We start from the raw sequence: 55,261 nt of genomic DNA, 5'->3' as shown, positions 1-55,261 counted from the left end.
CCCGTTTTTCCACGCGATGAGATAGACGAGCAGGAACGCGGCGGCCCCACCCACGGCGGCGATCAGCGGAAGGAGAGTTGCCAGGCTCCCGAAGATCACGAGCGTGAGCAAGATTGCCAGCCCGGAGCCCGAGGAAACCCCGAGAATGAACGGACTCGCCAGTTCGTTCCGGGTGACTGCCTGGAAGATCGCCCCGGAGACGGCGAGGTTCATCCCGACGAACACCGCGACGAGCACGCGCGGGAGCCGGATGTTCCAGACGATGAGACTCTCCGTGTTCATCTCTGGCACTGCTTCACCGAGCAGGAAGGCGTCCCACGCGTGTGGGTTGAACAGCACGCTCGGATTGAACACCGCCTGCCAGGCCTCGACGATAGTCATCGAATACGCACCGAGACTCACCTGGACGAGCCCGCCAGCGAAGACGATGCCGACACTTCCGAACACGAGCGTCACCATCGAGCTATCGAGCCAGCCCAGTCTGGATCGAGCGGACGAGCGTCGCTTCTGCTGTGAACGCGAGACGGGTTCGTCAGTCATCGCCAGCCGTCACCTCACCAGTGTCGAGATACGCTTCGATGACGGCATCGTCGACTGCATCCAAGACGATTTCGTCGTCTACGTGGGCAGCGAGCCGGCGCTGTCCGCGCTCGGTTCGCGTCGCGATGTCACTCTTCGAGACGTACGTTTCCAACGTCGCGTCGATGACCGCCTCGCGCACACGTTCGATCGTCTCGCTGTCCCGGTCTAACCCATCGGGGACGCGCCCGTCGAACCACTCGCGCCACGCATCGCGGTCCTCCCACGTCTCGTCCAGTTCAGCCTCGCGACGGAGCCAGTCAGTGGGTTCCGCAACCTCGTCCCAGTAGCCGTCCTCGCGACGAACGTCGGCGATCAGATTGCGGCCGACCGTCGCACCGTGGCCGGCGGCGATGATCGCCTGGTCACCCACGCCAGCCAGCGGGCCGGCGACGTAGAGCCCGCCGATCGGCGTTCGGCCGTCGTCGTCGGGATAGTCGCGGTCGAAGAACTCCTCGGCCTCGCCGTCGTGTTCGTACGTCTCGAACATCGCGTCCGATGTCCCAAGTGGGCGGAGGTACTCCGCGTCGTACTTGGCGGCCGCGACGACGTGATCGGCTTTGACGACGCTATCCTCCTGTGTCTCGACCCGGAAGCCAGCGTCAGTCCGCTCGACCGATTCGACGAGGTCCGGCACGAGGTCACACCCAGCCTCAGTGACGTGGTCGTGTATGAGGTCGTAAAACGACTCGACGTCGATGCCGGCCGGGAACCCGAGGTAGTTCTCCAGGTAGGCACACCGCTTGAGCGAGGAGCGACCCCGATCGAAAACAGCCGTCTCGAGTCCGTAGCGGGCACAGAAGACGCCGGCTGAGCACCCTGCAGGACCGCCGCCGACGATGACGACGTCGTAGCTGTCTCGTGGCTCTGCGGTCGTGGCTCCCTCGTCTGTCATGCGTCCTCCGAGAGTTTCGAGTCCAGTTGGCGGGTGACGAACTCGTCGTCGAGCAGCGAGTCGGGGCCGGTGAAGTGGACGACCGTGCCGTTCTCGACGCGGAGCCACTCGTCGTTCCCGTTGCCTGCCAGGGTCACGGTCTGGCGCGCGTGGGGGAGGCCGTTCGCCCGGCGCTGGTCGGTCGCTTCCCGGACGCAAGCAACTTCCACGGCACCCTCCTCGACCGCAGAGACGACGAGTTCGTGCCGAGTCAGCGCCGGATCCAGTTCCCGCATCGCTTCGCGGTAGCGACGTGCGACAGCACAGGCCCGTTCGGCGTCGTCGTACGACTCGAACCGGGCGTCGGTCACTGGCTCGGGCTGGACGCCCGAGTCTCGACAGGCGACGACGAACTCGCCGTCCGACGTTCGGAGCTCCTCGATGCGGTCGCGTGCGATTCCAACCGTTTCGGCGAGGGACGTGGTTTCGTCGCAGCCATCCGTTGGTACGGGCACGACCTACACCTCTCCGTTGATGATGTCCGCGACCCGCTGGCGGTCGAACAGCTGATTCTCCTCGGGAACGTCGAGGGGTGCGTCCAGATCGAGCTCACCGAACTCCTCGGGATAGAACAGCCGTGCGGTCAGCTCGGTCTGGAAGGCGTTGATGAGTGGTCCTTGCTCTGCCGTCGGACCAGGAAGCACGCGCCCTTCCTGGACTGCGGTGAGTTTGCTTCCGACGTCGTCGTTCTCCATGGGTTCGACGAACTTCTCGCGGAACTGAGTGGCGTCGAAGGCGCCGTCGCCACCGGATGTCACCGACCCGGTCGTGATTCCCCAGTGCACGACGATCACGTCGGGATCCACTTCCAGCATCGTCTCGTAGTCTGTGAGTCCGTACTGGCCGGTTTCCACACCGGCGAACGCGTCTGCGTCGACCAGTTCGAGGTCACGGTACGGCTTCATCTCGTAGCCGTTATCCTCCAGGTAAAGGACGTAAAACTCACCTTTCTCCGGGGTTGACCCACCGTTTATCAGACCAATCGACGGCGTCTCTCCGTCTGCTGGGAGCCGTGACCGAAGGTCGGACTGCATCTCCTCGTGGAGTGAGAGCCACTCGTCGGTACGGGCTCGTTCGTCGAGAACCGTGCCGACGGCGTCGAAGGCCTCCAGCATCGACGGCGCCTTCTCCGGATAGTCGAGTTTCTGTTGCCACTCGCCTCTGATCCGGCGATTGTAACAGCCGAAAAACGGTGCGACCTTCTCGGCGATCTCGGTCGTATCAGCCTCATTCCAGTTGTCGTCCCACGCCCCGAGCAGATTCGGATCGATGAGAAAAGCGTCCGGATCGCGTTCGTACATCGTCTCTTTCGACCAGCCACCGTCCTGCCAGAGCGCCGGCCAGTCGGCGTCGTAGTCGACGTCGAAGCGATCGTAGAACAACGTCGGCGCGCTGTAGCGATCCGTTCGGAGTTTGTCTGCCTGGCCGAGCGATACCACCATGTCAGCCCAGCCCATGTTATATGTCGTCACCGACTGTGGAACCCCGTCGAACTCGACGTCACCGACTGGGAATAGATCGGCCGTGTACGTTCCCGTCTCCGGCGTGTGCTGCACGCTGTCACCCTCACCGAGCAGCTCTGAACAGCCAGCGAGTGCGCTCCCGCCGATGACCGTGGCACCTACCTGAACGTATTTTCTGCGTGTAACGTCACTCCCGCTTTGTCGTCCCATAGGTTTAGGCCAACCTAAACATACATACCGCTTTCGAATTTTTGGTCGGCCTAAAACACAGTAGTTGGTATTGCGACAGGTAGGAGATCGAGACAGCCGGAAGATTACCGGACAGTCAGTCTCCGCCAGGACCGTCGGTGATCGAGGGCATGTCGGCGACGTCGTCGTTGGAATCGAACTGCTCGTGGGCGAGCGTGATCTGCCAATCGGCCAGGGTGTCTGCTCCGTCCGCTTTGCCGGCCGCTGCCGTCGCTAGATCGTTACACCCGGGTTCGAGAACGGCAGTCGCGTCGGCCATTCCCTCGACGTTCGATTCGAACGCCGGCGTGGGGTCGAGGTCCTCGAACTTGCCGACGGCATCGCCGAAGTCATCGGCTGCCTCTCCGTACTCGGACATGGCAACGGAGTAGTTTCCGAGGTTGTACGCCCTGACTGCATCCCAAAGGTGAACCAGCCCGTCGATACCTGGATCGAACGCCTGCTTCATGTCGTCGATAGTCTCGATCTCGGCTCGCATCTGTTCGATCTTGTCGGAGACAGCAGCAGCGTCGAGCGGCTCGACCGAGCGCGCTGCCGACGCATCGATCGTCGCTTCGAGGTCGTCGAGTGCACGCTCGGTGTCACTACCGATGGCAACTGCCGCGTCGAGATAATCACCGAGCGTCGAGTGCGCCTCCTCGAAGAACTTGTCCCTAACGTCCTCAACCCACCAGTAGGCCGTTGCAAGGCGCTCTTGTTCTCGTGCTATCGTCTCCAGGAACCGTGCCATCGATTCGAGCTCTGCGATTGTCTGTTCCTGCTTGGGTGTCGATCGACTCGCTGCTGCCCATCCGAGCGTTCGGTCGGCGTCGTCGATAGCGGCGAGAACCTCGTCGTTTTTAAACGGATAACTCGCCGCTGTCACGTCTGCAAGTGCGTCTTCGTCTCCCTCGGTGAGAAACGCCGAATAGGCAGCGGCGAGCGCGTCCTGTGCAGCCGCAATATGTTGCGCCGTCGAATCCGTCTCTGTGGCGTCCGCAGACGATTCGATTCCCGTTTCTGACGGCGCGTCGGTCGTCTCCGTGTTCCTGGCTGCTGAATCTGTCGCCGTCGGCGTGTCAGTCGCTGTCTCGGTCGCCGTTCCAGACGTCGATGCCGTCGTATTTGTCGCCGTATCCGACGGAACCCGTGAACTCGCCGCTTCTGAACAGCCCGCTACTGCGACAGCCGCTGCTAGACCGAGATATCGTCGTCGATTGATGCCATCCTGCTGATTCGAGTTCCCTGCCATGATTTTTAGGCTGGCCTAAATCAATAAAGAACCTTCGAATTTTAGGTTGGCCTAAAACCCCGTCGTCGTGGGGGGTCTAGTAAAATCGCAGTCAGGACGGCTGAATCGTCGCGAAAACGCCGACGTACCGGGCTACCCCCTGACTTAGCGCCTCACCTTCATCGGTTGTTCAGCGGAGATGAATGGGTCGCCGTCAGCAGCGAACGCCACGCCACCGCGCTCAGTTCGGCACACCCGCCACACAGGCAGTTCCGGGATGTCGTAATCCGCCGGGTCGCGGTAACATCCCGCGATGGCCCACGTTCTGGCTCGCACGGTCAGAACGCTCCGTTGATGATGTCCGCAACCTCCTGGCGGTCGAACAGCTGTTCGTCGGCGGGGATCTCGGGATACGGCCCACCGTCGGAGATAGGCCACTCCCCGAACTGCTCGGGATAGAACTGCTTTGCACTCATCTCCAGCTGAAAGAGGTTCAGAATCGGTCCCTGGTAGCGCGCACCCTGCGGAAAGACACGGCCGTTCTCGACCGCAGAGATTTCCGAGGCGATGGGATGCGATGCGAGCGTCGCCCGGAGTTCGGTCATGCTCACGTCCGGCTGCATGCCACTGAGGAAGAGTATCACGTCGGGGTCAGCTTCAAGGAGCGCCTCGAAGTCGACATTGGATCCGGATTCGAGCGACCCTCCGAAGGCGTCGTGCGGTCGGAGGGGCCGGATGTGCGACGTGAGGAACCCGGGATTCCCCGTCGTGTACGCCCAGATTTTCTTTTCGACATCGGCGGCGGTGAGCAGCACCACGCTCGGACGCTCGACTTCCGGCGGGAGTCCGTCTTCGATCGTCCCGATAACGTCGGCATGGATGTTAGCGAGTGCCTCGTAGCGCTCCTCTTCGCGGAACACTTGTGCGACCTTCTCAAACTGCTCCCACAGGCCGTAGTACTCGTAGTCACCATCCCACTCGTCGATCGGCTCCTGATGACGGGCGCTCAACGAGTTGCCGAACCACGGGGCGATCTGCTCGCTGACCTCGTCGACATCGTCCATGCTCCACTTTTCGAGTTGCACCACTGACGCAGGGTCAGCCAGGTGGACGTCGCTGTCGAGGTCGTAGAGTTTCTCCTTGCTCGTCTGCCACGACGGATACAGGTTCGACCAGTCCAGCGAGACGCCGGGGAGCCGCGGCGTGAACTGGTTCCACGTCGCGTGATAGTACTCCGGCCCGTTGAGCGCATTGACGTCGTCGCCGCGGCCGAGCGCGAACGCCATGCCAGCGTGATGCGACAGCCGCGTGAAGATGCTCCGGGGCACCTCGTCGAACTCGACGGTGCCGACGGGTGACATCGTCACCGTATATGATTCCTGCCCTGAGTTGGCCGTCCCCTGTTCTGACCCGAGCAAATCCGAACAGCCAGCGAACGCGCCACCGACTGCCAGTGCACCGCCGTATTTTACGTAGTCTCTACGCGTCGGTCCATCGTTTTCTACCACGTCTCGTGCCATTGGCTTTAGGCTCGCCTAAACATACATACCACTTCCGGAATTTAGGCTGGCCTAAAGAATTATGAGTGAACAGATCGCTCGGGAGCAGACAGCGCAACCCTGGTCGAGAGCGGTTAGATGAGGGGGCGGCCACAGCCCGGACACATCGGTGGGTGTGCCTCACCGAAAGTCTGACCGCACTGCGGACACGACGTCTCGTCCGAGTCAGGACTCGTAATTTCCTCGACGATGCTGGGCGTTTCAGTGACGATCGTCTCATAGGTCCCGATTTCTTCGTCGAATTCCGGTGGTGACTCGTCGAGTTGGTGGAGTGCGAACGTCGCCCGAGTAGCAACGAACTGGCCGTCTTCACGGCAGGCCAGGAGGGACTCAGTTGCTTCCTCGACCGCATCCGGATCCGCTCGTGCAATCAGTCCGAGGGTTTCGGCTGCCCGGCCCCGAACGAATGGGACGTCGTCGTCGAGTCGGTCTCTCAGTTCGGGTTCGACGGCAGCCACGTAGATTGGTTCAGCAGTCGCGACGACCGCGAGCGTCGTCGTCAAATAATACCGAACCAAGTCCTCCTCGTCAGACAGATGCTCAGCAATATCGCTAGTCATCGTCCGGAGTGGTGCGGGATCACCGAAGGAGATGCGACAGAGTGCTTCACTCACGTAGTGACGAGTTTCGGTTCGATCCAGTGAGAGGGCGTTCAACAGTCGTGCGATTATCGTCGTCGTGTCCACGGCTTCGGGCGCCGTTTCGGCAACGTGGCCGAGTGCTTGTGCAGCCCTGCCACGGACGTAATAGAAGTCGTCAGAGAGGGCATCAGTGAGTGTCGAGCTGAGGTCGGCCACTGCGTTCGGTTGTGTCGCAGCGATGGTGGCGAGAACCTTGACCGCGGTGAGCCGTACCGAGCGATCACCCCCTGAGAGAACCGCTTCGAGCGTCGGGACAGCGGGTTCTAGAACGGCAGGCTCCACCTGTGCGACGGTTTCGAGTTTTCGAAGGAGCGTCTGCTGTGTGTCAGCAGGGAGCTTCAGCAGTTGCGGTATCGTGGCTGAAACGGCTCGTTGATCACCGTCAGTTAGTACCTGCGAGATGTCACGATGGATGTCTTTCACGTCCAGGCTCTCATCTTCGACCATCGTTCATTCCTGGTGGCACCGTTTGCTGGCTGCGTGATAGTACGTGCGGCCGGAAGCGCTCCAACCCATCTACCCGTGTTGGAAGGTTGGATCAGGCTCGACAGTGCCACAATTCAATGATAGCACGTGAGTATCCGCCTTCAGTTTTCGGCAGCCAGCAGTCGGGGACACCAGTTCAAACCCGAAGATAAGTATCGTTTCGACAGCGACACGCTAAGCGCTCCGAGGTGGGCCAAGTATGTGAAGTAGCGGGCCTACCATCGGTCGCAGTCTAACGAACCAGAGAATCCCACCTCGTTAACCCTCCGTATCATCGCCTCAGAAACCAATAAACAACTGGCTGACAGCCATGCAAACTGCGGATGTTCCCCGCCAGGTGCCCGAACTGCTACGCCAGTGGAGGATACTACGTTCGACGTACAGCCGAGTCGCGTGCAATCGTGATCCCAACTGCGTACTGAACGGATGCGGTATCCGCGTGTTCTTTCGGTGGTGGCCAGGCAACGATGCGTATGGGAGAGAGTAACTTGCGAGACGAGCAGGAACCGCTGAAGACCGAGTACGAGGAGAATCCGGACGCGGCACAGATCACGCTGACCGCGACCGGCGAGGAGCAAGACGACGTCCGGGCCTGCAACGTCGATCTCGGCCGGTCGATCTACGAGGCGGAACTCCACGAGGGAGCGGGCGGGCCAGGGGCTGCAGCCTGCTCTGGCGACCTGTTGCTCGGCGCGCTAGCGGCCTGCTCCCAGTTGACCGCCCAGGCCGTCGCAAAGAACTTCGGCGAAGACGTCGACGTCAGCGTCGAGGTGAGCGGTGATCTGGACCTCCGCGGGACGATGGGCATCGACGACGACGTGCCGGTCGGGTTCGAGGACGTTCGACTCGCAGTCACCGTCGACGGCGACCTCGACGCGGAGACGCAGGCCGCTCTCCAGACGTACACGGAGCGATACTGCGTAGTGTATCAAACGCTGCAAACGCCGCCACCCGTCGAGACCAGCTGGGAATTCACTGACGCGAACAAATAGCCCCGTTCGATCCTCGTGACGCGGTTCGCTGCAACGGGCGGCGATGACGACGGTGGACGACTGACCGTTCGCAGCGACTCGACGTGGCTCCCCTGCGAGATGCCTCACCCGGCGAGTTCGGCAGGCTCGAAGAGGCTCTCGAATTCGGCGGGGAGCTGATCGCGAGTCCGCTGCAGTTCCTCGTGCCCACCGTGGGCGGCGATCGTGGCGAGAATCGCCCGGGTGTGGCCGAGGGCCTCAGTCGGTTGCGTCCCGAACCCCTGTCGCTCTGCGACCTGCGACACGAACCGCTCGACCGATGGATCGTCGGGCGACTCTGCCCGGAACTCGGTCACTGCGTCCCCGAGCGCGCCGGGGAGCACGACGCCGAGCGCGTCTGCCTCCGTACTCGAGATGTACTCGCCGAACGTGAGGAGTGTCTCGATAGCTGCACGTTCCGCGTTGGCCAGATTGCCGATGTTCGCCCTGCTCGCGAAGTCGTCCATCAACGTGTCGTAATCCGTTCTCATGGAGGTTACACTCTCTACCTACGGCCCCCTCTTGAAGATTCGGGCCGCTCCCCCAGGGAGAGGGAACGACGACACTGCTCGCGTCGATGACGCTCCCGACCCGTCCTGGACCAGCGATATACGTCCCCTCCGTGAAGACTCGCCCATGGGAGTCGACGTGGACGCACTCGAGGACTACTGCCAGTTCGGTGCCGAGCGAGTCTACCTACTCCTTGCGATCGCTCGGGCGAAAGACAACGAGGCGGTGCCGAACAGTTCTGAGTCCGTCAGCAGGAAGATCGTCGAGAGCCCCGACGACCTCGCTCGGCAAGTCGCGGCGCTCAGTCACGAGGTGCGTCGCTTCGACGAGCGATACCGGCTCTACCTCTCGGTGAACGCACGGAACACCACGGCCGCGTTTTTCAGACTCCGCGAGCGCATGGACGACTGGCTGGAGATGCGGTTTCGCGGCAACGTCGAGGTGATCCGGAAGTTCACGCGACTCGATCGCGAGTTCCTCTCGGTTCTCCAATCGGACAGTTGCAAAGACGACTCCAACCTGCTGTTCGACCTCGACGACGTCGCCAGCGCAACCGCCGACGAGTTCGAGCGGGACCTCTCGGCCGTCACGTCGATTTTGTGGCGACAGGAGACGCCCAACGGCTATCATATCGTCACCGAGCCGTTCGATTACACTGTCTTCGAAGCTAACGAGGGGTACGAACTGAAGCGGGACGATCTGCTCTTCATCTCGTCTCTCGACGACTAGGCAGGGCGAGCTGACCACGGGAGGCTGTTCGCTGACGGCTCTCCGATCGTCGCGACACAGAATCAAACCTGGTACAGGGCCGAACTCGCTGTTTCTGGTGGTTCAGCCACTCCGCTGTTCTTTCAGTGTGTTGAACTGCGAGAGGAGTTCGTCGACCGACGCGTCTTCGTCCTCGACGTGACCCTCGAACCGCGTCCGTTCGTCTGCAGACTCGGTCTCGACGGCAGCGATCAACTTCTCACGGCGTTCGAACTCCATCTCGTCGAAGGTTCCCATTGACATCGGCATTCACCGTGGTATACGTTGGCGATGCGCGAATAAATGGGTGTCGGGCATGCCGCTGCCCGGCAGCGGTTTCACCCTGACGGGACAGTTTCGGCCGGCGTGGTGAACCGTTCGAGGGCTGTCGCGATTTTCTGTGCTTTCCGCGTCGCCAGTTCGGACGCTGGCTCGATCCGGTAAGACAACCGGGACGAGACCGCGTCGTCCTCGTGCTCGGACTCGCGGACGACGGCGACGAGCATCCCGTCGGTCGTTCGAACTTTGATCCCGACCGGCGTCGGCGTCCCGTGCAACCCCTTTACCGCGTCGTGGACTTCGTCGATCGCTTCGTCGACGCTGATCTCCAACGGCATCGTCGCGAACTCCGGATCCGTGAACGACTCCCCAGCATCTGCAGTGGACTCCTCGGATGAGTTTGTCATACTGGAATCACGGGGGACCGTGCCCCATTCGAACAATCCACACGGATCAAAATAACGGTATCGCGGGCGCCGCTGGCCCGTCGTCTGCTCGCTATCAGTCATTCCACTGAAGGGACGGGCAGCGACCGACGAACGTGCCGCCAGGTTCAGCCTTGTGCGGCTCGAAGCCCGACGACTGCGCCGCTGGCAACCGACAAAGCCGTGACGCGAACGTGACTGGCGCGAGTCGACACCCGGCTCGACTCTCCCGTTCGGGAGTTGCACGTCCCCATCGTCGATTTTCGAGAGACTGTCACTCGCTGGCGACCAATTCGAGCGTGAGAAGCGTCGCTACAACGATTTCCGGAGTCGGACGATCGAAGTTGCCAGTGCCCAATACACCAGTCTCCGACCCGGAATTTCCACGACAGCGTATGCTGGACGTTTTTGCGACTTCGACCACTAGTGCCACGCACGGTCACCGAGGCAATCGACCGAGACAGATCGAAACGCCCCGTCGATAGCAACACGATCACCGAATACACACATGGAGCCTGAGACGATCCTGGTATTCCTCATGGGACTGTTTCTCTTGGTCCTGTTCCTCGTCGGCATCGCGAGCGATAGCGTTGCGGTCCCACTGCTCCTGGAAACACGGTAGCTTCCGAGTCGGGACCGGGCGTCACCGCAGTCGATCGTAGAAGAACCCGGTGAGATTACGGACGTACCCGGTCCCCCACACCGCCACGATCACTGCGCCGACCGCGTTGAACACGAAATCCGTCACGATGTCGTCGATGCCATACACGGTCACGTATCCACCCAGGACGTACTCGATGACCTCCCAGAAGACGCCCGTCGCCAGGACGAACACGACGATAAACACCGCTCGAAACTCGGAGGGAACGTCGATGGCGTCGGAGTGGCGTTCCAGTGCGCGAAAGGAGGCGTACCCCACACCAGCGATAATCGTCGCCGACGCCGTGTGGGTCACCTCGTCGTACCACTGGTACTGCTCGTAGACCCCCAGTGAGCCGATCGTGTGGAGGATCATGGCGATCGTGATCCAGAGGACCAGCCCGGGATCCATCGAGTAGCCGTACTCTCGACGCAGCAGCGCCGGAAAGAGCGTGACCCCGAGTGTGAGACTGCCTGTGACGGCCATCCCGACCTGTGTCGTCACCAGTCCTGCGAGCACGACGCCGCCCAGCACGAGTTGCAGCCCCCTGGTGATGCGTCGCTCCTGCGAGTCCGACAGTCCCACTGCGTCGCCGAGCGTCATTCAGACTTCACTCCCTGGGCTGATCGGTCAACGATTCCTGCCGACTCGAATCGAACGAGATACCAGTACACCAGCGATCCGACGACGACGCTCATTACGGTGACGCTGACGATGTCCAGCTGGAGCTCCGTCTGCGTGCTCAGAAAGTCGGTTCCGAGCCAGCGGTCGGAGTAAAACTGGGCGATGATCCAGAGCGCCTCGATCGCCATGGCTGTCAAGACGCCGAACACCACGGCAAACCGGCGGCCGAGTTCGATCGACGTGAACGCGTCGAGTTCGACGACGATCACCAGCGCGAGCATCGCGATGGCCAAGTAGCCTGCGGCGTCGGGAGAGACCCCGACGGCACGGGCAGTCACTGCGACGGCTGCAACCGAGACGAGCGGCCACGGAACCATCGCCGTCCACTCCCCTGTCGTCAGCGCCGGGATCGAGACGACGATGGCGACGAGGACCGAGAACACTCCCCAGAGGAGCGCATCTGCACGAACGCTCTCGATGGCTGCCAGTGCCACGACACCAGTTGAGAACCATCCCATCCCGGCGTTCACACGGTGACCGGTCGCAGGAGTGTCGACCACTACCTGTGACGGTTCGAGTCGGGTATCCTAAAGCGTGTAGCTAACCAGAGTGACGAGTTGAGCGGACCAGCACGACGACACGTGCCGGACGTCAGCCGGCCGGACTCTGTTCTCGAGAGCGAGACTCCCCACTGCCGGGAGAGCGCCTGCTAGTTGCCGTGCTTGATCTGTCGATCACGGGCGTCGGATGTGGGGACGAGCATCGTTGGTGGCGCTCAGGCCGGGTCTTCCCCGTCGTCACTCAGGTACGCGATCGCCTCCTCGTCGCTCACCTGATCGAAGCGATCGTAGAAGCGACCGACTGCCCCGAACGACGACGGGGTGTCGATGCAAACGATCTGATCCGCCTCGGCATCGAGTTCGGTGATCGTGTCAGGTGGGCCGACGGGCACGGCGAGGACGACGTGCTCGGCACCGGCAGCCTGGACCTGTCGGAGGGCGGCTTTCGCGGTCGATCCCGTGGCGACGCCGTCGTCGACGACGACGACGCGTTTGCCCTCCATCTCCGGGAGGTCGCCGCCATTGCGGTATCGCTCGGCTTTCTCGCGTGCGACCTCGGCTTCCTGTTCCCGCTCGCGGTCGATGTACTCCTGATCCACGCCGAGTCTGGCGATCGTGTCCGACGCGAGCCAGGCGCTGCCGTTGCTTGCGACGGCGCCGATGGCGAGTTCCGGATTCCCCGGCGCACCGATCTTCGACGCGACGACGACGTCGAGCGGACAGTCGAGAACGTCCGCGACTTCGCGGCCGAGCGGGAGGCCGCCGCGTGGAATCGCCACCACGAGATCCGCGATGACGCCGTGATCCTGCAGTTCTGCAGCCAACTGTTGCCCCGCGTCGTGCCGGTCCGCGAATCGAGGTGCAGAGCCGCTATCAGTGACCATGCACTCGTTACCACGGGAACGGGAAAAAGCCCAGCGGGGCTGGAGGGACGCGGTCCCGTGGGCGCTCTGTTCGCGCGTTACCTGATGACCGTGACCGGCACGGGCGCTCGCTGGAGGACTCGCTGGGCGACGCTTCCGAGCAGGACGCGCGAGAGCCCAGTGCGCCCGTGTGATCCGATGACGACGAGGTCCACGTCGTGGTCGGCGGCGTAGTCGCTGATCTCTCGGGACGGTTCGCCGAAGACGAACTCGGTGATTACGTCGCCGTCGTGCTCGCTGGCGCGGGCCGCTTCCCGCTCGAGGAGGTCCTCCGCCCGGCTGGTCGCCCGTTTGTGGAGTTCCTCGAACCCGATGAGCGCTTCGGCGACGGTGATCTCCTCGACGTAATCGACGACGTGGAGCAGGGTGAGCCGGGCGGTCGGATGCACGGTCATGGCGTAGTCCAGCGCCTCCCGGGAGAGTGGCGAGCCGTCGGTCGGGACCAGGACGTGGGCCACGGTGTCGACCATGCTCGGACGTATTCGGTTCGACAGCTAATAGCTATGTCCAGGATGGCTCCCTGGCGGTTACCCGACTGCGAGGGGAACGACGACCAGCGCCAGCGGGCCCAGCACCAGCGAGACAACGAACGCGACGAAGGCACGGCGATCCTCGAGCAGGACGTTGTCGATCGATTCGATCGCCCACGCGTACCACTCGTACCTGGCGAGGGCGAGCAGGGTCACACCGGTCGCAGTCACCAACAGTAACAGGACGGTCGCAACGCCGACCGGGTTGGCCAGGATGACCGCCACGAGTAGGGCGTCGAAGAGCGTCCCGATGTTCGCCCCGAGCACGTACGGCATGAGCTCCTCCCGCGTCACGTAGTCTCGATTGTACAGCGGGACGATCACGCCCAGCGAGAAGGCGACGCTCGTCGTCACGGTGGTGATGAGCAATCCGATGGCGAACGAGAGCCACGTGCGCTCGAAGTGGCGGAACAGATGGGTGCGTATCACGGACGTCTCGATCCGCCCGAGGACGCGATCGAACAGCTGGAGGCTGCCGAAGAGGATCGCGACCGCGAGCAGAAACGCGGGTGCGGCACCGATGGTCTCGGTGACGACGTCGGTGGCCGCTGCGAAGATCGTCAGCGAGTCGCTCTCGAGGGACGGGACCGTGCCGACGCCCCTGGCCGGGTCCGTCACGATGGGATACAGGAGGTAGCCGATGACGGTCACCGGCACGTAGATCGAGTGCGTCAACAGAAACGCGAGCAGTCCCATGCTCACGCCTTCCTGCAACGAGTACCGATGTTTCTGCAGGTAGTCCAGCGCGCCGATGAAGACGACGATCGCAGCCGCGCCGAGCCGCGACCCGGCGACCATGAGAAGCAGCTCCGACGTCGACACCAGGCCGGCGCTGAACAGCGAGAGCGCGAGCGCAGCCACCACCGACCCGTTTCCGAGGCCGTACGCAGCGAGCCAGCTCAACCCGAGGGCAGAGCTATCACCGACGACGATCCGCGTCAGGAGCCGCCTGAGCGTCGGCGCTGCAGCGGTCGTCGTCGTTCCCAGTAACTGCACAGCAAACAGGAAGAGGAAGATCGTCGTCGCTGTCGCTCCCAGAAGTCGAACGGACGAGGGGACGCGATCGACGACTGCCTGTCCTGGCCAGTTCACGAGTGACGTCTCCCGTCGGTCGCGTGACCGGCGTCGGCTGTCAGTTCCACACGGACGGTCAAGAAGGTCTGCCAGACGGCAAACACCACAGACGACATCTCGGAGCGACTGGAACAGTCAATGAGGGCGCTCACGGAGCCGTGACTTCGGGAACCCGAGACCCAAGTGGTTCTCGCGCGAAAGAACACCCATGGAGTGCCTGTACGCCCCGTCCGAGAACCGCTGGATTTCGGTTGCACTGGTCGCCCTGTCCCTGGTCGTCGGCTCCGTGCTTCCGTTACCACTCCGGCGTCGCCCCGAGTTCAGCCGGATCGGTCCGGACAAGTTCCTCCACTTTCTGGGGCACGGGAGCCTGGCGATCGCCCTGGCTCGCGCGCTTCGGGGCGACCGGCGTGAGACGTGGCGACCAGCAGCGCTCGGCGTTGGATACTCGACGGCGCTCGGCGTCGTCACCGGGACGGTCCAGCGATGGGTGCCCGGACGGAAACCCGAGCTGGCCGACCTCGTTGCCGGGTTCCTCGGTGCCGTGGTCGGTGTCTGCTGGTGGGCTCGCCGTTCCGATTGCCAGCCGGACAGTCACACCTCGCCGGGGAAGGACACGTCAGCGATGACGGGCAGATGATCCGACGGGAAGCGCCCGTTGTCGTACATGTCGGAACACGTCCCTTGTTGGAGGACCTCGATGTCTGGGGAGACCAGCACGTGATCGATCTTCTTGTCCGGGATGAGGTTCGTGAAGTCCGTCATGCTGGTCGTCGGTCCGTGGGCGGGCGTCTGAGACAGTTCGGCCGTATCAGCCAGCGACCGACCAGCGTCCATCTCGGCAGTGAGAACCCGATACGGCCTGGAGGACGGGCGGCAGTTGAAGTCTCCGGTGAGGACAACGGGTTCGACCGGCGCCAGATCGGCGAGTCGCTGCCGTAGCAAGGCGGCACTTTCGACGCGGGCAGTCGCGCCACGGTGGTCGAAGTGCGTGTTGACGTGGACGAATCCCTCGTCTGTCGTCAGATCGCGGAACTGCGCGTATTTGACGAGTCGGGGGAGTGACGCGTCCCAGCCGGGGCCCGGCACGTCGGGCGTCTCCGAGAGGTAAAACGAACCCTCCGCTTCCACGTCGAACCGACTGGTACGGTACCCGATGGGGATGTACTCGCCAGCGACGTCGTCACCGGAACGGCCGGCGTCGAGCCAGCTGAACTCCGGTAGCATCTCGCGGAGGTCGTCGAGTTGGGCCGGGAACGCCTCCTGCAGGCCGACGAGGTCGGGGAGTTGCATTCGAATCGTCGTCGCGACGTGCGCTCGCCGTCGGTCCCAGGTGTTCTCACCGTCGTCCGGGTTCGGGTACCGGACGTTGTACGTCATTATCCGAGTGTGTGTCGGCAGCATGGGGGTGATCGGCAGCGGGGGTTGCGGCGTTACGAGTACAACTCCGCTGCAATTGCGGATTCGTGCTGTTCAACGAGGTCCTTCAGACGGGTAAGATCAGCGGTCGACAGGTTCGGATTGCCGTGCGTGCCGGCACGAATCATCGAGAGTCGGCTCGTCATGTACCCACAGACCCACAACCGACCGCGATCGGTGAGGTGATCCGGTCCGGCGACCATCTCGAAGTCGACGACGCCGTCGCGCATACAGTTGGCCATGCTCGCCGCCATGTTCTCGACTATCATTTCCAGATAGGCCTGTTCGTAAGACTCCATGCGCACGATTACCACGGCACGAATGGGCAAAGCCGTGACGGTGTGAGCGCAAACAGGGGCCGAGAAAACCAGTCATCTCCGTCGATATCTCGGGTGTTCGTTCAGGTCGGTCCCATCGAATGTCACTGACGGCGACGGTATCGAGCAAGGTGTTATCACTTGCCGTGGCAACTACTAATGTATGCAGGGGCTTCGATGGGTCCAGATGACTCAAGCGGAACGAGACGACTTTCTCGGGAACGGCGGCATCGGCGTGTTGTCGTTTTCGACGCCGGGCGAGGACCCGCCGTGGTTACTCCCGGTGTCGTACGGCTACGACGTGCACTCGACCAGTTTCTACTTCAGCCTCGCCTTCCCGCCCGACACCGGGAAACCTGACGTGATCGACAATCCGGTGTCCTTCGCCACCCACTCGAAAACGCCCGACGGGTGGCGGAGCATCGTCGCAACCGGGACGCTCGAAGAGGTGACCGACATGCCGTACGATTCGAGTGCCGTCCAGGGGATGTGGGCCGTGAACATTCCGGAAGTGGACATCTTCGATCAGCCGCGCGAGGAGATCACCTTCCGTGATTTCCACCTGGAACCCGACGCGCTGACGGGACGAAAAGAGGTCAACACCGAACCCTGAGGCCACTGACTCCGAAGGGTGTGAGACCCCGTCGTCCCGCCGACGGAACCGCTGACTCGGCGGGTCGCTACGTCGTCTCGGCCGGACGGAACGTGATAGAGATACGAGCGCATACCCCCGCCTTCCCGTGAGTGACGAGTGTTCCGACACCAGTCGGAACCGAGGAGCGAACAGGCGGGGGTCGAGCGGACAGCAGAGTGTGACAATTCACCGTTCTAGTGCAGTGCTGGATTTCCCACCGTTTCACTTTCACTCTGGGTGGCTGAGCTATATATCGATTCCAATCGAAAAATGGAGTACGGCAAGGATGGGTGAACTCACGAAGACGCTTGAACTGAAGCTTGTGGACCCGAACGCTCACAAGCGACAGAAGCTTCGTGAGACACAGGACGCGTACCAGCGGGCGCTGCAAGCCGCGTTCGCCGCTGGCTGTGACACACAGTCAGCGGCCAACGATGTGGTTGTCGAGTACGACCTGAGCGGCTATGCGAAAAACGCCCTCAAGAAGTACGTCCCACAACTCTGTGGGAACAGCTACGACGCCGACGAACTTCACGACGACCACCCGGTACGGTTCACCAACGAAGGACTCCAACTCGATCACCAGCCACAGAACGCGATCGAGTGGTACGTCAAAATTCCACACCACGAGGATTACCACCTCTGGATCCCGGCACGCGCCAATCCCGAACAGCGGGAGTGGCTCGAAGCGTTGTACGCAGACGACGCCGAAATGGGAGAAAGTCGGTTGTTCGAGCGGGATGGGACGTGGTATCTCCACGTCACTGCCACTCGCAACGTGGAGGACCAATCTGAGGCGTCCGCCGACGAGCGGACGCCGCCAGACTCACAGGCCTCGACTACCGAGCCCTGTCTCACTCCGCTCGACAGGACGCCGATAGGCGTAGACATTGGAGAAGCGAGTCTCGTCACGGTGTGTCACCGCGACGAGTGCGGTTCTCCTGTTCGCCCCCGCCTGTGGGCCGACGACGGCAAGGCCGTTCGTCGGCTCCGCAAAACCTACTTCACCGCCAAGAGACGCCTTCAGAAGCGCGTCAGTGAGCGAATCGCAGAGTCTTACGGTGACGCACTGTGGGACCAGATTGACGATGTGTTCCACCGTGTGACCCGCGAGGTCGTGGACTACGCTGAGTCTATCGAGAATCCAGTGTTGGTGCTGGAAGACTTGACGGACATCCGCGAGAACATGAACTACGGCGAGTACATGAACCGGCGGTTGCACGGATGGGGCTTTGCGAAGCTCCACGCACAGATTCGCTACAAAGCCGCCGAAAAGGGGATTCCCGTCGAGACGGTGAATCCCCGGAACACGTCGAAGGCGTGCCACGCCTGCGGTGAACACGGCTACCGACCACGACAGGCGACGTTCCGATGCTCGAACGACGGTTGTTGGGTCAGTGAGTACCAAGCCGACGTGAACGGGGCGATAAACATTGCAGACCGCTACCGTAGTGGAGAGAGTCACCGCCGAAGCGACCGGACTTCCCGGCAGAAGGCCGGTGACGATGACTCGGCTACGGATGGGGTCGTCCGAGAGACTCCGTCTCTCGTGATCACGAAAATCTACGATTTTCGAACGACCTCTTTGACCGTGCCACAAGACAGCCACGCCGTTAACGAATCGCGCAGCGATTCGTTCGCACACCAGAAATCTCCGATTTCTGGGGACGATGCTGAAACCCAGCAGGAGACGCGTGGAACGTATGCGTCTTGAAACCAACAGGCAGCTTCGCTGGGCCTGAAATCCCGTGGTGGGATTCCTCCGCGTTCACGCGGAGGAGGAGGTCAATAACCCCGGCGGTGGTCATTGTCACGGTCGTCGGGGTCCGAGATGCAGGGGAGCTGACCGGCTGTTTCTTTGGAGGCGCTGGAACCGATTCGGTCTCGCCCCGACGCGCAGCGTCGTGACGGCTCAGTGCGCCGTCCACCCGCCGTCGACCGGGATGTTCGCGCCGGTGAGGTAGGACGCCCCGTCAGAGGCGAGGAACACGGCGAGGGGGGCGATCTCTTCGGGTTGTGCCGGACGATCCATCGGCGTCTCGTCCTGCAAGAACGTGTAGAACCACTCCGTCTCGAGGAGCGATTCGGTCATCGGCGTCTCGACGAAGCCGGGGCAGATGCTGTTGACGCGAACCCCGTCAGCGGCGTAGTCGACGGCGACCTGCTGTGTGAAGTTCACCACGCCGCCCTTGGCCGCGGAGTAGGCAGCAGCCCCCTTGCCGCCGACCAGCCCGTAGATCGAGGCCATGTTGACGATGCAGCCGTCGGTCTCGATGAGCTGTGGCAGGGCGGCTTTGGTCCCGTGCATGACGCCGTCGAGGTTGACGCGAATCACCGTTCGCCACTCGGACAGCTCCATGTCTCCGACCTTCGAACTGCTCGGGATGCCCGCGTTGTTCACCATCACGTCCAGCGAGTCGAACTCCTCGACGGTCGCCTCGACGAGCGCCTCGACCTGGTCGTACTCGGCGACGTCCGTCTGGACGTAGCGACATCCGAGCTCCTCGGCGACGGCCGTGCCGTCCTCCGCGGTTCGACTCGCGATGACGACGTCCGCACCGGCGTCGACGTACGCAGTCGCGATCGCTTTCCCGATGCCTGACGACCCGCCCGTGACGATGGCTGTCGACCCTTCGAGTTGCATTGGCTCCACCGAACCCAGGTTCCACAGCCAGCGCGAAAAAACCGAGTCCCCGGCCCTGATCTGCAAGCAGCGGAGCGACCCGGAGCGCGCCGCTCGGCCCAATTAACCGCTTACGCGGCCGCGGCCGACTGAGCGTCCGTCTCCGACTCGTCGGCCGTTCCCGCAGTCTGCCGGTCCTCGTAGACCGCGAGCAGTTCCTGGTACCGGTTGCGGATCGTAACGGTACTCACGTCGGCGGCCTCGCTGACGGCCTCCTGGGTGAGTCGCTCGTCGATCACCCGTCCCGCTGCATAGATCGCTGCGGCCGCGAGGCCGAGCGGACTCTTCCCGGAGAACGCGTTCGTTCCCTCGGCGGTCCGGAGGACGTCACGCGCCGTCCGATCGAGTTCGTTGCTGACGTCGAGTTCCGACGCGAGCCGCCCGACGTACTCCTGGGGGTTCGCCGGCTCGACCGCGAGGCCGAGTTCTCGGACGACGTAGCGGTACGTCCGCTTGAACTCGACTTCGTCGACGCGGCTCACGGCCGCGACCTCGTCGAGACTCCGCGGTGCGTTCATCTGGCGTGCCGCGGCGTAAACCGCTGCCGTCGCGACGCCTTCGATGGACCGCCCCGGCAGCAAGTCCTCGTCGAGCGCCCGACGGTAGATGACCGACGCGGTCTCGCGGACGTCCTTCGAGAGCCCGAGCGCGCTCCCCATCCGCTCGATTTCGGCGAGCGCCTGCTTCAGGTTGCGCTCCTGGTGGTCCCGGGTGCGGAACCGCTCGTCCCAGGTGCGCATCCGCTGGACGCGCCGACGCTGCCGGGAACTCAGCGAGTTCCCGCCGGCGTCCCTGTTCTGCCAGCCGATCTGGCTCGACAGTCCCTTGTCGTGCATCAGTTTCGTCGTCGGCGCCCCGACGCGAGCCTTCTCGTCGCGCTCTTTGGAATCGAACGCGCGCCACTCCGGCCCGCGGTCGATCTCGTCTTCCGCGACGACGAGTCCACACTCGGAGCACACCGTCTCGGCGTGCTCGTCGTCGGCCACTACCCGTCCACCGCACTCCGGACACTGCTGTCGGTCCGCCGCTTGCTGGTCCGCCCTTTCCTGTTCGTTCACCACCGTTCGCGTCTGTTCGCTCTCCGTGTCGAGTGTTATCTGACTCATGATCGAAAAATGGTCTCCGGGGTTGAGACGTTTGTCAGCCCCTCACGACCGTTACTAACGTAGAGTAATCGATTCTAGTATTTAAATCTTTTGTCGGAGGGAGTCCGCCATCTTCCATCGCCTGCTGATCACACTCACGGCACTCAGTGAGTCACAATCGGGGAGGCAGGAGAAATCGGACGGCCCAGTTCGGGCTCAGGCTGGGCCGGGAGAGACGACGATCGTCCGGTGGTCACTGTCGGCTTTCACGTTTCGTCCGACCCCGCCGAGATGCTCGCGGTGGTCGCCGTGTTTTCCCACGACGATCGCGTCCGCGTCGATTTCGTTCGCGTACGCCACGATGTCCCGTTCGGGAATCCCGTGGCACACGTCCGTCTCGACGTCGAGACCCTGCTTGTTGGCCTGATCAGCGACCGCTGCGACGCACTCGTGCCCGTGGTCCTCCGCCTGAATACAGGCCAGTTCGCTCGTGCTGAGCGCCACCTCCCCGTACTCGCGTCGATCGACGACACAGAGCACGTGGAGCGGCACGTCCCGCTCGCGCGCGAGTTGGATGGCCTGCTCGCCTGCCTGCATCGCGTGCTGGCTCCCGTCAGTGGCAAGTAAAATTCCCGCCATGGTATCCTATACCACACATCTGGACTTATCTATTTCCACCTTTCAATCGGCGGCGACGTTCAGAGGGCGGCGTCATCGGACGACCGTGACGGGGACGTCCGAGCGTTCGACGAGGCCTTTCGCAACGCTGCCCAGGAAGCGCTCGGCGTGTTCGGAGTGGCCCCGGTGACCGACGAAGAGCGCGTCGAAGCCCTCCGCACTCGCGACATCCGAGAGCTGTTCGACCGGATCGCCGTAGAGCAGTTCGGTCCTCAGTTCCACGTCGCGGTCGGCTGCGAACGCCACTGCGTCGTCGAGGATTCCCTGGCCTCTGTCTTCGGCGTCCGCGATGTTCTCGATGATGAGGCGTCGCTCCGCGTCGGCGAGGTCGGCGACGGGTTCGATCCCGCCTTCGGTGTAGACGTCCGGGTCGACCACGTGGACCGCCGTGATCGAAGGGGCGTGGCTCATCGCCTCGCCGAGTTCGAACGCGTAGTCGAGCGTTCGCTCACTTTGCTCTGAGCCGTCGACTGCGACTGCAAAGTCCATACCCTCACATACACCAGCAGGACGAATAAGGAAGTGTCACGGCTCGTGTGACAGAAACTGAGTCACCAGGAGTGAGTCATCAACCAGCCTCCGAGGGCGTCAGGGCGTCCGATGGTATGCGAGAGCGCCGTAGCCACCCCCAGGCCGAGCGCGGAGAGCACGGAGCCGAGCAACGAGAGCACGACGAAGCCGCCACCAGACGACTCCAGACAGGGTCTGTACAGTCAGCAGTTTACTGCACACACGCGTCTCCTCGTCGGACACGTCAAGCGCCTCTCGGTCAAGTGGTCAGCTCGGCTGTCCCGGACCGGGCACTGGGTCGGGCCTGCATAGAATTCCCATCGAACCGCGGGTAAGGGGTCTGTTACTCCGAGTACCCCTCTTGCAGGAACGTGCCTTCCGTTTCGTACATCGCCAGCAACTCCGCGATGAGTTCCTCGTAGGTCTCGTCTTCCTCTAGCTGTAGATCGAGCCGGTCTCTGAGTTCGTCACTGATTTCGATCGTGTGCGTCATGCCGATCCCGGGGACGTCGGCGGTCGTCCCCAGTTCCCTTCGACGCCGAGGCACAAAAACAGGATGGCGCCGAGCACGGAACGAGTCGTCCCTCGGTCCGTCGTTACGTTCGCGCGCCGATAGGAATGACGTAGAGCGGCCGTTGGGCTTGGGGTGCGTCCACCAGTTCGCGGACGCGCTCGTCGCGAAATGCGCCGACGGTGACCATCGCGAGGTCGAGCGACTCCGCCTGCAAGTACAGATTCTCCCCGACGTGCCCGGCTTCCATCGGCACGTAGCGTTCTTTCCCGCGAGGCCCGTACTTCGCCGTCGTCCGCTCGTCGTCGGCACAGACCACCACGTCGATCGCGCCCTGTCCGACCCATTCCTGATCGAGTGCGGCCGCACGCAAGTCCGACTGTCGGTTGCCCGTCGCAAGCCGTTCGAGTCCGTGTCTCTCCACGTCGTAGCGGTAGACGCCGGCATCGAGTCCTGCGACGCCGGGGTCGCCCACGACGACGTACAGTTCGAGCGGATACGTCGCTCCGGCGCTCGGGGCGGCCCGATGGCCCGTCGACGGCTCGGTGATCCCCTGCGCCGCCCACAGCAGTTGGCTGACAGTCGCGAGATCGAGCGGGTCCCGCCTGTAGGACCGTCTGGAGCGGCGAGCCGAGATCGCTGCTTCGACGGACGTGTCGCCCTCCCGTGACGGTTCAGGGAGTCTGATCCGGTTGCCGCCCTGCTGGGCTGCGGCGCGATCGAATCGGCGCAACAGGACGCTGAGAGCGACAGATCCGATCCCGAGAGCGAACGTGCGGAGCAAGTCCTGTCGCGAGAGTCGCGTCGGTGCCATAGTCGACCTCTCCACGAAGCAGCCCAAAAGTGTAGTCACCAGTGGGTTGGCGACCGTTTCCGAACTGGGCACGCGCGTCGGCGGGATTACTTTGGGCCCTGGTGTGGTAGACGGTACCGGTCGACATGTACCAGACAATTCTGCTTCCCACGGACGGGAGTGCCGGCGCGGCGGAAGCGATCGCTCGCGCACTCGACCTGGCTCGCGCGACCGACGCGACGCTTCACGCGCTCTCGGTCGTCGATACCGGGGCCGAACCGCCTGGGGTGTCCGACGCCAACCGCGCGGAGTTCCGGGAGAAAGCGCGCACGCGCAGTCGGGCGGCCACGCAGACCGTCGACGAACACGGCCAGAAACTCGGGGTCGACGTCGTCGAGGCGGTCCGGGAAGGCGTTCCCCACGAGGCGATCCGGGAATACGCCGACGAACACGACGTGGATCTGATCGTCATGGGCACGCAGGGGTGGACCGGCCACGAGCGCGCCCGTCTCGGCAGTACGACCGAGCGCGTCATCACACTGGGCGACGTGCCGATCATGACCGTCCGCCTCGACGGCGACGTGACGGACCTCCCGACGGGCTACGGAATGTACGATCACGTCGTCATCGCGACCGACGGAAGCGACGAGGCAGCGCGCGCGGCAGAACCGGCCCTCGAAATCGCCGAGCACTACGGCGCCGACGTGCACGTGATCTACGTCGTCGATACAGAGACGTACGACCTGGAAGACGCGCCACGGAGTATCGTCGGCCTACTCAAGGAGGGCGGCCAGAAAGCGACGGAGACCATCGCCGACCTGGCTCGCGAACGGAACCTCCCAGTCGACGCCGACGTGTTGCGGGGCCGGCCTGACGAGGAGATCCTCGCGTTCGCCGACGGGGTGGAGGCCGACCTGATCGTCGTCGGCACACGTGGGCTGAGCGCAACGACGGACCGATTGCTCGGCAGCGTCACGGCACGCATCCTCGAACGGGCCGAAACGCCGGTCATGACGCGGTGACTGTGCGTCGAGAAGAGTGCATCAAAGTAACACTCACCGGTGCGACGAATGGAACAGTTACCGGGGCGACATGACGACGGATTCGAGCAGTTCGACCTGGACCGGCGTTTGACACCGCGGACAGGAAAAGGAGACCTCCATGTACATCGCCCCGTTCTTCGTGGAGCCGATGTCTTCGAGCGTGAAGTCGCTGTCGTCGATCGACGAGGCCAGCGTCGAATACGCGAAGCTGTGGTCACACGGGAGTGTGAAGGGGGCATCCGGCGTGTCCACAGGATTGTCGGGTGCTGGCACGGTGCTTCTAGACACTGGACCCCCCGGAAAGTTAAGATTTATTGATAGCACCTGGAGATGTGTCAGACGTTAATTACACCCAAAGTAATACGGAATGTGTACTCGTCGGTAACTAAACCATTACTACGGACCACGTTCGCGTCTCTGACTTCCACTCACGACGTATACGTCGTCATACGAAGTATTCACTCGAACTGGGCCGTCGGAATCGACATTCGGTCCCAGGACGCCACAGTGTAGGCCTGCCCGCGTCGCACGAGCTGGCCCTGGTAGCGACTCGCGCTCGTGAGCGACCCATCGTACCCACTCCTGCGGAGTGCCAAGAACTCGAAGGTGATGCGGCCGCCATCTCGCGTCTCGAACTCCGGCCCGACGATCTTGGTCGACAGCCCGTCCCAATCCAGCACGTGGTCCTCGATGAACGTGTTCACGGCTTGTTCGGGCGTGTTCGATTGATGCGGACCGGACATGGTGAGCGCAGTGTCTCCGGCAGGCCGACGGCTCCGTACCGAGTGCTACTCGCGTGTTTCGTCGCACCTCTCTTGAACGTCTCGACACAGTGCGCCTGAGAGACACACGCCCCAGAACCCCCATACGCGACAACCCCGGCTCCAGCGACTCACCGAACTGATAGCGAGTACTCGTGCGCGAAGAGCTGATTCGGACTTCTTCAGTCGATCGAACGGGCGTCGGCCCGTTAACAGAACTCCTGTGTCACGTACACCGTATCGTCCCCGCGGATCTCGATCCCGACGCCTTCGGCCTGCCAGGACGAGTGGAGGAGTCGCTCGCGTTGCTGTGGCGACTGCAGCCACTTGTCGACGATTCCGCGTGCGAGTTCCCGTTCGGTGTTGAAGAACTCCGTCCCGCGACTGGTATTGACGGGAGTGTAGACCTTCGTTTTGGCGACAGTCTCTCGGCCCACGGCCGTTGCGTTCTCGGCCTGGGACCCGTTACACTGGACAGCTCCGTTGGGGACCTGGGCAGAAGCGGCGCCACCGTCGGTTCTGCTGTGGGTGACGGTGTCCGCTTCGGCCATCGTTGCACTGTGATCGCTGGCGATGGCGGCGAGTTGCTGATCGTAGTCCAGTGGTGGGAGGCCGTGCTCGGCCCGTTCCTCGTTGACGAGTTCGTGAACGATGTGCGCTGTGCGGTTCTCGTTCAGCCGGCTGTTCTCCTTCGCTGTCGCCACGTCGGTACTCGACAGGAAATGTGCACCTGCGACCGCAACGAAGACGACGAGTGCCAGGACGGGAAGAAGTCGGTGGACTTTCATTGCTACCTTGCTGAGCCAGCGCCTCGCAGACTCCGTCGGCCGTGGTCGTCCGGACGCCGGCGGTCGTTGCGAATAAGTCCAAATCCGTCGCTTGTAATTCGACACCTGCATTTTCACGTTGTGAGAACGACTTTCGATTTCCGGCGCCCACGGGTGAGCGCTCTGTCGACGGTCAGTTCCCACCGGACGAGCAACCCACCAGCGGGCTGGTCGACCGAATAGCCGTACTGCACTCGACAGTTACAGGTACGCGTCGAAAATCGCGGCCAGATCGTCCTGGACGAGGTCGCGCATGGCGGCCGCTCGTGCTTCGCGTCGCGTGCGTTCGTCGAGATAGTTGCGTTCCGAGACGCCTGCATCTGTCGACCCCTGTGCATCGGCCACTGCCGCCGTCCCCGCTTCGATCTGGGGTCGCTGTTGACGGTACAGTCGGTACCACGTCCTGCGGCCCATCTTCGGTTTCGGCGCACCACCGTCGATCGTGACGGACGCACGGTCGCCCACGTCGCGGACCCATCGACGCGCGGTCTGCGTCGAGATCGGACCGTCGCGCTCCGGTGACGGGAACAGATAGCCGGCCCAGTCCCCGTCGCGGAGGGATCGAATCCGGTCGCGAATCGCCGCCACGCCGACCAGCAACTCCACTGTGTTCCGGGTTCGCCGAGCGTTCTTCCGTTCGCCTGCCTGGAACTCGATGTACGGCACGTCACCTTCGCCTTCCGGTGGGTCGAGGACCAACTGATCGACGTGCAGCTCACAGGCCTCGACTGGCCGGAGGCCCCAGCCAGCGAGTGCCAACAGCAAGAAGCGTTCGTCGTCGGTCGCGACGGCCAGCATCTCGTCGAGATCTGACGGCGAGAGTGCCGGATGATCGTATCGGGGTTCTTCGTCCCAGCCGAAGCGCTTCAGGAGATTCGCGGCCGGATTGTACACCGCCCGTCCCGTCTCTTCGAGGAAGGTGTACCAGTTTTTCACCACGGAGACGTACTTGCGCTTCGAACCGAGCGTCCCGAGCTCGTCGTCCAGCACGCGAAAGACTTCCTTGGCTCGCTGAATCTCGTCGGGTTTCTGTTGCTCGTCGAGCAGCGGCGACAGCAAGTCGTCGGCCCCGTGGACGTCAGAATACGTGGTCACGTAGGTCTTGAGTCGCGACCGCCGCGGGCCGACCGTCGTCGCTGCTCGACCCCTGTCGTGTTCGAGTTCGTGGATGTACTCGTCCAGCACGGTGATCGTCGGTTGGTGAGCGATCCCCCAGGGACTCTCGTCGTCGGCCCCCGACTCGGGTGGGAGATCGACGGCGTCGTAGAACTCCCCTGGTGAAAGGTCGTACTCACGACGGAGGCGCTCGACGAACCCCGAGTAGTGCTGCTTGAGCCAGCGATAGGACGGCGTTTCCCGTCGCGGATCGATGTCGGCGTCCGGGTCCGCGTCGATCGCCGGGACGATCTCGTCCCGATAGAACGACGCGAAGTCGTCGACGTCCGAGAACTGCGCGTACTTAGCCATCAGTAGTCGACGAAACGGCTGCTGTCGGTCGTCGAGTCGGGGCTGTGAACATGAATTTTGGTAAGTAGATGAACACAACCAGATAGCTTATTGGTTTTGGTGCGTCTTTGTCGGTGCGGACAACAACGAAACACGTCCGGACAGGGGGATTGCCGACCACGGGTATCGTGATGAGTCGGGGCGATCGACAGTTGGTACATACCAAACGAAACTATACCAGTCCGGTTCGTAACCACTCGTACATGCGAGAGTTCGTCTTCACGATCGAATACGAGGAGGGGGTCGACGAGGTGATGGACCTGTTCATCGAGAATCCGGAACTCCGCGCCAGAACGATGGCGGTCCACGCGACGAGCGAATCGATCTGGCGTCTCGCGCACGTCACCGGACCGAAAGAAGTGCTTGCGACGTTCGAGGACCTGCTCGGTCGCATCACCAACTGCAACGAGACGATCGGGATGTGTGGCTCGCCCGTCGTCGAGTGGGACTACGAGATCCTATCGAGTACCCCGAACAGCCGCATCGTCTACACGTGCCAGCAGGAGGGCGACGGTGTTCACTCGATCCCCCACGTCGCTGCGAAACACATCGGTGACGGACTCCTGATGCAAGCGGAACGCCGCGGCAATCAGTATCAGTGGCGGTTGCTCATCGACGACGAGGACACGGTCGGCGCCATTTACGACGAGGTCGACGCCGGGCTCTGTGATGGCCTTTCGATCACCGTCGAGCGACTGAGCGATCCGGAGTGCTGGACGGACACGGGATTCCACGACGATGACCTCCCCCCGGAGCAACAGGCGGCCCTCGAAGCCGCCGTGGAATACGGCTACTACGAGACGCCACGGCGCAACTCGCTCCAGTCGATCGCGGACACAATCGACGTTCCCACCTCCACGCTGCAGTACCGCATCACCCGCGCCGAAGCGTGGCTAGCGACGGAGTTCGTCTCGAATTCGCTCAGTGCCCGGCCGGACGATCACCCCGACGCAGAGGACGTCCAACTCGAAGCGTGACAGGCGGTCGCAACGCTCAGGACCGCACCCGAGTACTGTCGGTAGACACGTCTCGCTCGTGAAGTGAACACTGGTTGGCGTCAGTGCCCCTTCCCGATCGGTACCCGGCGGGTTCGGTCAGCGGCAATCCCAATTTTCCACCGTTACGTTCGGGATTGAGAACGTGTATCAGAGTTTGCGTGCTTCCTCTCAGGGGCAACTCACGGGTTTCCGCGCTGTCTCTATGTAAGGCGGAAAGTCGCAACAGCACGTCAGGAGCCAGGTTCGGTTCGTGGACGCGCAAACGAACGATCGGAAATAGCCTTCGTCAACACACGAAGACGAGAGCAATGTCCGTCAATGAGAAGCTGACCCGGTCGTTACTCTCCCGACATACCACTCCGTTCTTGGTGGAGCCGGTCGCAAGATGGCGATTCGATCTGGCTTCGCTGCCCATCTGTGTAGTGTGTGACCAATTCTAGAATCCTATGTCGAAACTGGTGACCGCATACAGGGAACCCAAACACACGCCGAAACTTCACTTTTTGAAATGGGTGCTGACGAGTCTGTGGAGGCAGCCAATGTTCTATCACGATAACGAGCTCCAGTACGAGGTCGAGGTCGAGGAGCCTGATCCGTACTACGCCAAGATGATGCAGCAGGCCATCGGCGGCATCGAGGGCGAGATGCGGGTCGCACTCCAGTACATGTTTCAGGCGTTCGGGACGCCAAAGAGCATGGGCAAGTACCGCGACCTGCTGATGGAGACGGCGACCGAGGAACTCGGCCACATCGAGATGATCGCCACCGCCATCACGAAGAACCTCCAGGGAGCGCCCGAGGATGTCAAAGAAGAGGTGGCGGACGGGAACCCGCTCATCCGGACGATGATGCAGGGCGGCCAGCCGCGACAGGCGCTCAGCGCCGGCATGCACGGACTCGCGACCGACGCGAACGGCGTCCCGTTCAACGGGAGCTACGTGGTCGCGAGCGGGAACCTCGCCGCCGACATGTACGCGAACATCGCGGCCGAGGCCACCGGCCGCCAGCTCGCCTGCCGACTGTACGAGATGACCGACGACGAGGGGATGAAAGACATGTGGGCGTATCTCATCGCCCGGGACACCATGCACCAGAACCAGTGGCACGCCGCCCTCGAAGAACTCGGTGATACCCTGCCCGTTCCGGCCAGTTTCCCCCAGGAGAAAGAAAACCAGAACGTCAACTACCAGTTCATGTCGACGTTCCGCGACCAGCGGGAAGACCCCGAGGAGCGGTGGACGCAGGACACCTCGATCGACGGCAAGGGCGAGTTCTCGTTCGGCTATCAACCCGGCGGCGGCAGCGGCCTGGTCGAAGAGGCGATCGAGGAGATGCACAATCACGCGAGTGGATCGGGCGGCGACAAGAGCATCGACGACCAATAGCCGTCTAGTCGATCGCCTAGACAACGCCGGATTCAGGGGGGTCCTTCCGGGCAACCCCCTGAATAACGGAGTTCGGGAACCGAGCTATCAGCGCCGAAACACAGCGTCGCATGCACGAAGGCAAGCAGACACGAGGGTAAGGCTGCATTTCAGATCACAACAACCCCCGGAGATCCCTGAAGAGAGACTGTACTGCAGCAGAGCCGCCGTTTCGGCCCCCCTAGCTGATGGTCGTCGCACTGCAATTATCGCGTCCCTATTCTTTGCAGCATCGCTCTTGAACGGGCTTATCGAGAGCAGGGCGCTGGTGGAGCGTACTGCCAGTTTATGAGGGACGACACCGAACGTGCGCCCTTCCAAACGCCACTTGGAAGTGGACGATCATGCCCCACCCCTCAGCAAAAGCGACGTACCGGCGTGTTGCACGCCACCGACGCCAGTCTGTCCTGACATACTTACGGGAAGCAGACGACCGAGTGGTACCGATCGACGAACTCGCTGACTACGTGGCGAGCCAAGAGTCCGAGTCGCTGTCCTCGCAACGGGACACGATCACTGTCGATTTGGCGTACGTCCATCTTCCGTTACTGGATGACATGGGCGTGATCGAGTTCGATCGCCGCTCCGAGCGTGTCCGGTTCGACGGCCACGCTGCGATAGATGAAGCAGGCGATGCAATTACAGCGAACCGAGGCGAAACTCCACGACTGTAGCCGTGCAGAGAGGTCAAAGCCGGCTGTGACGTCCCCACTGTCTCGGCCGTTCGTGATGTACCAAACGAACCCCCAATATCTCGACGCTCGTGGGTACGTGTACGAACTCAATGTCTGAATCGACTCGCACCAGCTGGCGCCCGAATGCCGACGACACTCACGTTGCCAGCGACAACGAGGAGACATCGAGAACTGAAGAGAGCCAACACTCCGACGAGGATCTGGTCTACGACGAGCAACACGGCGAGTGGATCGACCCCGAAACGGGGGAAGTGGTGAGCGAAGACGAGATCGACCGCGGGCCGGAGTGGCGCGCGTACGATGCCGCCGACCGCGACGAGAAATCCCGCGTCGGGGCGCCGACGACGAAGATGATGCACGACCAGGGGCTCTCGACGAACATCGGGTGGGCGGACAGAGATGCGAACGGCAACGCGCTGGGCACAGCACAACGCCAGAAGATGCGGCGCTTGCGCACCTGGAACGAGCGCTTCCGCACCCGCGACTCCAAAGAACGCAACCTGAAACAGGCCCTCGGTGAGATCGACCGCATGGCCTCGGCACTCGGGCTTCCGGAGACCGTCCGCGAGACTGGAAGCGTCATCTACCGGCGTGCGCTCGACGAGAACCTGCTCCCCGGCCGCTCCATCGAAGGCGTGGCGACCGCCTCGCTGTACGGAGCCGCCAAACAGGCGAACGTCCCCCGGTCGCTGGACGAGTTCCAGCGCGTCTCACGCGTGGCGAAACTGGAGCTCACACGAACCTATCGGTACATCGTCCGAGAGCTGAACCTGGAAATCCAGCCGGCAGAGCCTGCCCAGTATCTCCCGCGATTCGTCTCTGCGCTCGAGGCGAGTTCGGCCGTGGAGCGAACGGCCCGGAAGCTACTCGAACACTCGAACGCACAGATGGTTCACAGCGGCAAGAGTCCGGTCGGACTCGCGGCTGCTGCCATCTACGCCGGAGGCCTCCTCGTCGGTGAAGAACTCACCCAGGAAGCGATCAGCCAGGTGACCGACATCAGCGCAGTCACGATCAGAAGCCGCTATCAGGATTTCTTCGACGCCCTGGAGAAAGACGAGCTCCGGAATCTGCGGTCGGAAGCGACTGCATAGGCGGCCGACAGGCACGCGATCTATTCTGCAGTCGAGTCGAGCGATGGCGGTTCTGATGGGCATTCCAACTGATTGTCTTCTGGTCTCAGTGGCTTTGGGGTCAGATCACCGACGATGAGGTAGTCCTTGATCGGTTCGGGGTCTTCTCGCGTGGGTTCTCCCCCATCCCCCACTGCCGCAGCGCGTACTGTTCAGGAGTCGTTAGACCGCGTCTGTTCTCGAGTCGGTTCGGAGTCCACCGTTAGTCGAGATAGGCATCGAGAACGTCTGTGATTCGAACCTGCTGTTCGACGAGGAACTGCTCGCCCACCTCCGTGAGGGAGTACTCGTTCGTCCGTTTGTCGAGTGCCGTTTTCTCGACGAGGCCATCCGTAACCAGCGTGTCGAGATTCGGGTACAGCCGACCGTGGTTGATCTCCTCGTCGTAGACCGATTCCAGTTGGCGTTTGATCGCGAGGCCGTAGGGGTCTGTTCCTTCGGTTTCCAGGGTCGCGATCGCCAACAGCACTTCGCGCTGGAAGGTGCTGTACTCAGGGAACGTGTCGATTGCGTCCGGGGTAGGTGTCTTGGGGGTAGCCATAGTCGTCGTGTCATCGACCAGTGGATCATGACAGCCACAGACACTCACACTGTCTGTGCTGAATACATATCATCGACACTGGTCTTATCCCAAACATGTGAATCGCATAATTAGTACCTATCGCTTTCTTCGAGAAACGGGTGGATAGTTTCTACCCGTTTCTTGATATCGAACATGATCGAGCAATTTTACTTGGGCCCTGTGCAGGATGGAGAACGCCGAGAGACACGCGAACTGAGCAGTCTATCGCAGTCCACTGCCCAGCGATTCCATGACAGACAAAGTATTTAGCAGCGATGTCGGTACAACGAGGTAATGGCACCCAGTCGGAGACGAGACGTCAGGCCTCTCTTCGGGGCGCTGATCGTCGGGTTCGCGTTTTTCCTCCTCATCAACTACCTGAGTCTATTCGGTGTGGTGACCGTCGATTCCGATTTGCTCGTCATCTCTGTCGGGGTTGTCATCGGCTACGGCACTGCTCGGGTGACGAATCCACAGCGGTAACAGTACGGAAGCCGGGGCTTGCACCTCGAAATCTATGTGAGTCACTGGAAGCCAACGTCAGGATCAAAAGCCGGACACAGTGACGCTGACCAGCGGCTGTGTCTCATCGTAGTGGTCCCACGTACATCCCAGCTCAGACACCGAGAGCTCCCGTCGTCACGACGTGATCGAGAACGGTCGATTCGCAGCTAGTTTTCACAGGAACACGAGTCGCCGCGAGCCCGCAACAGAACTCCAATGAGACCGACCGTCAGTGCCGAGACGAGAACGCGAACGACCCCACCACCGATTGCTGCTGTCGTTCCACCTGCGACGGCAGCCCCCGCAGCACCGGTCGCCGCCGGTGCTGCGAAGAGACAGCAGAGACTGACTGTGCCACCAATGCCGAGGAGCGCCCATCGACCGCTCGTCTCGGACTCCGCCGATGGTTTCGCGGACGTCCCTGTCATCGTTTGCGCTGGACGGGGTTCGAGAAACAGCCAGTGACTGCCCATCGAGTCATTTGGATCGTCCGTGTAACGTGCTGGCTCGGCCTTAACACCTGCGACCACACCGAGTGCACGTGAGACATCTGCAGGTGTCGTTTCTCAGATGGGCGGATACTGCCCAGCCCAGGGTCGGACTCGCTCGAGCGCTGCGGTGGCGCTCAGGACGTCGGGCTCGGCGAACCGCTCACCGACGATCTGCAGTCCGACCGGGAGGCCGTCGTCGGTGAGCCCGGCAGGCACTGACGCCGCGGGATGGCCGGTCAGGTTGAACACCCACGTCAGCATGACGTCGGTCGGAACGCCCAGCACCGACTGCCCGTCGATCTCCGTCGGGTAGCCGTCGGCGAGGTGCTTGCTGTACGGGGGGACGGTCAGCGTCGGTGTCACCAGGACGTCGTAGGAGTCGAGCACGTCCTGAACGGCGTCGTATGCGGCAGTCCGGGGGACGTTCGCCAGTCGTTCGGCAGTCGCGTCCGTCCCCTCGCCGAGTGCGATCGTCGACCGGACCGTCTCCTCGACGTCCGCCGTCTCGAAGTCGAGCTCGTAGTGGTCCGCGAGTTGCTGGGCGAATGCGCGGAAGAAGACGCCGACCTGCTCGACGTACGCCATCGACAGCTCCTCGTACGGGGGGAGCGACACGTCCACGGTCTCGACTGTCGCGCCGGCATCTGCGAGGTCAGCGACGGCGGCATCGACCGTCTCACGGACGGCCGGCGCGACCGGTTGGAGGTCAAGGTTCGGGCTGTACGCGATCGAGAGATCGTCTGTCGGCCGATCGGTCGCCCCCACGTAGTCCACGTCCGGACGGGGGACGCTGAACGGATCGCGGCCGTCCGGGCCCGCGAGAACGTCGAGGAGCACGGCGACGTCCTCGGCGGACCGGGCCATCGGGCCGCCGACGAAAAACGGCGAATGGGTGCTGAACCCGTCAGCGGGGACGCGCTCTGGGACGAGGCCGAACGTGGGCTTCAGGCCGATGACGTTACAGCAGGCGGCTGGCACCCGGAGCGACCCGCCGATGTCCGACCCGGTGGCGAGTGGCACCGTGCCGGCCGCGAGTGCTGCCGCCGACCCGCCGGAGGAGCCCCCGGCGGACCGGTCGTTGTCGAACGGCGTCGGCGTTGCGCCGACGAGGCGGTTCTCCGTCTTGATCGTGTGGCCGAGTGCCGGCGTATTGGTGGTGCCGACGATGACCGCGCCAGCGGCTTCCAGCCGTTCGACCGTGATGGAGTCTTCGTCGGCGACGTTGTCGGCCAGCGGTGCGAGCCCCATCGTGTTTCGAACGCCGGCTTTCCGGCTTCGGAGATCCTTGATCGCGACCGGCATGCCGTGGAGCGGGCCGAGATCCTCGTCGCGAGCGGCCGCCCGGTCGGCCGCACGAGCGCGCTCGCGGGCCGAGTCCGCGATGACCGTGATGAATGCGTTCAACGCGTCGGTCGCTTCGATCCGGGTCAGTGCCGTCTCGACGAGGTCCAGCGAGGACAGCCTGCCCTCGCGAACCGCAGTTGCGAGTTCGCGAGCCGACCGTCCCCTGAGTTCGGACATACCTCTGCAATGCCATGGACGGGGAAATAAAGCCCCGTGTCAGTTTCCGGCTTGCTCGTCCTGTCATGGCTACTCCGAGGGTGTTCGCCTCTAGCTGTCTCTCTCGACTGACGCAGAGCGTAGCTGTCAGCGCATTCTCTTTGCCACCAGAGACACGGCTGTACCATCGTCGGAGTCCACGCCGTCTCGCGGCCGGATCACCAGGTCCAATTATCGCGAGACTGCAGTGTTCCAGCAGTCAGTCCGTGGCGAGTTCGGCCGCACAGCTCCGGTGGAGGATGTCGACGACGCTCTCGTGGATTTCACACGCGATACCGTCGACGCACGTCTCGGAGTCGCCGCTGACACCGTCGACACACCCAGCTGAGAGGGACCTCGCAAGCAGTCGACGCTCGGCCTCGCCGGTATGAAGCAGATTCTCGCCGGCGAACACGGACAGCGCGGCGACGATACCGTAGGCGCCCCAGTTCGAGACCCCGGCGACGACCAGTGCGTCGACCGGCGTCACACAGGCGATTGTCTCGCCGTGGGGAATCGCCGCTTCGACCGTCGACTGGACCACGCCCATCCCGAGTTCGTTGCCACCGTCGCCGACGGCGACCGTTGGAATCCCCTGCTCGCGTGCCTGCTCGAACAGTCCGTCGACGGGGCCAACGTACTCCAGAATGTCCGCACCAGCCATGTTTCGGTAGCTCCCGTCGGCGCACCGACCGGGTTTTTCGATGGCCACGAGCGCCGTCGGCTCGTACCGGTCGAGCAGTGAGTCTGCACTCGTCGCCGTCGGTTCAACCGTTTCGACGGGGAAGTCACACCCGAGTTCGTCGGCGAGCGCCGTGATCGGGTCGCGGACCATCGGCTCCACGACGAGTACCGGCGTCGCACCGAGTCGAGCGAGCGCTCGCGCCAGCACGACGGTCCCGAGTGGGCCGTCGGTCTCGGGGGCTCCGGGCGGGACGATCGGAAACCCGGTCGTCAACAGAACGTGCCCGCCGGACTCACAGGCTCGCTGCAGGCGCTCCGCCGCGGTCTTCACCAGTGGGTCGTCCGCACGGACGGCCTCGTAGAGACGGCGACTGTTCCGCCCGCCGAGATCTAGCGTGATCTGGTGGTCGATTTCCACAAACATACCGCATCTCTGAGGCCACGTCTGCTAAACGTGGCGGAAACCGCGGCAAAAACAGGCGTCGATGCGCTGCCTATGAGCCGTCGGCAGCGACGGGTGTGGACCGCTCCGCGCCCGTGTCTGGGTCTGCCTTCCGGCGGTTCCGGACTGCCAACCCGAGGAAGATGAGGAAGCCCACGCCGCGAAGGCTGAGGTCCAACAGGAGCGCGTCGGGCGAGACGGACACGCCGACCAGCCCAAGCAGACCGAAGACGGTCTCCGAGAGCAGCCGGGGCGCCATCAACAACAGTGAACTGAGCGCGAACCCGGTCCGGCCGACCGAGTCGACGCGGGTGTACAGCGTCCCGATGACGGTCGCCCCAAGTGCGATGACGCCGAGGAAGACCCCGATAACAGGAATGATGATCTCCGGAACGGAGTAGGACAACTCGGCGAGATCGCTGACGCCGATGACGCGATACTGCTCACGGAGCGGCAGTTGCGCGGCGTTGGCCTTCTTCCGCACCAGGACGATGCCCGGCGCGAGGACGAACGCGAAGGGGACGATCGCCTTGTTCAGCGACAGCGAGAACGCAGAGACGCCCGTCTCGAAGGGGTCGGATTTCGCGACCCCGCTGGCAGCGTAGGCCGCGACCGCCACTGGCGGCGTGATGTCGGCGATGACGCCGAAGTAGAGGATGAACAGGTGGGCCGCGAGCAGTGGGATGCCGAACTCCACCAACGGCGCGGCCAGCATCGAGATGAGGATGATGTAGGTGACCGTCGTCGGCATTCCCATCCCGAGAATGATGCTGGCGATCGCCGTCACGAGCAGCATCACGACGATCGAGCCACCGGACAGTTCGAGCAGTAACGAGGTGAGGTTCGGGCCGAGCCCGGAGACGCTGATGACGCCGGGGATGATCCCAGCGGCCGCGACCGCGATGACCACCGGAACCGCCGTTCGCGCCCCTTCGTCCAGCGACTTGACGACGAACACACCGAGCCGGAACGGCTGGTTGTTCACGTCACGGCCCGTTCGGCTCCCGATCGACCGGGCAGTGTCCGTAATCGTCGGGTTGAGATCGAGCAGCGAGGCGTCGTGTCTCGGGTGAATCAGCAGCGTCACCGTCCCGGCGAGCATGAGATACCAGCCGATCCGGGAGACGACGACACCCACCGCGTCATCGATGGGGAGTCCGGCGCCGCCGGCCCCGCCAACGAGTCCGAGCACCGAAACGCCTGTCACGACGAAGCTCGCGACCTCGATGCCCAGGATCACCGCGAGCACGCCGGCCAGTCGCCCGCGCGTCTCCTTGCTGTAGGCCGAGACGAGTGTGATGAGTGCCACGAGTGCGACGATGGTGAACCACGCCGACCGCGACACCGAGAGCCGTTCGATGATGAGGTAGTACAACAGCAGGCCGATCGGAACGAGGTAGAACCAGCCCCGTTTGAGATGTGGCCACATCGAGACCATCTCGGCGTCCTCGACGCCGCCGATCCCCTCCTGGACCGCTTTGAGATGGACCATCACCCAGACGCCGAAGAAGAAGACGATGGCCGGGATCGTCGCCAGGAGGATGATGTCCGCGAACGGCGTCGCGGTGTACTGGACCATGAGGAAGGCAGCCGCACCCATCACCGGCGGCAGGATCTGCCCACCGGACGAGGCCGAGGACTCGACTGCCCCCGAGAACTCGGGCGAGTAGCCCGACCGCTTCATCAGTGGGATCGTGAACGCGCCGGTGGTCACCGTGTTCGCGATCGACGACCCCGAGATCGTTCCCATAAAGCCGCTCGCGAGAATGCTCGCCTTCGCGGGACCGCCTTTGCGCTTCCCGGTGGCTGCGTAGGCGAGATCGATGAACCACTGGCCGGCGCCGCTCATCTCCAGGAACGCACCGAAGAGAATGAAGATGTAGATGAAACTCAGCGAGACCGTCACTGGAATGCCGAACACACCGTTTTCGGTGTTGTACCAGAGGTTCTTGATGATTTCTGGCCACGACAGTTCGGGAATCGCGAGGATACCGAGGAACGGTGTCCCGCCATCGATGAGGTAGCCCCAGCGCGCGTAGACGATGAAACTCGCCACGATCAACATGAGCGGCAGTCCGAGCGTCCGGCGGGTGGCTTCGAGCACCAGCAGAATGCCGATCACGCCGAGTATCATCGCGTAGGAGACGTCGCTGACGACCGGTAGCCCACCGAGCACCGGGTCGAGGAACGCGTACACCTCTGTGATTGGTCGCCCCGACGCAATGCCGAACACTCGCATCCGCTGAATCTCTGCGTACTCCGTCAGGAAGTAGACGGCAGAGAGCAGCGCGCCGAAGATACTGAGCAGGTCGACCGGCGTCACCCGTTCCATGTCGGGGTCGACGAACGTCCACCGGAACCCGCGCCGAAGGCCATCGATAAGCCGTGTGAGCGGGTTCCGAGGGCCCAGCTGGTCGGCTGCCGCCGACGGAATCCGGCCGAGGGCTCGAGCGACGATGCCATCGCCTGTACTGCTCGGATACAACAGGAACGTGAGCACGAGCGCGAACGCGACGTGGATCGCGTTCGCCTGGAGCAGCTGTAACGAGATTTCCCAGGGCTTGACCGAGATCCACCAGTTCTCGACGACTGGCACCCACAGTGTAAAGGTGAGACTCCGGGCGGCCAGGAACAGCTGGAACACCGAAAACAGGATGCCGATCGCTGCGACGGCGATGGCGGCGATGCCCTGTGGTGACCGCCGGCGTTCGATCTCGTCGATCAGGTCTTCGGCCTCTTCGCGGGAGATTTCCTCGCTTCCATCATCGTCGGCGCTGTCGGTCGGGGAATTGGTCGTCGTCATAGTATCCTCTCAATCAGTGATTGTCGTTCGATATGAATGCGAACGTCACTGGCGTTCGTCGCGGTAACGAGGTCGTGGCGCTCACCGTCGACGATGAGGCTGTGGCCAGCGACTCGCCCGGGCGAGACAGACAGGGTCTGGAGTTCGGTAATCGGCTCCGCCGGCTCGTAGACGAGCGTCCCGTTGACGTTGGTGACGTCCACGCGTGCGGGGAGCCCCCAGCCGTAGGACTCGAACTCCATCCGCGTATTTACCAGTGTTTGATTCTCGACGCGATAGGCGTCGTAGACCCTGGATTTCTCGACGCTGTGCATATATTCGAGCCCAACAGTGCTCCCGTCGGAAACCGGTTCGGTGATGTAGTGCTCACCTGTGGCGCTGTCCTCGACGACGAGAACCCGCTCGGTCGGGACCGCCATGGCGACACCGGCAGACGCCACTACCAGTGCTACCAGCAGCACGGCGTAGAGAGACACCCGGGCGACGGGAGCGGCGGAGTGCAGGCGCGTAGTGATACGATTTCGGGACACGTTCGATACGTAGTACAGCAGTCAAACGGAACGGTTCCAGCGGGACGGGACGGCTCCACCGTTGGCTAGTCAGCGACCGTCGGTCCGGCGGACAGTCGACGACTCACAGTCCCCCCGCAGTGTGTGAGTGCAAGCGGTTTGCCCTATTCAGGCGTCGAAGTACGAGGCTGCGCCCTCGTGGAGTTCGATCGACATCCCGTCCTGAGCACTGTCGACCGTGATGAAGTCCGTTTTGATCGACAGCGAATCGAGGTTGTCGAAGATAGCGGCAGTGACCGTCTCGACGGTCTCGGCCGACACGTCCTCGTGGGTGGCGATCATTGCCTGGACGGCGACCGTCTCGACGTCCTCGTCGACGCCGCTGTAGGTCCCTGCCGGGATGGTGTCGTTGGCGAACCACGAGGCGTCGGATTTGATCGACTCGCGGGCGTCACCGGCGATCGGGACGATGTCGATGTCATGCGTGTTTGCCAGGTCCTCGATCGCACCGACCGGCCAGCCACCGACGACGAAGGCGGCGTCGATGTCGCCGTTGGCGAGCTGTTCGGACGCCTGCGAGAAGCCAGCGTTCTGCTCGTTGTAGTCGGTGATGCCGGCGGATTCGAGGATCTGCAGGGCGTTCACCTGCGTCCCGGAGCCGAGGTCGCCGGTGACGACCGTCTTGCCGCTGAGATCAGCGAGCGAGGAGATGTCGTTCTCAGCCAGCGTCACGAGCGTGATCGTCTCCGGGTACAGCGTCGCGACACCCTGCAGCGAGTCGATCGGTTGATCCTTGAACGCGTCGATGCCGGTTCCGTTCTTGGCGAAGGAGGCGATGTCGTTCTGGATGAGTGCGAAGTCGGCCGAGTCGTTGGCGAGGCTCCCGACGTTCTCGACGCTCGCGCCCGTCGACTGGACGTTCAGCTTGTAGTCCGTGTTGTTCTCGACGACCGTTTTGAACTCGTTGGAAAGCGGGAAGTAGGTGCCACCAGTTCCGCCAGCGTGCCAGCTGAGGCGGTTGTCTGAACCGTCATCGCCGCCACCGTTACCGGAACAGCCCGCAAGGGCGACAGCACTCGTTACACCAGCTGCTTTGAGAAATCGACGTCGTGTCTGTTCGGATGACATACGTTCCCCAACATAGGGGACGTACATAAAATTGTTCAAAATGGTCGAAATGGACGGGTACAGGAGTCCCGGATGGAATTATGTCCGGCATAGAAGAGGTTCCATGTGCAAATGTGAACAAAATTAAGAATGTGTCTATAGTTGAAAGTCAGCGCAGTATTGCGGTTTTCGTGCTAGAACCACCAGTGGCGTCCTGCCATCGCTGCAATCCGAGGTCCTTCGACAGGGATCCGAATTCGTTGTGACCTGTTTGAGATCGGCGTCGTCCTCAGAAAGCGGAGATTCCGGGGACGCTACTTGCAAATGCAGTGTGAACCATTAACAACCGCTTCGAGCCTACTAGCACTGCTGGACGTGCATGTAACAAATCATGGGTCTCACAAGCGTTCTATCAGCTAGCGATACTTCCAAAGGAACCAAGACTCGTCGCTCGACCGAGTACGTAACGAATTGTCTCGGGACTAGCCTGGAATCCGTGAGCAACCTCTCACGCAAAGTTCGGAGCGCCGCTGATGCGCAAGTAGCTGGTGTCATCGATCGGAGCGTCGACGAACTACGAACTCAGATCGAGGATCAGATTGCAGGCGGAGTACACGACCGGCTCATCAAGCGAACCACCAACAGCGTACGCGACCAACTCTCTGAACGGGACCTCGGGCAATTCCGCGAGCAATCCAAACGAGATGCAGTCATCGACGCTCCACCCGATCGTGCGCTCGAATCATTCCTCCATCGATACGATTTAGACACGACTCGGCTGGACGAAGACACACTGACCGCGATCCGAGACCAACTAGCCACTGAAGCCGACCTAAACACGGGCGAGTTGCTCGGACACCTCGTTACTGGCGATTCGGGACAGCTATCTGCAGAGACGAAATCGGACTTAGATTCAGACTCAGATACGGGGACCACGATCGACCACGCATTCACGGAGGCGTATTCGAGATTCTGTGCGGAACTGGATGTGGAAACGAATCAGTCTCTGGACCGAGTCCTCACGAATATTTGTCAGCAAGACGCTTCTCTCGTCGGTCACGCAGCCGAGCAAATTTTGACCGGGGAGTTACCACGGATCGTCGGTCAACAGTCGGTCACCACAACTGAGACAGAGTATCGTTCACAAATACCAACCAATCAGACAGGCAATACAAATAGAATCCAAACGGACGGGAAGCACAGTCGGGCAGCGGCCACGATAGCACTCCTGGCAATGACCCTCCTCACCGACATCGGGGCAGATGATCATTCCCCTGGCCAAGCGTTCCGGATCTTGGCATCGAACCTGACTGGTGAGGAAAGTGAAAACGCCGCGCTCGAGCGTGTCTTCCTGGAGCTGGTCTCGACGCTGGGATTCGAGACTGGAGACGTTGGTATCGATCCCGCAACACTCCGGTCCAAATCGAGCGGGTCACTCGCGCTCGTCGCGCTATTCGTCGCTAACCTCGTCGCAATGGGGCTCGGTGCCTGGGCATCCCATGAGCGAGCGCCGCCGATTCCTGACGAAATTCGCGGACCGGATGGGGACACGATCGTCACAGACGAGCAAGTGCAACTCGGCAAAAAGGTGTTTCAGGCCAACGGGCTCATGAATCTGGGCTCGGTCCTTGGCAACGGTTCGTACTTCGGCGTTGATCTCACGGCGGATGCCTTAGCGCTGAAAGCCGATTTCATGCGCGAGTATTATGCTCGTCAACGAGGGGGAGACGCCTTCGATGTACTCGACAACGACGAGCAGGCGGTCGTTGCAGAACGCGTCGAACGGGAACTCGATTCGGATGCCCCGGAGGGAGCGGTTGTCACGTACTCGGCGGCAGAGGCCTATGCGCACCGACGGATTCGAGAGCAGTACGTCGACCGGTACTATGGTGGCTCGCCCGACCGAGGCATTCCGTCGGAGTTCGTTAGTTCAGTCGATCACGCTGAGCGCCTCGCCGACTTCGCGTGTTGGACAGCGTGGATGGCCCACACCAACCGGCCGAACTCGGATCACTCCTACACGAACGACTGGCCGTACGTGCCAGGGACTGGGAATCGGCCCACCGGGCAGGTCCTCGTCTGGAGTACGGTCAGCGTCGTCTTGCTCATTGCTGGTGGCGGGGCTGGCGTCTGGGCGTATCATTCGTTCGAGTTCGTCGAACCGACGACCGAACTCATCGACGTCCCCGCTCCCGACGCGGTATCGATCACACCAACCCAATACGCCGCGGCGTGGTACGTTCCCGTCGCCGGGGCGCTATTCGTCGCGCAAACACTTATCGGGGCGCTGCTAGCCCACTACTACGTCGAACGGACTGGATTCTATCGCATCGGGGATGCGCTCGGGATCGATATCGTCTCGCTGCTTCCGTTCTCGATCGGCCGTGCCTGGCACGTCAACCTCGGAATCCTCTGGATCACACTGCTGTGGCTCGCAGGCGGACTCTTCCTCCCGGGACTGTTCAGCGATCGCGATCCACCCTGGCAGGCCACAGGCGCAGGTGTACTGCTCGGCGTGCTCGTCCTCGCGACCGTCGGTGCGTTCGCAGGCGTCTGGCTCGGCACGCATGGAGAGTTCGGCTCACCAGAGGACGGGAACCTCTGGTGGTTGCTTGGCTCCGAGGGCCTCGAGTACCTCGAAGTCGGTCGGCTCTGGAAAGTCGGACTCCTCGGCGGCTTCGCCGGCTGGACAGGACTGGTGCTTCGCGGTGTCCGTCAACTGGACGAACCGGTGACTGGCTTAGGACACTTCATGACCTACGCGGGCGGCTCGATCGCACTGTTGTTCGCCGCGAGCATGCTTTACACGCCCGAGACGAACATGGCAGTCACGGAGTTCTGGCGCTGGTGGGTCGTCCACATGTGGGTCGAAGGTGTCTTCGAATTTTTCGTCACTGCCGTGATTTCCGCGGCGCTGGTCTCGATGGATCTCGTAGAGAAAAGCGACGCCGAAAAAGCAATTCTCTTCGAAGTCTTCGCGATTATGGCTGCGGGAATCGTCGGTGTCTCCCACCATTACTGGTGGGTCGGCCTGCCCGACTTCTGGGTCCCACTCGGAACGACGTTCTCGACGCTCGAGTTCGTTCCGCTGGTGTTCGTACTCTATCGAAGCCTCGGCGAATATCGGTCACTCATTGCCCAGGGCGAGGAGTTCCCGTACACGGTGCCGCTCCTGTTCATTCTCGGGAGCAGCGTCTGGAACTTCGTCGGTGGTGGGGTCCTCGGATTCTTCATCAACCTGCCGATCATCAACTATTACGAACACGGGACCTACCTGACCGTCGCACATGCGCATACGTCGCTGTTCGGTGCATTCGGACTCCTCGCACTCGGACTCGGAACCTATATCCTCCGCGTCGTCACACCCGAAGCCGCCTGGAACCCCACGTGGTTCCGCGGGACGTTCTGGCTGACGAACGTTGGGCTAGTTATCATGAGCGTCGCATCCTTACTGCCCGTCGGATTCGCGCAACTCCAGACCGCCTATCGGGACGGGTATGCCGCCGCCCGCAGTCTCGACTTCTATGAACAGGACCACGTCCAGACATTGCTATGGGCGCGAACGCTCGGCGACACGCCAATGATCCTTGGGGCACTCGCCTTTACTGCTGGAGCGATTCGACACCTCCGTTCATCACGTCAGTATTTGAACAGGGAATCCTCTGAAGATTCGGCTTTCTTCACCGGATACCGCTCAAGAGGGTCATAGTAGTCCCCGCCGCCGTGCTTCTGACCAAGGAATACCGAGCCATCAAGCCCTCCTCCCCAGGAGCAAACACCCTCAGAGACAATTCCGGGACAGAGTGCTCATTTACTTTGGGGGCAAACCTGTGCGGACTGGGAAAGCGTTGGTCCGTGATTGCAGAGTCAGAAAAAGCAGTCCGGTCAACTGAGTAACTCAACACTGATCGACAACGGTTACGCACCCGTCTGGAAGTGCTTCAGTTCGACACTCCGCCGACGTCTCGGAACAGTTCTCGGTCTGACTGTCGTCAGCCGTTCGGTCGTGGAGTTCGACGAGCGGCTCCAACTCGCGAAGCCGAGTGGCGATTTCAGTTCCCTGCTCGGTCAGAGAGTACGTCGTCGTGGGGGGCGTCGTGTCTGTAACCGTCCGCTCGACGAGGCCGTGACACCTGAGTTCTTTGAGCCGTTGTGAAAGCATCGGTGCGGTCAGGCCACTGAGTTCGTTCTGGATGGCGTTGAACCCGTACGACCCGTCAGTGAGGAGGCGAAGGATATGCAGGGTCCACTTCGGCCCAAGGACGTCGTGTAGCCCGTGCCATTTTGCCTGCCATTGCTCGGTCTCTCCCATTGCCTCAATATCAGTCGCTGTAGCGTGATATACGTTCGTGGTCTTTCTCTTCTTACAGAGATTCGAGGAGAAAGCCCACGATCTTCAGTCGTGGGATGAACCGACACGCCGACGAGCAAACCACCAGACACAGATCGGATGCGACCCGAATGTTTATTCTGCTCCTAGCCAAAGCACACCCCTGTGAGCGACCGACCACAACGGACGAACACGTACACTGCGTTGCCGGAGACTGACCGGTATAAGCAGTGTCTGTTCGACTGGTTGGCCGCCCATGCCCCACTCTGGAACCAGATAACATACCGTCGGAGACAGGCATACTTCAGCGAGGACGGCGACGTGTGGGATGCTGACTACACCGACCTCTACGACGACTACGCGCCTCTCCTCGGGAAAGCAACGTGTCAACAGGTCGCTCGCAAAAACAGCGAGGCGTGGCGGAGCCACTTCCGACTCCTCGACACATACCACGACGAGTCAGATACGACCGTCACCGAGAAACCCAGCCCACCTGGGTACTGGGGGACCCGAGACGACGGCTACGAGTTGCACGGCCTCGTCAGAAACGACTTGTACTCGTTCGACTGGGACGAAGACACGAGTACGCTGGAGTTCGGTGTCGGAGACGTCCTCGAAGACAGATACGACTTCGACCACAACGAACGCATCACCCTCGACGTTCGTGGCAACCCACAGTGGGACGGTGACGATAGCCGATTGGAACTCATCTACGACGAGGCGGCCAACACACTTCGTGTCCAGCATCCAGTTCGCATACGGCCAGACACTGTCCACGAGCAACGACTGGATGCATTCACTCACACACTCACACCCGAGAACACGACTCGTGCAGCCGCCATCGACGTGGGTGCCAACAACACACTGGCGCTCGTCACCGAGCAGGGCGACACCAGCGTGTATCACGCCCGTCCCGAATTTGATCGGTTCCAGACCCTGACAAACAGGATTGCTGCACTGCAATCTTTGCTCCCAGCCGCCCAGTATACGAGCAAGCAGATTCAGCGTCTGTACGACGAACGCAGTCGGAAACGCGACCATGCGTGCGACGCGGCGGTGAAACACGCTGCCGACTGGCTGCTCGAAAACAACGTTGAGACGGTATACGTCGGAGAGTTGACCGACGTGCTGGAAACGCACTGGGCAGCAGACGTGAACGAGAAAACCCACGCGTTCTGGTCACATCGACAACTGGTCGAACGGATCAGACTCACGTTCGAAGACGTCGGTATCACTGTCACAGAAGTCAGTGAACGTGATTCAAGCAGTGAGTGTCCCGCCTGTGGCAGTGACGCCGTCACGCGTGATGGTGATTCGTTTCGGTGTCAGACCTGTGACGTGGACGCACACAGTGACGTTGCAGGGGCGTGGAACATCCTTCAGCGAGAAGTTGGGCCGATGGCTCGGCCCGCCGCCCTCGGTGCTGGACGCCCGAGGGACGCACCCGGTCCCGGGGCGTACTGGCAGTGGAATGGACACGACTGGACACCTACGACGTGGGAACAGTCGAGTCCGGTTGACCAACCCAGCGTCGGCAAACCCGCAAGTTCACAGCCGGGGTAGACCACACTGGCCGGGTCGCCCACGGAGGAATCCCACGATCTTCAGTCGTGGGAGGAAGTCAATCTGGGTGGTTTCGATACGCTAACCTCGTTTGTGTCTGATTACTGAACAATATATGTGCCGCCGAGCCATATCGTGAGATGCAATGAACGATCCCACAAACAGCGAAAGCGTCTCGATTGTCCAGCCAGCGGCCGAGAAGTACACGCGGCGGACGATCACCGTCGATCTCCTCTATCTCGACAACGAGTCCTGCGACCGATGTCAGGGGACTGAAGATGCACTCGAAACGGCGCTCGAACGGATAGAGCCGATTCTCGATGCGCTGGACGTCGGCATTACCGTCAGAGATATTCACGTTTCGTCGCTGGCGGCCGCCGAAGCGACGCAACTCGCCGTGTCGCCGACGATCCGCATCGATGGCCAGGACATCCAGCCAGACTATCTCGAAAACACGTGTGAATCGTGTGGTGACATCTGTGAGTGTGAGGGCGACGTCGACTGTCGTCTCTGGCGGTACCGTGGTGAGGAGTACACGACAGCCCCCGTCGACCTCCTCGTCGAGGCGCTCGTATCGGCTGTTGCCCCGAACCAGCGACAGCTCAACAGGTCGCGTGAGAAGCAAGCCTATCAGCTCTCGTCCAATGTGGAGGGCTTTTTCACCGGCACGGACGACGACGAATCGGACTGTGGGTGTGGCTGCTGAGTTGCAAAATCGGGGAGAACGCTCTCAACCTTCAGTCGTGGGAGGAAGTCAAGATTCGTCTGCTGCGTCGAGTTCGTCGACCAGATCGCTCACTCGTCGCTCGATCTCGTCGCGGATCGCTGCTACCTCTGCCGGTGATTTCCCGTCTGGATCGTCGAGGTTCCAGTCTCGATTCTCGCCTGCCCACCCGGCCGGACAGACGTCGTCGGCCGAACAGCCCATGGTGATGACGTAATCGCTGGCTTGCGTCTCCTCGAAGGTGATTTCTCGGGGAGTTCGATCGGCGATGTCGATGCCGACATCGTCCATCGCCTGCACGACTTCGTCGTGGACGTGGTCAGCGGGTCGGGTGCCACCAGTGAGGATCTCGACGTTGTCTTCGAGATCTCTCGCGGCCACTTCCCGTTGGCCGAAGGCGGAGGCCATCTGTGATCGGCCTGCGTTCTGGACGCAGACGAAAGCGACACGAGTCGGGTCGTCGGAGTCGGGTGCTGAAGTCATCTTCTCGAGGTCAGTCGTCGTCGGGGACTTGATCTGGGGTGGCTGTGTCGAGACTGCCGGTCGTGGCACCGCTCCAGTCGAACCTGCGCTGGAAGTACAGCGCGACGTTGACCAGCGCGAGCAACACCGGCACCTCGATCAGCGGGCCGACGACGGTCGTGAAAGCGACGCCGGAGCCGACGCCGAACACAGCGACGGCGACGGCAATCGCGAGTTCGAAGTTGTTCGAGGCGGCCGTGAAGCCGATGGCCGTCGTCGTCGAGTAGTCCGCGCCGATTCCTTTGCCCATGCCGAAGCTCACGAGGAACATCACCACGAAGTAGATCGTCAGCGGCACGGCGATCAGGAGCACGTCACCGGGCGCGGCGACGATGTTCTCGCCCTGCGTGGCGAACATCACGATGACCGTAAAGAGCAACGCGATCAGCGTCAGCGGATCGATCTTCGGAACGAATTCCTCATCGTACCACGCCTCGCCCTTCGTGCGCGTGCCGATGTAGCGAGTGAGGAATCCACCGGCGAAGGGGATGCCGAGGAAGACCACGATCGCCTCGAACACCTGCATCGGCGTCACGTCGAACGTCTCGATCCCAGCCACGAGCGTCTCCATCCCGAGCAATGGCGGGAGGAACAGGCCGAAGAACCAGACGTAGACACCATACGTGATGATCTGGAAGAGGCTGTTGAACGCGACCAGGCCGGTGACGTACTCGGTCGATCCCTCGGCGAGTTCGTTCCAGACGAGCACCATCGCGATACACCGCGCCATGCCGATGAACACGAGGCCCAGGAAGTACTCCGGTCGCGCCGGGAGTCCGGGGACGAGCCCGCTGAAAAAGATCACGGCGAGCCCGAACATCAGCGTCGGACCGATGAGCCAGTTCTGCACCAGGCTGAGGCCAAGGACGCGCCAGTTGCTAAAGACCGCCCTGAGCTGGGAGTAGTCCGCCTTCGCCAGCGGCGGATACATCATGGCGATGAGGCCAATCTCGACGAGGTGGAACTCCTGAATCGGCTGGGTCACCGACGGCGCGACGAAGCCCAGGCCGACGCCGACAGCCATCGCCCCGAAGATCCAGACGGTGAGATACTTGTCGAGGAAGTCCATCGACCGCGGGTCGCCACAGCTCTCGCACCCGCAGTCCGGGCCGTGTTCGTGTGCGTCGGCGCTACTCATCCGTGGCAACTCCGTCCAGGAGGGTCAGCAGGGAGACGGCAACGTTCGAGGCGCGGTACTTCCGCCAGCGGCCGTCCTTCCGGCGCGTGACCAATCCAGCGTCAGTCAGATTCGAGAGGGCGTGACTGATCGCGCTCTCGCTGGCGTCGACCATCGCGTTCAGCTCACAGACGCAGAGTTCCCCGTCCGCAGCCACGAGCAGGCGAACGAGCTTGTACCGGGTTTCGTTCGCGAGCGCAGCCAGGACGTCGAGGTCAGCGCTGATTCGGTCGGCGGAGAGAACCGCTTCGAGCGTATCGAGTTCCTCCATGCGGTCCTCGACGTCCTCGGGACGACAGTCCTCGAGTTCGTCGGTGAGGTACCGCTGCAGCCGTTGCGTCGCTGTTGACATTAACACCAGTTGAGTGCTGGCTCAATTAATACTTGTGATAGATAGTCGATCCTGGCGAATAGAAGCACTATTCGAGTTGGTACCCATATATCGAGAATAGACGTTACTACTATATATGTTCAGGAGTTCAATTGAAATATGAAACAGTCAACTGAATTTCAGGAACAGATGCAGTCTCGCGCAAGTGCGCCGAGTCGCAAGCAACGGGCTGGGACAGCCCATATCGGCGGCTATGGCCAGAAGACCGGGAGCTCCGACCTCATATTCGTCGAAGGGCAGCTCCCGACGACAGACGGCGTCATCGACGGAGATTCCTCCGCAGCGGAACAGATGCAGCGTTGCCTCTCGAATCTCCGGACGACGCTCAGCGAGCACGGGCGCACTCTCGACGACGTGCTCAAAGTGACGGTATATCTGACCGATCTCGACCAGTACGAGGCGGTGAACGACGCGTATCAGGCGGCCTTCGACGAACAGCTCCCGGCGCGTGCCGTCGTCGGCGTCTCAGAGCTCCTCGGCGGCGCGAGCGTCCAGGTCGATGCGGTCGCCGCCATCGAGTGAGCGACGCCTCGACTGCCGACCAGTACAACCGTTTCTGTCGAGTTAGCTTTCGTCGAACAATCAGAAGTGGGCACCGAGCTATTGGACGGTAGCACCGTTCGCGGACTCGTCTGTGGTCGCACACCCGCTCCCGCCAGAACAGTCCGCGAACTCGCTCAGGCCGTACATCTGCTGGAGTGATCAGACGAACTCTCGCCTTATTTCAATTAGTTCGTGCGTGCTCGACGGCCACATCGTGGGTTCGACATGTTTGGCAGCGAATCCATGGTATTCGAGTATCGTAAGCCAGCGCGAAAGCATGGTCACCGTGATTCCGTCGAACGACCGCTGCCGACACACCCCACTCGGCCGAAACTGGCGCCCAGTGGTCGCCCTAGTACGCCCATATCGAGATAGACGGATATCAACGAGCCTGGATGTTCTCGGTTTGGCGTGTATTCGTCGTCAATTATTCCCGATTGTGCCACTGTCCGACGACGGATCGGGAGCTCACAATAGACTCTCACCGCACTGAATACGCCAGTCTCGGCGCGTAACATCTCTATCTGGTACTGTCGTAACGACAGTTCTTTCAGCTCTGCCCATCGATCGAGCGGATGTATAGATCGGGAATCTTCGAAACGTATTTGTGTCGAACCGACTTTCATCGATATGTATGGTCGAAACGATGATCGAGATGGTCACAGCAGAGTCCACAGAAACGCGGTCAGCGGTGGAGAGCGGCGTCCACACTCGTGCCGCTGCAATTGCGAACGTCGGAGGTACTCTATGAAGATCACGATCTACGGTCCAGGCAATTGCAGCAACTGCACACAGCTCAAAGAGAAAACCCAGAACGTCGTCGATGAGCACGGCTTCGACGCGGACGTGGAGAAAGAAGGCGACACGATGAAAATCGCGGAGAAAGGCATCATGTCGACGCCGGGGTTCGAGATCGACGACGAGATGGTGTTCGCTGGCTCGAACCCGCCTGAAGCAGAGCTCAAAGAGTACATCGAGGAGCGGCTGTAGGCCACCGATGGTTTTCGAGCAGTTCGCGACGTACGTAGTCAATGCGCTGGGACTCACGGGCTCGCTCAGAGCGGCAGTGCATTTCTGGGTGTACGACACGCTGAAGATCACGGCGTTGCTCGTCGCTGTGATCTTCGGCGTGGGCTACCTGCGAACGTACTTCCCCCCGGAGAAGATCAAGGCCTATCTCGCGGGCAAAAGGGCGATCACGGGGTACTTCCTCGCGGCGTTGCTCGGGATCGTCTCCCCGTTTTGCTCGTGTTCGACGATTCCCATCTTCCTCGGGATGGTCGGCGCAGGCATCCCGTTCGGGATCACGATGACGTTCCTCGCGGTTTCGCCCATGATCAACGAGGCCGCGCTCGTGGTGTTGCCGGGAGTTGTTGGACTGAAGTTGACTGCGCTCTACGCAGTGAGCGGGATCGGGATCGGCATGACCAGTGGGTACGTCCTCAACAAGGCTGGGTTCGACAAGTACATCAAAGAGTTCGATTTCGGCGAGTCGGACGTCGATATCGAGGAACCCACGCGGAAAGAGCGAGCGAGACAGGCCTACGTCGAGGCGAAAGACATCATCACGGACATCATGCCGTACGTCGTCGTCGGCGTCGGACTTGGCGCAGCTATCCACGGCTTCGTCCCGCAGCAAGTCGTGTCGGCGTATCTCTCGGGGCCGTTCGGCGTCGTCGGCGCGGTCGCGGTCGGCGTCCCGATCTACACGAACATCCTCGGCGTGATCCCCGTCGTCGAATCGCTGATCGGCAAAGGATTGCCAATCGGGACCGGCCTGGCGTTCATGATGTCAGTCGCCGCGCTCTCGCTGCCGCAGTTCATGATCCTGAAGAAAGTGATGAAGAAGGAACTCATCGTCTCGTTCGCAGTCACGGTCGCGTCCGGTATCCTGGTAATCGGCCTGCTGTTCAATCTCATCATCTAAGCGGTCAGGCGGTGCTGGAGAGATAGCATCAAAAGCATGGACGTCGAAGGAGCACACTAACGGATGGCTGACTCAGTCCCCGAATCGGCACGACAGACGCTAGATCGGCTCTACGAAAACCCGGACAACCGGTTGACGTCGCTGTTCGAGCTCACGCCGGACGACGAACAGGTGAACGCCCAGCTCCCAGTGTTCAAAGCACTGGCAAACGAACACCGAATTCGCATCCTCGAAGCGCTCAGAGACGGTGAGTTGTGTGCATGTGAACTCCAGGTCGTGCTCGACGCGCCACAGTCGACGGTCGCCAGTCACCTCCGAGAACTCAAAGACGCGGGCCTGGTTAACACGCGCCGACAGGGAAAGTGGACGTACTACAGAATTGGCGACACCGCTGTACTCCAGTTACTCGATATCGCCGAGGCCCTCGCCGAGAGCACTGACTGATCCCAGCCAGGTGCGTTCTTCTCCTGTGGGGCGACGACAAGTGACGGATTCCCCCTGAGAAGTGTAGTTGTCATATATAGTGATTTTAGCGCAACCGCAACTAGGTGTGCCATGGTACCTGGCAACGAGACACGGACCGGCTTTCTGTGTGTCCATACTGCAGGTCGCAATCAGACGGCCGAACCTTTCGCCGAACGTGAATGTGCAAGCGAAGTCTCGACGGCGCTGTCGCTCGAAGAGTCTACTTATTGGGCAACTTCGCTTTCGATCTCGTCGAACAGATCCGTGACACGCTGTTCGATGTCGTCTCGGATTGTGCGGACCTGGTCGAGATCCTGGCCGTCAGGATCGTCCAGCGCCCAGTCCCGGACGTCGATATCTTCTGCGTCGAGTTCGAGCGTCGAACAGCCCATGGTCGCAACAACGTCACACGATTCGAGTTCTGCCGTCGAGACTTCCCGTGGCGTCCGGTCCGAAAGGTCGATATCGCGTTCGTTCATCACCGTCACGACTTCCTCGTGGACGCTGTCGGCCGGGTGCGTCCCGCCCGTGATGATCTCAACGCTGTCTTCGAGTTCTCGGCGCTCACGTTCGCGTTCGGCAAACGCCGTCGACATCTGACTGCGACCAGCGTTCTGTACGCATACGAAACCGAATTTCACCGTCGGATCATCTGCCATGGACGTCTCATTCGGCGTCGCTGGCTTTATCGCTCCTATGAGAACTATATGATTCTCAATATTTCTCAATACGGCGGACAGAACACGGACTCTCTGCGACGCAGGGAGCGACTGCTGTTAGTCGTCAGATTGATCGACGAGAGGTAGCCAGCGGTGCCGGTGCCCGATTTCGAAAAGGGGTTGAGCTGACTGGGGGAGAGTTGGCCCGTGTTACGAAGTGTTCGGAGTCTCACATATACTAGTACGTTGGCATAGTTTACCCGATTGTGCCTCGGATTCCAAAGTAATCACGGGGCCACGACCGAACAGCATCAATCTCGTGTCCGTAGTTGTCTGGCGACCGCAGCGTTCCGCTCCCCAGTGGGACGACCGTGGGTTGCCGATCTGACCGAGTGACTAAGCGACCAGTGTACAATCCAAACTTCGAATCGTGTGTCGAGGGGGCGTGCTCACTTTGGTTTCCTAACGGCAACCGGCAAAGTCTCCGGCAGCGAGTGTCTAGATATGCAAGCCACTCTCGTCGACGGGATCTTCGAGTCCTTGCGGATCGGCGTTGGCTTCCTCTGGACGGCGGCCTGGGCGATCATCATGGGACTGGTCATCACCAGTCTGGTCCAGGTCTACGTCTCGAAAGAGCGCATGGCACGAGTCTTGGGCAGCGAGAACCTCAGTGGCCTCACCAAGGCGATGCTGTTTGGGGCCGCGAGTAGTGGCTGTAGTTTCGGCGCCGTCGCCATCGGCAAGGGGCTGTTCAAGAAGGGTGCTCACGTAGTGAACGTCCTGGCGTTCATGTTCGCCTCGACGAACCTCATCGTCGAACTCGGGCTGATGATTTTGATTCTACTCGGCTGGGAGTTCCTCGTCGCAGAACTCCTCGGTGGCGTCATTCTCATTGCGGTGATGGCAGTCATCGTCCACCTGACGCTGCCCGAGAACCTGTTCGAGCAGGTTCGGGAAGAACTCGCCGAGCGCGATCACGACCAGGGCGTTACCGAAGACCCGACCTGTGGGATGGAAGGCACGGACGACTATTCGCTCACGACCGACGGCGATGAAACCCTCAAATTCTGTTCGGCGGGTTGCATGGAGACCTACCAACAAGAGGTCGCCAGTAGTGGGAGCTGGCGCGAGGAGTTGCTCTCGTGGGGTGGCTGGTACAAACTCGGCAACCAGTACCGCAAGGAGTGGTCGATGATCTGGAAGGACGTCGTCGCGGGCTTTCTCATCTCGGGGTTCGTCATCGTGTTCGTCCCACAGCGAGTGTGGAACGCGCTCTTCCTCCAGGGCGATGGTCTGCTCGTGAGCGCGGAGAACGCCGTGATGGGCGTGGCGATCGCGGTGCTGAGCTTCGTCGGGAGCATGGGCAACGTCCCGTTCGCCGTCGCGCTCTGGGGCGGTGGCATCAGCTTCGCTGGCGTCATCGCGTTCGTCTACGCCGATCTCATCACGGTTCCTGTGCTGAACGTCTACCGCAAGTACTACGGCTGGACGGTGATGGCGTACATCCTCGGCGTCTTCTTCGTGACGATGGCTTTCACCGGCTTTCTGATGGAGGAGTTGTTCAGTGCACTTGGCATCGTCCCCAATCTCGCTGGCGGACAGACGGCCACCGAACAGACGTATTTCGAGTTCAACTATACGTTCTACCTCAACCTGATCGCGTTCGCCCTCTCGGGAATCCTCCTGTACGTCTACAGACGGGGCCTCGGCGCACCCGGCCAGTATCGCGACCCCGTCTGTGGGATGCGAACTGACGACAGCGGCCCGAGTCTTACCCACGACGATGAGACGTACTACTTCTGTTCGAACCGGTGTAAGGAGTCGTTCCAGAAGCATCCGGCCGAGTTCTCACACAAACACCCCCAGGGTTCGGGTACAGGACCCGCCGGCGGGCACGACCACCATTGAGGGCCGGTCGTGGGTGAACGCGCGCCGTTCACTGTCTCACTGACGAGGGGTTCACGCAGCGACACTCGTGATCACAGCGCAGCGAGTGACGGGATTCCATCAGCCAATTGGTCTTCTTCGAGTTGTTGACACCACTCCTCGAAGCGAGGTGTCGGAAATGTCACGAGAGTCGTCATCGCAAAGGTCACCACAGCCGGACTGGGATCGTTGATAACCTGGCAGGAACCTTCCAGGAAATTACCCGCCTCAACGCCGTACGCGCCTCAAAACAACTGGCTGATAACTGTGGAAGGTTCGTATGTTCTTCGCTAGTACTCTCGTTGTTTGGCCTCTAGTAGCAAATCTGAGTCCTCTATCGACTCATGCCTTCCACAGCGACGAGACGCTTTGGCGAGTTGTTCGCCGAAAAATAGCGGGCGGTGGATTTGAACCACGTGAACGTCGGTCGCTTCGCACCCTCGTTCCCAGGTTCTAATCCACGCAGCTAAGTTCGTCGCTCACGATTTGTGAGCGACAGAATATAGCGGGCGGTGGATTTGAACCACGGTCGTTCCGTGATACTCCACTCCCTGCTTCAACTCCACACAGCGATTTCGTCGCTCACGATTTGTGAGCGACAGAATATAGCGGGAGGTGGATTTGAACCACCGGTCTGCGGGTTATGAGCCCGCCGGAATCTCCTGGCTATCCCATCCCGCTACTACTGTCGAACTGTGGTGAGCGTATAAGCATTCGGAAACGATCCAGCGAACACGCTACTGGTGTGCGTTCGAAATGAACCGACCCACACCCGGCCGCTGCCGGATGAGGGTCGAAGGTATGAATGGAGGCGGCGAATCGGGTCTCCCAGAGGCTCGCGCACTCCAGTAGGCCCCGAAACGCAGGTGGGCTTAACTTCCGTGTTCGGGATGGGTACGGGTGGAACCCCACCGCTGTGGCCGCCTTAACGCC

The 55,261-nt window shown here is 61.7% G+C and carries 58 protein-coding genes, 1 tRNA gene and 1 rRNA gene (1 of these 60 cut by a window edge); 19 read left to right on the top strand and 41 right to left on the bottom strand.

The features are described from left to right. From MU553_RS20095 to MU553_RS20065, 7 genes are all read right to left on the bottom strand, one after another. A protein-coding gene (locus tag MU553_RS20095; RefSeq protein WP_379815118.1) for a FecCD family ABC transporter permease crosses the window boundary here: on the bottom strand, positions 1-459 show its beginning. Its footprint begins 582 nt before the window's first position; the window shows 459 of its 1,041 coding nt (coding positions 1-459); the start codon lies at positions 457-459; its stop codon lies beyond the left edge, outside the window. Between the two features lie 73 nt (positions 460-532). Beyond that, on the bottom strand, positions 533-1,474 hold the full coding sequence (locus MU553_RS20090) for an NAD(P)/FAD-dependent oxidoreductase (RefSeq protein ID WP_247381059.1): 942 nt from the start codon (positions 1,472-1,474) through the stop codon (positions 533-535). After that, positions 1,471-1,968, bottom strand: coding sequence for a DUF7552 domain-containing protein (locus MU553_RS20085; RefSeq protein WP_247381057.1), 498 nt, complete (start codon positions 1,966-1,968; stop codon positions 1,471-1,473). The genes MU553_RS20090 and MU553_RS20085 overlap by 4 nt, the downstream gene beginning before the upstream one ends. A gap of 3 nt (positions 1,969-1,971) precedes the next feature. After that, positions 1,972-3,186, bottom strand: coding sequence for an ABC transporter substrate-binding protein (locus MU553_RS20080; protein WP_247381053.1), 1,215 nt, complete (start codon positions 3,184-3,186; stop codon positions 1,972-1,974). Positions 3,187-3,301: 115 nt separating this feature from the next. Further along, entirely contained in the window at positions 3,302-4,456 is a 1,155-nt protein-coding gene (locus tag MU553_RS20075; protein ID WP_247381051.1) for a hypothetical protein, read from the bottom strand. 317 nt (positions 4,457-4,773) lie between these two features. After that, positions 4,774-5,955 carry an ABC transporter substrate-binding protein gene (locus MU553_RS20070; RefSeq protein ID WP_247381049.1) on the bottom strand — a complete coding sequence of 394 codons (1,182 nt, stop codon included), beginning with the start codon at positions 5,953-5,955 and terminating at the stop codon, positions 4,774-4,776. 113 nt (positions 5,956-6,068) lie between these two features. Next, positions 6,069-7,082: a HEAT repeat domain-containing protein gene (locus tag MU553_RS20065; protein ID WP_247381047.1), complete on the bottom strand. Its 1,014-nt coding sequence runs from the start codon at positions 7,080-7,082 to the stop codon at positions 6,069-6,071. A 512-nt stretch (positions 7,083-7,594) separates the two neighbouring features. Here MU553_RS20065 and MU553_RS20060 point away from each other — a divergent pair. Next, positions 7,595-8,113: an OsmC family protein gene (locus MU553_RS20060; protein ID WP_247381045.1), complete on the top strand. Its 519-nt coding sequence runs from the start codon at positions 7,595-7,597 to the stop codon at positions 8,111-8,113. Positions 8,114-8,217: 104 nt separating this feature from the next. Here MU553_RS20060 and MU553_RS20055 read toward each other — a convergent pair whose 3' ends face one another. Then, positions 8,218-8,622, bottom strand: a complete 405-nt coding sequence (locus MU553_RS20055; RefSeq protein ID WP_247381043.1) for a DUF2267 domain-containing protein — start codon at positions 8,620-8,622, stop codon at positions 8,218-8,220. Positions 8,623-8,767: 145 nt separating this feature from the next. On the opposite strand from MU553_RS20055, the gene MU553_RS20050 reads away from it, so the two are divergent. Beyond that, positions 8,768-9,370 carry a hypothetical protein gene (locus tag MU553_RS20050; RefSeq protein WP_247381041.1) on the top strand — a complete coding sequence of 201 codons (603 nt, stop codon included), beginning with the start codon at positions 8,768-8,770 and terminating at the stop codon, positions 9,368-9,370. A gap of 102 nt (positions 9,371-9,472) precedes the next feature. On the opposite strand, the gene MU553_RS20045 is transcribed toward MU553_RS20050, so the two are convergent. From MU553_RS20045 to MU553_RS20015, 7 genes are all read right to left on the bottom strand, one after another. Further along, positions 9,473-9,658, bottom strand: coding sequence for a DUF5786 family protein (locus MU553_RS20045; RefSeq protein ID WP_247381039.1), 186 nt, complete (start codon positions 9,656-9,658; stop codon positions 9,473-9,475). A 68-nt stretch (positions 9,659-9,726) separates the two neighbouring features. Continuing rightward, positions 9,727-10,074, bottom strand: a complete 348-nt coding sequence (locus MU553_RS20040) for a hypothetical protein (protein ID WP_247381037.1) — start codon at positions 10,072-10,074, stop codon at positions 9,727-9,729. A gap of 661 nt (positions 10,075-10,735) precedes the next feature. Beyond that, positions 10,736-11,335 carry a DUF2238 domain-containing protein gene (locus tag MU553_RS20035; protein WP_247381035.1) on the bottom strand — a complete coding sequence of 200 codons (600 nt, stop codon included), beginning with the start codon at positions 11,333-11,335 and terminating at the stop codon, positions 10,736-10,738. Further along, entirely contained in the window at positions 11,332-11,916 is a 585-nt protein-coding gene (locus MU553_RS20030; RefSeq protein ID WP_247381032.1) for a hypothetical protein, read from the bottom strand. The genes MU553_RS20035 and MU553_RS20030 overlap by 4 nt, the downstream gene beginning before the upstream one ends. A gap of 215 nt (positions 11,917-12,131) precedes the next feature. Continuing rightward, the gene (locus MU553_RS20025) at positions 12,132-12,800 is read right to left on the bottom strand and encodes a phosphoribosyltransferase (protein ID WP_247381031.1); all 669 of its coding nucleotides are present in this window, start codon (positions 12,798-12,800) and stop codon (positions 12,132-12,134) included. A 77-nt stretch (positions 12,801-12,877) separates the two neighbouring features. Then, entirely contained in the window at positions 12,878-13,309 is a 432-nt protein-coding gene (locus tag MU553_RS20020; protein WP_247381029.1) for a universal stress protein, read from the bottom strand. Positions 13,310-13,366: 57 nt separating this feature from the next. Beyond that, complete coding sequence (locus tag MU553_RS20015; RefSeq protein ID WP_247381027.1) at positions 13,367-14,461, bottom strand: Na/Pi cotransporter family protein; 1,095 nt, start codon at positions 14,459-14,461, stop codon at positions 13,367-13,369. Between the two features lie 190 nt (positions 14,462-14,651). On the opposite strand from MU553_RS20015, the gene MU553_RS23810 reads away from it, so the two are divergent. Continuing rightward, complete coding sequence (locus MU553_RS23810) at positions 14,652-15,083, top strand: VanZ family protein (RefSeq protein ID WP_345893409.1); 432 nt, start codon at positions 14,652-14,654, stop codon at positions 15,081-15,083. Here the strand turns inward: MU553_RS23810 and MU553_RS20005 are convergent. Beyond that, positions 15,038-15,823, bottom strand: a complete 786-nt coding sequence (locus MU553_RS20005; protein ID WP_247381021.1) for an endonuclease/exonuclease/phosphatase family protein — start codon at positions 15,821-15,823, stop codon at positions 15,038-15,040. The genes MU553_RS23810 and MU553_RS20005 overlap by 46 nt on opposite strands. Before the next feature lie 53 nt (positions 15,824-15,876). Beyond that, positions 15,877-16,161 carry a hypothetical protein gene (locus MU553_RS20000; protein WP_247381018.1) on the bottom strand — a complete coding sequence of 95 codons (285 nt, stop codon included), beginning with the start codon at positions 16,159-16,161 and terminating at the stop codon, positions 15,877-15,879. Positions 16,162-16,342: 181 nt separating this feature from the next. On the opposite strand from MU553_RS20000, the gene MU553_RS19995 reads away from it, so the two are divergent. Beyond that, positions 16,343-16,792 carry a pyridoxamine 5'-phosphate oxidase family protein gene (locus tag MU553_RS19995; RefSeq protein WP_247381015.1) on the top strand — a complete coding sequence of 150 codons (450 nt, stop codon included), beginning with the start codon at positions 16,343-16,345 and terminating at the stop codon, positions 16,790-16,792. A 307-nt stretch (positions 16,793-17,099) separates the two neighbouring features. Beyond that, positions 17,100-18,527 (top strand): RNA-guided endonuclease InsQ/TnpB family protein, encoded by a 1,428-nt coding sequence (locus MU553_RS19990; protein WP_247381013.1) that lies wholly within the window; start codon positions 17,100-17,102, stop codon positions 18,525-18,527. 198 nt (positions 18,528-18,725) lie between these two features. On the opposite strand, the gene budC is transcribed toward MU553_RS19990, so the two are convergent. The 6 genes from budC to MU553_RS19960 all read right to left on the bottom strand — a co-directional run bounded on the left by budC (position 18,726) and on the right by MU553_RS19960 (position 23,094). Beyond that, positions 18,726-19,457, bottom strand: a complete 732-nt coding sequence (budC, locus tag MU553_RS19985; protein ID WP_247381011.1) for a meso-2,3-butanediol dehydrogenase — start codon at positions 19,455-19,457, stop codon at positions 18,726-18,728. Between the two features lie 110 nt (positions 19,458-19,567). Beyond that, positions 19,568-20,602: a transcription initiation factor IIB gene (locus MU553_RS19980; RefSeq protein WP_247381009.1), complete on the bottom strand. Its 1,035-nt coding sequence runs from the start codon at positions 20,600-20,602 to the stop codon at positions 19,568-19,570. A gap of 195 nt (positions 20,603-20,797) precedes the next feature. Then, positions 20,798-21,220 carry a universal stress protein gene (locus MU553_RS19975; protein ID WP_247381007.1) on the bottom strand — a complete coding sequence of 141 codons (423 nt, stop codon included), beginning with the start codon at positions 21,218-21,220 and terminating at the stop codon, positions 20,798-20,800. Between the two features lie 72 nt (positions 21,221-21,292). Beyond that, the gene (locus MU553_RS19970; RefSeq protein ID WP_247381005.1) at positions 21,293-21,748 is read right to left on the bottom strand and encodes a universal stress protein; all 456 of its coding nucleotides are present in this window, start codon (positions 21,746-21,748) and stop codon (positions 21,293-21,295) included. 364 nt (positions 21,749-22,112) lie between these two features. Beyond that, positions 22,113-22,262, bottom strand: coding sequence for a DUF7557 family protein (locus MU553_RS19965; protein WP_428222020.1), 150 nt, complete (start codon positions 22,260-22,262; stop codon positions 22,113-22,115). Between the two features lie 103 nt (positions 22,263-22,365). Then, the gene (locus MU553_RS19960) at positions 22,366-23,094 is read right to left on the bottom strand and encodes a SagB/ThcOx family dehydrogenase (protein WP_247381001.1); all 729 of its coding nucleotides are present in this window, start codon (positions 23,092-23,094) and stop codon (positions 22,366-22,368) included. 125 nt (positions 23,095-23,219) lie between these two features. On the opposite strand from MU553_RS19960, the gene MU553_RS19955 reads away from it, so the two are divergent. Further along, entirely contained in the window at positions 23,220-24,095 is an 876-nt protein-coding gene (locus MU553_RS19955; protein ID WP_247380999.1) for a universal stress protein, read from the top strand. A gap of 57 nt (positions 24,096-24,152) precedes the next feature. Here the strand turns inward: MU553_RS19955 and MU553_RS19950 are convergent, their stop codons facing one another. From MU553_RS19950 to MU553_RS19935, 4 genes are all read right to left on the bottom strand, one after another. Then, the gene (locus tag MU553_RS19950; protein ID WP_247380997.1) at positions 24,153-24,368 is read right to left on the bottom strand and encodes a hypothetical protein; all 216 of its coding nucleotides are present in this window, start codon (positions 24,366-24,368) and stop codon (positions 24,153-24,155) included. 206 nt (positions 24,369-24,574) lie between these two features. Continuing rightward, positions 24,575-24,859, bottom strand: a complete 285-nt coding sequence (locus MU553_RS19945) for a hypothetical protein (protein ID WP_247380994.1) — start codon at positions 24,857-24,859, stop codon at positions 24,575-24,577. Between the two features lie 227 nt (positions 24,860-25,086). Further along, on the bottom strand, positions 25,087-25,665 hold the full coding sequence (locus MU553_RS19940) for a CAP domain-containing protein (RefSeq protein WP_247380992.1): 579 nt from the start codon (positions 25,663-25,665) through the stop codon (positions 25,087-25,089). A 240-nt stretch (positions 25,666-25,905) separates the two neighbouring features. Beyond that, positions 25,906-27,171 (bottom strand): integrase, encoded by a 1,266-nt coding sequence (locus MU553_RS19935; protein WP_247380990.1) that lies wholly within the window; start codon positions 27,169-27,171, stop codon positions 25,906-25,908. Between the two features lie 242 nt (positions 27,172-27,413). Here MU553_RS19935 and MU553_RS19930 point away from each other — a divergent pair, with 242 nt between their 5' ends. From MU553_RS19930 to MU553_RS19920, 4 genes are all read left to right on the top strand, one after another. Beyond that, positions 27,414-28,187: a helix-turn-helix domain-containing protein gene (locus MU553_RS19930; RefSeq protein ID WP_247380988.1), complete on the top strand. Its 774-nt coding sequence runs from the start codon at positions 27,414-27,416 to the stop codon at positions 28,185-28,187. A gap of 560 nt (positions 28,188-28,747) precedes the next feature. Continuing rightward, complete coding sequence (locus tag MU553_RS19925) at positions 28,748-29,593, top strand: manganese catalase family protein (protein ID WP_247380986.1); 846 nt, start codon at positions 28,748-28,750, stop codon at positions 29,591-29,593. A 383-nt stretch (positions 29,594-29,976) separates the two neighbouring features. Beyond that, positions 29,977-30,306 carry a DUF7344 domain-containing protein gene (locus MU553_RS23890; RefSeq protein WP_428222019.1) on the top strand — a complete coding sequence of 110 codons (330 nt, stop codon included), beginning with the start codon at positions 29,977-29,979 and terminating at the stop codon, positions 30,304-30,306. A gap of 110 nt (positions 30,307-30,416) precedes the next feature. Continuing rightward, positions 30,417-31,421, top strand: coding sequence for a transcription initiation factor IIB (locus MU553_RS19920; RefSeq protein ID WP_247380983.1), 1,005 nt, complete (start codon positions 30,417-30,419; stop codon positions 31,419-31,421). 241 nt (positions 31,422-31,662) lie between these two features. On the opposite strand, the gene MU553_RS19915 is transcribed toward MU553_RS19920, so the two are convergent. Then, positions 31,663-32,001, bottom strand: coding sequence for a PadR family transcriptional regulator (locus MU553_RS19915; protein ID WP_247380980.1), 339 nt, complete (start codon positions 31,999-32,001; stop codon positions 31,663-31,665). A 315-nt stretch (positions 32,002-32,316) separates the two neighbouring features. Between MU553_RS19915 and MU553_RS19910 the strand changes: the two genes are divergently transcribed. Continuing rightward, on the top strand, positions 32,317-32,505 hold the full coding sequence (locus MU553_RS19910; protein ID WP_247380977.1) for a hypothetical protein: 189 nt from the start codon (positions 32,317-32,319) through the stop codon (positions 32,503-32,505). Between the two features lie 188 nt (positions 32,506-32,693). Here the strand turns inward: MU553_RS19910 and MU553_RS19905 are convergent, their stop codons facing one another. The 6 genes from MU553_RS19905 to MU553_RS19880 all read right to left on the bottom strand — a co-directional run bounded on the left by MU553_RS19905 (position 32,694) and on the right by MU553_RS19880 (position 40,122). Then, a complete protein-coding gene (locus MU553_RS19905; RefSeq protein ID WP_247380976.1) occupies positions 32,694-32,954 on the bottom strand; it encodes a hypothetical protein in 261 nt (86 codons plus the stop codon). 138 nt (positions 32,955-33,092) lie between these two features. Further along, positions 33,093-34,538 carry an amidase gene (locus MU553_RS19900; RefSeq protein ID WP_247380974.1) on the bottom strand — a complete coding sequence of 482 codons (1,446 nt, stop codon included), beginning with the start codon at positions 34,536-34,538 and terminating at the stop codon, positions 33,093-33,095. 238 nt (positions 34,539-34,776) lie between these two features. Next, on the bottom strand, positions 34,777-35,664 hold the full coding sequence (locus MU553_RS19895; protein ID WP_247380973.1) for a DUF4392 domain-containing protein: 888 nt from the start codon (positions 35,662-35,664) through the stop codon (positions 34,777-34,779). Positions 35,665-35,734: 70 nt separating this feature from the next. Next, the gene (locus tag MU553_RS19890; protein WP_247380972.1) at positions 35,735-38,485 is read right to left on the bottom strand and encodes a TRAP transporter permease; all 2,751 of its coding nucleotides are present in this window, start codon (positions 38,483-38,485) and stop codon (positions 35,735-35,737) included. Continuing rightward, positions 38,482-38,904: a DUF1850 domain-containing protein gene (locus MU553_RS19885; protein ID WP_247380970.1), complete on the bottom strand. Its 423-nt coding sequence runs from the start codon at positions 38,902-38,904 to the stop codon at positions 38,482-38,484. Before MU553_RS19885 ends, MU553_RS19890 begins: the two co-directional genes overlap by 4 nt. 258 nt (positions 38,905-39,162) lie before the next feature. Then, positions 39,163-40,122, bottom strand: coding sequence for a TAXI family TRAP transporter solute-binding subunit (locus tag MU553_RS19880; protein ID WP_247380968.1), 960 nt, complete (start codon positions 40,120-40,122; stop codon positions 39,163-39,165). Positions 40,123-40,492: 370 nt separating this feature from the next. Between MU553_RS19880 and MU553_RS19875 the strand changes: the two genes are divergently transcribed. Next, a complete protein-coding gene (locus MU553_RS19875; protein ID WP_247380966.1) occupies positions 40,493-43,810 on the top strand; it encodes a nitric-oxide reductase large subunit in 3,318 nt (1,105 codons plus the stop codon). 189 nt (positions 43,811-43,999) lie between these two features. On the opposite strand, the gene MU553_RS19870 is transcribed toward MU553_RS19875, so the two are convergent. Next, complete coding sequence (locus MU553_RS19870) at positions 44,000-44,413, bottom strand: winged helix-turn-helix transcriptional regulator (protein ID WP_247380964.1); 414 nt, start codon at positions 44,411-44,413, stop codon at positions 44,000-44,002. A 183-nt stretch (positions 44,414-44,596) separates the two neighbouring features. On the opposite strand from MU553_RS19870, the gene MU553_RS19865 reads away from it, so the two are divergent. Together MU553_RS19865 and MU553_RS19860 are read left to right on the top strand one after the other, a co-directional pair. Further along, positions 44,597-45,994 (top strand): transposase, encoded by a 1,398-nt coding sequence (locus MU553_RS19865; protein ID WP_247380962.1) that lies wholly within the window; start codon positions 44,597-44,599, stop codon positions 45,992-45,994. Between the two features lie 145 nt (positions 45,995-46,139). Then, a complete protein-coding gene (locus tag MU553_RS19860) occupies positions 46,140-46,700 on the top strand; it encodes a DUF2703 domain-containing protein (RefSeq protein WP_247380959.1) in 561 nt (186 codons plus the stop codon). Positions 46,701-46,748: 48 nt separating this feature from the next. Here MU553_RS19860 and MU553_RS19855 read toward each other — a convergent pair whose 3' ends face one another. The 3 genes from MU553_RS19855 to MU553_RS19845 are packed head-to-tail and all read right to left on the bottom strand — an operon-like array spanning position 46,749 to position 48,769. Continuing rightward, positions 46,749-47,201, bottom strand: a complete 453-nt coding sequence (locus MU553_RS19855) for an arsenate reductase/protein-tyrosine-phosphatase family protein (protein WP_282594382.1) — start codon at positions 47,199-47,201, stop codon at positions 46,749-46,751. A gap of 10 nt (positions 47,202-47,211) precedes the next feature. Then, a complete protein-coding gene (gene arsB, locus MU553_RS19850) occupies positions 47,212-48,378 on the bottom strand; it encodes an ACR3 family arsenite efflux transporter (RefSeq protein ID WP_282594381.1) in 1,167 nt (388 codons plus the stop codon). After that, complete coding sequence (locus MU553_RS19845; protein WP_247380954.1) at positions 48,371-48,769, bottom strand: ArsR/SmtB family transcription factor; 399 nt, start codon at positions 48,767-48,769, stop codon at positions 48,371-48,373. The genes arsB and MU553_RS19845 overlap by 8 nt, the downstream gene beginning before the upstream one ends. 138 nt (positions 48,770-48,907) lie before the next feature. On the opposite strand from MU553_RS19845, the gene MU553_RS19840 reads away from it, so the two are divergent. From MU553_RS19840 to MU553_RS19825, 4 genes are all read left to right on the top strand, one after another. Further along, on the top strand, positions 48,908-49,330 hold the full coding sequence (locus MU553_RS19840; RefSeq protein WP_247380952.1) for a RidA family protein: 423 nt from the start codon (positions 48,908-48,910) through the stop codon (positions 49,328-49,330). Positions 49,331-50,098: 768 nt separating this feature from the next. Further along, positions 50,099-50,341, top strand: coding sequence for a thioredoxin family protein (locus tag MU553_RS19835; RefSeq protein ID WP_247380950.1), 243 nt, complete (start codon positions 50,099-50,101; stop codon positions 50,339-50,341). Positions 50,342-50,348: 7 nt separating this feature from the next. Continuing rightward, positions 50,349-51,278 carry a permease gene (locus MU553_RS19830; protein ID WP_247380948.1) on the top strand — a complete coding sequence of 310 codons (930 nt, stop codon included), beginning with the start codon at positions 50,349-50,351 and terminating at the stop codon, positions 51,276-51,278. A gap of 63 nt (positions 51,279-51,341) precedes the next feature. Continuing rightward, a complete protein-coding gene (locus tag MU553_RS19825) occupies positions 51,342-51,722 on the top strand; it encodes an ArsR/SmtB family transcription factor (RefSeq protein WP_247380946.1) in 381 nt (126 codons plus the stop codon). Between the two features lie 245 nt (positions 51,723-51,967). Here the strand turns inward: MU553_RS19825 and MU553_RS19820 are convergent, their stop codons facing one another. Next, positions 51,968-52,402 (bottom strand): low molecular weight phosphatase family protein, encoded by a 435-nt coding sequence (locus MU553_RS19820; protein WP_247380943.1) that lies wholly within the window; start codon positions 52,400-52,402, stop codon positions 51,968-51,970. A gap of 504 nt (positions 52,403-52,906) precedes the next feature. On the opposite strand from MU553_RS19820, the gene MU553_RS19815 reads away from it, so the two are divergent. Beyond that, positions 52,907-54,310, top strand: coding sequence for a permease (locus tag MU553_RS19815; protein WP_247380942.1), 1,404 nt, complete (start codon positions 52,907-52,909; stop codon positions 54,308-54,310). A 624-nt stretch (positions 54,311-54,934) separates the two neighbouring features. Here the strand turns inward: MU553_RS19815 and MU553_RS19810 are convergent. Both MU553_RS19810 and rrf read right to left on the bottom strand, forming a co-directional pair. Next, positions 54,935-55,009, bottom strand: a tRNA-Met gene (locus MU553_RS19810). A 125-nt stretch (positions 55,010-55,134) separates the two neighbouring features. After that, a 5S ribosomal RNA gene (gene rrf, locus MU553_RS19805) occupies positions 55,135-55,256 on the bottom strand. Positions 55,257-55,261: the final 5 nt, after the last annotated feature.

Source organism: Halorientalis brevis, assembly GCF_023077655.1.
This window is presented reverse-complemented; position numbering and strand designations above follow the sequence as displayed.

What these genes read in the sequence shown, in the direction of transcription:
- budC (WP_247381011.1), bottom strand. Translation starts at nt 19,457, where the DNA reads ATGCAACTCGAAGGGTCGACAGCCATCGTCACGGGCGGGTCGTCAGGC.
- MU553_RS19915 (WP_247380980.1), bottom strand. Translation starts at nt 32,001, where the DNA reads ATGGCTACCCCCAAGACACCTACCCCGGACGCAATCGACACGTTCCCT.
- MU553_RS19930 (WP_247380988.1), top strand. Translation starts at nt 27,414, where the DNA reads ATGCGAGAGTTCGTCTTCACGATCGAATACGAGGAGGGGGTCGACGAG.
- MU553_RS19820 (WP_247380943.1), bottom strand. Translation starts at nt 52,402, where the DNA reads ATGGCAGATGATCCGACGGTGAAATTCGGTTTCGTATGCGTACAGAAC.
- MU553_RS19835 (WP_247380950.1), top strand. Translation starts at nt 50,099, where the DNA reads ATGAAGATCACGATCTACGGTCCAGGCAATTGCAGCAACTGCACACAG.
- MU553_RS19975 (WP_247381007.1), bottom strand. Translation starts at nt 21,220, where the DNA reads ATGGCGGGAATTTTACTTGCCACTGACGGGAGCCAGCACGCGATGCAG.
- MU553_RS19890 (WP_247380972.1), bottom strand. Translation starts at nt 38,485, where the DNA reads ATGACGACGACCAATTCCCCGACCGACAGCGCCGACGATGATGGAAGC.
- MU553_RS19970 (WP_247381005.1), bottom strand. Translation starts at nt 21,748, where the DNA reads ATGGACTTTGCAGTCGCAGTCGACGGCTCAGAGCAAAGTGAGCGAACG.
- MU553_RS19960 (WP_247381001.1), bottom strand. Translation starts at nt 23,094, where the DNA reads ATGGCACCGACGCGACTCTCGCGACAGGACTTGCTCCGCACGTTCGCT.
- MU553_RS19910 (WP_247380977.1), top strand. Translation starts at nt 32,317, where the DNA reads ATGGCACCCAGTCGGAGACGAGACGTCAGGCCTCTCTTCGGGGCGCTG.
- MU553_RS19935 (WP_247380990.1), bottom strand. Translation starts at nt 27,171, where the DNA reads ATGGCTAAGTACGCGCAGTTCTCGGACGTCGACGACTTCGCGTCGTTC.
- MU553_RS23890 (WP_428222019.1), top strand. Translation starts at nt 29,977, where the DNA reads ATGCCCCACCCCTCAGCAAAAGCGACGTACCGGCGTGTTGCACGCCAC.
- MU553_RS20000 (WP_247381018.1), bottom strand. Translation starts at nt 16,161, where the DNA reads ATGGAGTCTTACGAACAGGCCTATCTGGAAATGATAGTCGAGAACATG.
- MU553_RS19920 (WP_247380983.1), top strand. Translation starts at nt 30,417, where the DNA reads ATGTCTGAATCGACTCGCACCAGCTGGCGCCCGAATGCCGACGACACT.
- MU553_RS23810 (WP_345893409.1), top strand. Translation starts at nt 14,652, where the DNA reads ATGGAGTGCCTGTACGCCCCGTCCGAGAACCGCTGGATTTCGGTTGCA.
- MU553_RS20040 (WP_247381037.1), bottom strand. Translation starts at nt 10,074, where the DNA reads ATGACAAACTCATCCGAGGAGTCCACTGCAGATGCTGGGGAGTCGTTC.
- MU553_RS19925 (WP_247380986.1), top strand. Translation starts at nt 28,748, where the DNA reads ATGTTCTATCACGATAACGAGCTCCAGTACGAGGTCGAGGTCGAGGAG.
- MU553_RS20065 (WP_247381047.1), bottom strand. Translation starts at nt 7,082, where the DNA reads ATGGTCGAAGATGAGAGCCTGGACGTGAAAGACATCCATCGTGACATC.
- MU553_RS19815 (WP_247380942.1), top strand. Translation starts at nt 52,907, where the DNA reads ATGCAAGCCACTCTCGTCGACGGGATCTTCGAGTCCTTGCGGATCGGC.
- MU553_RS20075 (WP_247381051.1), bottom strand. Translation starts at nt 4,456, where the DNA reads ATGGCAGGGAACTCGAATCAGCAGGATGGCATCAATCGACGACGATAT.
- MU553_RS20020 (WP_247381029.1), bottom strand. Translation starts at nt 13,309, where the DNA reads ATGGTCGACACCGTGGCCCACGTCCTGGTCCCGACCGACGGCTCGCCA.
- MU553_RS19965 (WP_428222020.1), bottom strand. Translation starts at nt 22,262, where the DNA reads ATGACGCACACGATCGAAATCAGTGACGAACTCAGAGACCGGCTCGAT.
- MU553_RS20060 (WP_247381045.1), top strand. Translation starts at nt 7,595, where the DNA reads ATGGGAGAGAGTAACTTGCGAGACGAGCAGGAACCGCTGAAGACCGAG.
- MU553_RS20050 (WP_247381041.1), top strand. Translation starts at nt 8,768, where the DNA reads ATGGGAGTCGACGTGGACGCACTCGAGGACTACTGCCAGTTCGGTGCC.
- MU553_RS20055 (WP_247381043.1), bottom strand. Translation starts at nt 8,622, where the DNA reads ATGAGAACGGATTACGACACGTTGATGGACGACTTCGCGAGCAGGGCG.
- MU553_RS19855 (WP_282594382.1), bottom strand. Translation starts at nt 47,201, where the DNA reads ATGACTTCAGCACCCGACTCCGACGACCCGACTCGTGTCGCTTTCGTC.
- MU553_RS19990 (WP_247381013.1), top strand. Translation starts at nt 17,100, where the DNA reads ATGGGTGAACTCACGAAGACGCTTGAACTGAAGCTTGTGGACCCGAAC.
- MU553_RS19945 (WP_247380994.1), bottom strand. Translation starts at nt 24,859, where the DNA reads ATGTCCGGTCCGCATCAATCGAACACGCCCGAACAAGCCGTGAACACG.
- MU553_RS19940 (WP_247380992.1), bottom strand. Translation starts at nt 25,665, where the DNA reads ATGAAAGTCCACCGACTTCTTCCCGTCCTGGCACTCGTCGTCTTCGTT.
- MU553_RS19830 (WP_247380948.1), top strand. Translation starts at nt 50,349, where the DNA reads ATGGTTTTCGAGCAGTTCGCGACGTACGTAGTCAATGCGCTGGGACTC.
- MU553_RS20005 (WP_247381021.1), bottom strand. Translation starts at nt 15,823, where the DNA reads ATGACGTACAACGTCCGGTACCCGAACCCGGACGACGGTGAGAACACC.
- MU553_RS19840 (WP_247380952.1), top strand. Translation starts at nt 48,908, where the DNA reads ATGAAACAGTCAACTGAATTTCAGGAACAGATGCAGTCTCGCGCAAGT.
- MU553_RS19825 (WP_247380946.1), top strand. Translation starts at nt 51,342, where the DNA reads ATGGCTGACTCAGTCCCCGAATCGGCACGACAGACGCTAGATCGGCTC.
- MU553_RS19875 (WP_247380966.1), top strand. Translation starts at nt 40,493, where the DNA reads ATGGGTCTCACAAGCGTTCTATCAGCTAGCGATACTTCCAAAGGAACC.
- arsB (WP_282594381.1), bottom strand. Translation starts at nt 48,378, where the DNA reads ATGAGTAGCGCCGACGCACACGAACACGGCCCGGACTGCGGGTGCGAG.
- MU553_RS20035 (WP_247381035.1), bottom strand. Translation starts at nt 11,335, where the DNA reads ATGACGCTCGGCGACGCAGTGGGACTGTCGGACTCGCAGGAGCGACGC.
- MU553_RS20070 (WP_247381049.1), bottom strand. Translation starts at nt 5,955, where the DNA reads ATGGCACGAGACGTGGTAGAAAACGATGGACCGACGCGTAGAGACTAC.
- MU553_RS19980 (WP_247381009.1), bottom strand. Translation starts at nt 20,602, where the DNA reads ATGAGTCAGATAACACTCGACACGGAGAGCGAACAGACGCGAACGGTG.
- MU553_RS19905 (WP_247380976.1), bottom strand. Translation starts at nt 32,954, where the DNA reads ATGACAGGGACGTCCGCGAAACCATCGGCGGAGTCCGAGACGAGCGGT.
- MU553_RS20045 (WP_247381039.1), bottom strand. Translation starts at nt 9,658, where the DNA reads ATGCCGATGTCAATGGGAACCTTCGACGAGATGGAGTTCGAACGCCGT.
- MU553_RS19900 (WP_247380974.1), bottom strand. Translation starts at nt 34,538, where the DNA reads ATGTCCGAACTCAGGGGACGGTCGGCTCGCGAACTCGCAACTGCGGTT.
- MU553_RS19895 (WP_247380973.1), bottom strand. Translation starts at nt 35,664, where the DNA reads ATGTTTGTGGAAATCGACCACCAGATCACGCTAGATCTCGGCGGGCGG.
- MU553_RS19845 (WP_247380954.1), bottom strand. Translation starts at nt 48,769, where the DNA reads ATGTCAACAGCGACGCAACGGCTGCAGCGGTACCTCACCGACGAACTC.
- MU553_RS19955 (WP_247380999.1), top strand. Translation starts at nt 23,220, where the DNA reads ATGTACCAGACAATTCTGCTTCCCACGGACGGGAGTGCCGGCGCGGCG.
- MU553_RS19885 (WP_247380970.1), bottom strand. Translation starts at nt 38,904, where the DNA reads ATGGCGGTCCCGACCGAGCGGGTTCTCGTCGTCGAGGACAGCGCCACA.
- MU553_RS19995 (WP_247381015.1), top strand. Translation starts at nt 16,343, where the DNA reads ATGCAGGGGCTTCGATGGGTCCAGATGACTCAAGCGGAACGAGACGAC.
- MU553_RS20025 (WP_247381031.1), bottom strand. Translation starts at nt 12,800, where the DNA reads ATGGTCACTGATAGCGGCTCTGCACCTCGATTCGCGGACCGGCACGAC.
- MU553_RS19860 (WP_247380959.1), top strand. Translation starts at nt 46,140, where the DNA reads ATGAACGATCCCACAAACAGCGAAAGCGTCTCGATTGTCCAGCCAGCG.
- MU553_RS20080 (WP_247381053.1), bottom strand. Translation starts at nt 3,186, where the DNA reads ATGGGACGACAAAGCGGGAGTGACGTTACACGCAGAAAATACGTTCAG.
- MU553_RS20090 (WP_247381059.1), bottom strand. Translation starts at nt 1,474, where the DNA reads ATGACAGACGAGGGAGCCACGACCGCAGAGCCACGAGACAGCTACGAC.
- MU553_RS19870 (WP_247380964.1), bottom strand. Translation starts at nt 44,413, where the DNA reads ATGGGAGAGACCGAGCAATGGCAGGCAAAATGGCACGGGCTACACGAC.
- MU553_RS19880 (WP_247380968.1), bottom strand. Translation starts at nt 40,122, where the DNA reads ATGTCATCCGAACAGACACGACGTCGATTTCTCAAAGCAGCTGGTGTA.